Origin of the sequence: Halomonas meridiana (genome assembly GCF_009846525.1) — a bacterium.
Classification (GTDB): domain Bacteria; phylum Pseudomonadota; class Gammaproteobacteria; order Pseudomonadales; family Halomonadaceae; genus Vreelandella.
Map to the genome: position 1 here is coordinate 2441416 of NZ_CP024621.1, position 57671 is coordinate 2499086.

48 protein-coding genes and 1 tRNA gene (2 of these 49 only partly in view) are annotated in these 57671 nt (G+C 58.7%); 24 read left to right on the plus strand and 25 right to left on the minus strand.

Annotation, left to right across the window (positions count from 1 at the left end; translation table 11 throughout):
• The 5 genes from CTT34_RS11840 to CTT34_RS11860 form a co-directional block, all read left to right on the plus strand.
• A protein-coding gene (locus CTT34_RS11840; protein ID WP_159342613.1) for a monovalent cation/H+ antiporter subunit D crosses the window boundary here: on the plus strand, positions 1-645 show its final stretch. The gene continues 867 nt to the left of window position 1, outside the view; the window shows 645 of its 1512 coding nt (coding positions 868-1512); the start codon falls outside the window, past its left edge; the stop codon is at positions 643-645.
• Positions 642-1139 (plus strand): Na+/H+ antiporter subunit E, encoded by a 498-nt coding sequence (locus CTT34_RS11845; protein ID WP_159342614.1) that lies wholly within the window; start codon positions 642-644, stop codon positions 1137-1139. The genes CTT34_RS11840 and CTT34_RS11845 overlap by 4 nt, the downstream gene beginning before the upstream one ends.
• Positions 1133-1402 carry a K+/H+ antiporter subunit F gene (locus CTT34_RS11850; protein WP_066317677.1) on the plus strand — a complete coding sequence of 90 codons (270 nt, stop codon included), beginning with the start codon at positions 1133-1135 and terminating at the stop codon, positions 1400-1402. The genes CTT34_RS11845 and CTT34_RS11850 overlap by 7 nt, the downstream gene beginning before the upstream one ends.
• Positions 1403-1424: 22 nt before the next feature.
• Positions 1425-1811 carry a Na+/H+ antiporter subunit G gene (locus CTT34_RS11855; RefSeq protein ID WP_159342615.1) on the plus strand — a complete coding sequence of 129 codons (387 nt, stop codon included), beginning with the start codon at positions 1425-1427 and terminating at the stop codon, positions 1809-1811.
• A gap of 184 nt (positions 1812-1995) precedes the next feature.
• Positions 1996-2862: a DUF6694 family lipoprotein gene (locus CTT34_RS11860; RefSeq protein WP_368026776.1), complete on the plus strand. Its 867-nt coding sequence runs from the start codon at positions 1996-1998 to the stop codon at positions 2860-2862.
• Positions 2863-2927: 65 nt separating this feature from the next.
• On the opposite strand, the gene serB is transcribed toward CTT34_RS11860, so the two are convergent.
• From serB to pgi, 5 genes are all read right to left on the minus strand, one after another.
• Positions 2928-3845, minus strand: coding sequence for a phosphoserine phosphatase SerB (gene serB, locus CTT34_RS11865; RefSeq protein ID WP_159342616.1), 918 nt, complete (start codon positions 3843-3845; stop codon positions 2928-2930).
• 3 nt (positions 3846-3848) lie between these two features.
• Positions 3849-6104: a DNA topoisomerase IV subunit A gene (parC, locus tag CTT34_RS11870; RefSeq protein ID WP_253015896.1), complete on the minus strand. Its 2256-nt coding sequence runs from the start codon at positions 6102-6104 to the stop codon at positions 3849-3851.
• Between the two features lie 75 nt (positions 6105-6179).
• Entirely contained in the window at positions 6180-8147 is a 1968-nt protein-coding gene (locus CTT34_RS11875) for a methyl-accepting chemotaxis protein (protein WP_167520880.1), read from the minus strand.
• 120 nt (positions 8148-8267) lie between these two features.
• Complete coding sequence (parE, locus tag CTT34_RS11880; RefSeq protein WP_159342617.1) at positions 8268-10163, minus strand: DNA topoisomerase IV subunit B; 1896 nt, start codon at positions 10161-10163, stop codon at positions 8268-8270.
• 183 nt (positions 10164-10346) lie between these two features.
• Positions 10347-12050, minus strand: coding sequence for a glucose-6-phosphate isomerase (gene pgi / locus CTT34_RS11885; RefSeq protein WP_159342618.1), 1704 nt, complete (start codon positions 12048-12050; stop codon positions 10347-10349).
• Positions 12051-12164: 114 nt separating this feature from the next.
• Here pgi and cmoA point away from each other — a divergent pair, with 114 nt between their 5' ends.
• On the plus strand, positions 12165-12908 hold the full coding sequence (gene cmoA, locus CTT34_RS11890) for a carboxy-S-adenosyl-L-methionine synthase CmoA (protein WP_159342619.1): 744 nt from the start codon (positions 12165-12167) through the stop codon (positions 12906-12908).
• A 1-nt stretch (position 12909) separates the two neighbouring features.
• The gene (cmoB, locus tag CTT34_RS11895; RefSeq protein WP_159342620.1) at positions 12910-13920 is read left to right on the plus strand and encodes a tRNA 5-methoxyuridine(34)/uridine 5-oxyacetic acid(34) synthase CmoB; all 1011 of its coding nucleotides are present in this window, start codon (positions 12910-12912) and stop codon (positions 13918-13920) included.
• A gap of 56 nt (positions 13921-13976) precedes the next feature.
• On the opposite strand, the gene CTT34_RS11900 is transcribed toward cmoB, so the two are convergent.
• The 4 genes from CTT34_RS11900 to CTT34_RS11915 all read right to left on the minus strand — a co-directional run bounded on the left by CTT34_RS11900 (position 13977) and on the right by CTT34_RS11915 (position 17396).
• Complete coding sequence (locus CTT34_RS11900; RefSeq protein ID WP_159342621.1) at positions 13977-14651, minus strand: zinc metallopeptidase; 675 nt, start codon at positions 14649-14651, stop codon at positions 13977-13979.
• 73 nt (positions 14652-14724) lie between these two features.
• Positions 14725-15843 carry an App1 family protein gene (locus tag CTT34_RS11905; protein ID WP_159342622.1) on the minus strand — a complete coding sequence of 373 codons (1119 nt, stop codon included), beginning with the start codon at positions 15841-15843 and terminating at the stop codon, positions 14725-14727.
• Positions 15843-16406, minus strand: a complete 564-nt coding sequence (locus CTT34_RS11910; RefSeq protein ID WP_159343779.1) for a type 1 glutamine amidotransferase domain-containing protein — start codon at positions 16404-16406, stop codon at positions 15843-15845. Before CTT34_RS11910 ends, CTT34_RS11905 begins: the two co-directional genes overlap by 1 nt.
• A 108-nt stretch (positions 16407-16514) precedes the next feature.
• Entirely contained in the window at positions 16515-17396 is an 882-nt protein-coding gene (locus CTT34_RS11915; RefSeq protein ID WP_159342623.1) for a helix-turn-helix transcriptional regulator, read from the minus strand.
• A 168-nt stretch (positions 17397-17564) separates the two neighbouring features.
• On the opposite strand from CTT34_RS11915, the gene CTT34_RS11920 reads away from it, so the two are divergent.
• The 3 genes from CTT34_RS11920 to CTT34_RS11930 are packed head-to-tail and all read left to right on the plus strand — an operon-like array spanning position 17565 to position 19858.
• Entirely contained in the window at positions 17565-18269 is a 705-nt protein-coding gene (locus CTT34_RS11920; protein WP_159342624.1) for an ABC transporter permease, read from the plus strand.
• Positions 18266-19003, plus strand: a complete 738-nt coding sequence (locus CTT34_RS11925; RefSeq protein WP_159342625.1) for an ATP-binding cassette domain-containing protein — start codon at positions 18266-18268, stop codon at positions 19001-19003. The genes CTT34_RS11920 and CTT34_RS11925 overlap by 4 nt, the downstream gene beginning before the upstream one ends.
• A gap of 48 nt (positions 19004-19051) precedes the next feature.
• Positions 19052-19858 (plus strand): ABC transporter substrate-binding protein, encoded by an 807-nt coding sequence (locus CTT34_RS11930; RefSeq protein ID WP_159343780.1) that lies wholly within the window; start codon positions 19052-19054, stop codon positions 19856-19858.
• A gap of 63 nt (positions 19859-19921) precedes the next feature.
• Here the strand turns inward: CTT34_RS11930 and CTT34_RS11935 are convergent, their stop codons facing one another.
• From CTT34_RS11935 to CTT34_RS11970, 8 genes are all read right to left on the minus strand, one after another.
• The gene (locus tag CTT34_RS11935) at positions 19922-21508 is read right to left on the minus strand and encodes an ABC transporter substrate-binding protein (protein ID WP_217352961.1); all 1587 of its coding nucleotides are present in this window, start codon (positions 21506-21508) and stop codon (positions 19922-19924) included.
• 38 nt (positions 21509-21546) lie between these two features.
• Positions 21547-22437 carry a homocysteine S-methyltransferase family protein gene (locus tag CTT34_RS11940; RefSeq protein WP_159342626.1) on the minus strand — a complete coding sequence of 297 codons (891 nt, stop codon included), beginning with the start codon at positions 22435-22437 and terminating at the stop codon, positions 21547-21549.
• Between the two features lie 89 nt (positions 22438-22526).
• Positions 22527-23972, minus strand: a complete 1446-nt coding sequence (gene cysN, locus CTT34_RS11945) for a sulfate adenylyltransferase subunit CysN (protein ID WP_159342627.1) — start codon at positions 23970-23972, stop codon at positions 22527-22529.
• Entirely contained in the window at positions 23972-24931 is a 960-nt protein-coding gene (cysD, locus tag CTT34_RS11950) for a sulfate adenylyltransferase subunit CysD (RefSeq protein WP_159342628.1), read from the minus strand. The genes cysN and cysD overlap by 1 nt, the downstream gene beginning before the upstream one ends.
• A gap of 191 nt (positions 24932-25122) precedes the next feature.
• Positions 25123-25857: a phosphodiesterase gene (locus CTT34_RS11955; RefSeq protein ID WP_159342629.1), complete on the minus strand. Its 735-nt coding sequence runs from the start codon at positions 25855-25857 to the stop codon at positions 25123-25125.
• Between the two features lie 39 nt (positions 25858-25896).
• Positions 25897-26343, minus strand: coding sequence for a DUF1249 domain-containing protein (locus tag CTT34_RS11960; RefSeq protein WP_159342630.1), 447 nt, complete (start codon positions 26341-26343; stop codon positions 25897-25899).
• Between the two features lie 9 nt (positions 26344-26352).
• Positions 26353-27003, minus strand: coding sequence for an NUDIX domain-containing protein (locus CTT34_RS11965; RefSeq protein ID WP_159342631.1), 651 nt, complete (start codon positions 27001-27003; stop codon positions 26353-26355).
• Between the two features lie 107 nt (positions 27004-27110).
• Complete coding sequence (locus tag CTT34_RS11970; protein ID WP_159342632.1) at positions 27111-27755, minus strand: TRAP transporter TatT component family protein; 645 nt, start codon at positions 27753-27755, stop codon at positions 27111-27113.
• Between the two features lie 163 nt (positions 27756-27918).
• On the opposite strand from CTT34_RS11970, the gene greB reads away from it, so the two are divergent.
• Positions 27919-28452, plus strand: a complete 534-nt coding sequence (gene greB / locus CTT34_RS11975; RefSeq protein ID WP_159342633.1) for a transcription elongation factor GreB — start codon at positions 27919-27921, stop codon at positions 28450-28452.
• Positions 28453-28455: 3 nt separating this feature from the next.
• On the opposite strand, the gene CTT34_RS11980 is transcribed toward greB, so the two are convergent.
• From CTT34_RS11980 to CTT34_RS11990, 3 genes are all read right to left on the minus strand, one after another.
• Positions 28456-29445, minus strand: a complete 990-nt coding sequence (locus CTT34_RS11980) for a methyltransferase (protein ID WP_159342634.1) — start codon at positions 29443-29445, stop codon at positions 28456-28458.
• A complete protein-coding gene (locus CTT34_RS11985; RefSeq protein ID WP_159342635.1) occupies positions 29442-30260 on the minus strand; it encodes a methyltransferase domain-containing protein in 819 nt (272 codons plus the stop codon). Before CTT34_RS11985 ends, CTT34_RS11980 begins: the two co-directional genes overlap by 4 nt.
• Before the next feature lie 135 nt (positions 30261-30395).
• A complete protein-coding gene (locus CTT34_RS11990) occupies positions 30396-32069 on the minus strand; it encodes a methyl-accepting chemotaxis protein (RefSeq protein WP_159342636.1) in 1674 nt (557 codons plus the stop codon).
• A gap of 279 nt (positions 32070-32348) precedes the next feature.
• On the opposite strand from CTT34_RS11990, the gene CTT34_RS11995 reads away from it, so the two are divergent.
• From CTT34_RS11995 to CTT34_RS12010, 4 genes are all read left to right on the plus strand, one after another.
• Positions 32349-32678, plus strand: a complete 330-nt coding sequence (locus tag CTT34_RS11995; protein WP_159342637.1) for a four-helix bundle copper-binding protein — start codon at positions 32349-32351, stop codon at positions 32676-32678.
• 193 nt (positions 32679-32871) lie between these two features.
• Positions 32872-33567 (plus strand): substrate-binding periplasmic protein, encoded by a 696-nt coding sequence (locus CTT34_RS12000; RefSeq protein WP_159342638.1) that lies wholly within the window; start codon positions 32872-32874, stop codon positions 33565-33567.
• On the plus strand, positions 33564-34514 hold the full coding sequence (locus tag CTT34_RS12005) for a cation efflux transmembrane domain-containing protein (RefSeq protein ID WP_159342639.1): 951 nt from the start codon (positions 33564-33566) through the stop codon (positions 34512-34514). Before CTT34_RS12000 ends, CTT34_RS12005 begins: the two co-directional genes overlap by 4 nt.
• Positions 34515-34523: 9 nt before the next feature.
• On the plus strand, positions 34524-35534 hold the full coding sequence (locus tag CTT34_RS12010; protein ID WP_159342640.1) for a potassium channel family protein: 1011 nt from the start codon (positions 34524-34526) through the stop codon (positions 35532-35534).
• Positions 35535-35543: 9 nt separating this feature from the next.
• Here CTT34_RS12010 and CTT34_RS12015 read toward each other — a convergent pair whose 3' ends face one another.
• Together CTT34_RS12015 and CTT34_RS12020 are read right to left on the minus strand one after the other, a co-directional pair.
• Complete coding sequence (locus CTT34_RS12015) at positions 35544-37277, minus strand: GGDEF domain-containing protein (RefSeq protein WP_159342641.1); 1734 nt, start codon at positions 37275-37277, stop codon at positions 35544-35546.
• A gap of 117 nt (positions 37278-37394) precedes the next feature.
• Complete coding sequence (locus CTT34_RS12020; RefSeq protein ID WP_159342642.1) at positions 37395-37616, minus strand: putative hemolysin; 222 nt, start codon at positions 37614-37616, stop codon at positions 37395-37397.
• A 227-nt stretch (positions 37617-37843) separates the two neighbouring features.
• On the opposite strand from CTT34_RS12020, the gene CTT34_RS12025 reads away from it, so the two are divergent.
• The 3 genes from CTT34_RS12025 to CTT34_RS12035 all read left to right on the plus strand — a co-directional run bounded on the left by CTT34_RS12025 (position 37844) and on the right by CTT34_RS12035 (position 42251).
• On the plus strand, positions 37844-41092 hold the full coding sequence (locus CTT34_RS12025; RefSeq protein WP_159342643.1) for a PAS domain-containing protein: 3249 nt from the start codon (positions 37844-37846) through the stop codon (positions 41090-41092).
• Between the two features lie 123 nt (positions 41093-41215).
• A complete protein-coding gene (locus tag CTT34_RS12030) occupies positions 41216-41704 on the plus strand; it encodes a pyridoxamine 5'-phosphate oxidase family protein (RefSeq protein WP_159342644.1) in 489 nt (162 codons plus the stop codon).
• Positions 41697-42251: a CAP domain-containing protein gene (locus CTT34_RS12035; protein ID WP_254436372.1), complete on the plus strand. Its 555-nt coding sequence runs from the start codon at positions 41697-41699 to the stop codon at positions 42249-42251. The genes CTT34_RS12030 and CTT34_RS12035 overlap by 8 nt, the downstream gene beginning before the upstream one ends.
• A 29-nt stretch (positions 42252-42280) precedes the next feature.
• Here CTT34_RS12035 and CTT34_RS12040 read toward each other — a convergent pair.
• A tRNA-Arg gene (locus CTT34_RS12040) sits at positions 42281-42357 on the minus strand.
• A gap of 69 nt (positions 42358-42426) precedes the next feature.
• On the minus strand, positions 42427-43374 hold the full coding sequence (locus CTT34_RS12045) for an AEC family transporter (protein ID WP_159342646.1): 948 nt from the start codon (positions 43372-43374) through the stop codon (positions 42427-42429).
• Between the two features lie 130 nt (positions 43375-43504).
• On the opposite strand from CTT34_RS12045, the gene CTT34_RS12050 reads away from it, so the two are divergent.
• Positions 43505-46582 (plus strand): sensor domain-containing phosphodiesterase, encoded by a 3078-nt coding sequence (locus CTT34_RS12050; RefSeq protein WP_159342647.1) that lies wholly within the window; start codon positions 43505-43507, stop codon positions 46580-46582.
• A gap of 12 nt (positions 46583-46594) precedes the next feature.
• Here CTT34_RS12050 and CTT34_RS12055 read toward each other — a convergent pair whose 3' ends face one another.
• Positions 46595-48550, minus strand: coding sequence for a sensor domain-containing diguanylate cyclase (locus tag CTT34_RS12055; RefSeq protein WP_167520881.1), 1956 nt, complete (start codon positions 48548-48550; stop codon positions 46595-46597).
• Between the two features lie 273 nt (positions 48551-48823).
• Between CTT34_RS12055 and CTT34_RS12060 the strand changes: the two genes are divergently transcribed.
• The 5 genes in view from CTT34_RS12060 to CTT34_RS12080 are tightly spaced (at most 29 nt apart) and all read left to right on the plus strand, a layout consistent with a single transcriptional unit that may run on beyond the window.
• On the plus strand, positions 48824-50902 hold the full coding sequence (locus CTT34_RS12060) for a capsular polysaccharide biosynthesis protein (protein ID WP_254436373.1): 2079 nt from the start codon (positions 48824-48826) through the stop codon (positions 50900-50902).
• A gap of 1 nt (position 50903) precedes the next feature.
• Positions 50904-52139, plus strand: a complete 1236-nt coding sequence (locus CTT34_RS12065; protein ID WP_159342649.1) for a capsule biosynthesis protein — start codon at positions 50904-50906, stop codon at positions 52137-52139.
• A 29-nt stretch (positions 52140-52168) separates the two neighbouring features.
• A complete protein-coding gene (locus CTT34_RS12070) occupies positions 52169-52957 on the plus strand; it encodes an SDR family NAD(P)-dependent oxidoreductase (protein WP_159342650.1) in 789 nt (262 codons plus the stop codon).
• Between the two features lies 1 nt (position 52958).
• Complete coding sequence (locus CTT34_RS12075; protein ID WP_159342651.1) at positions 52959-54578, plus strand: LTA synthase family protein; 1620 nt, start codon at positions 52959-52961, stop codon at positions 54576-54578.
• Positions 54575-57671: the start of a type I polyketide synthase gene (locus CTT34_RS12080; protein ID WP_159342652.1), read on the plus strand. It continues 4235 nt past the right edge of the window; the window shows 3097 of its 7332 coding nt (coding positions 1-3097); it begins with the start codon at positions 54575-54577; its stop codon lies off the right edge, out of view. The genes CTT34_RS12075 and CTT34_RS12080 overlap by 4 nt, the downstream gene beginning before the upstream one ends.

Consider the following 57671-nt stretch of genomic DNA (forward strand, 5'->3'; position numbering starts at 1 on the left):
GCTGCTGGCGTGGGCGTGATGGCCGCTCGCGACCTGCGCCTGCTGGTGGCCTACTTGGTGCTGATTTCGGTGGGCACACTACTGGCGGGCGTCGGCATGCGCTCGGTAGAGGCCACCTCCGCTCTGCTTTACTATCTCATCCATACCACGCTAGTCACCGGTGGCCTGTTCCTGCTGGCTGAGATGATTGGCCTGCAGCGCGGCAAGCCGGGTACGCGTATCGTCAAAGGGCGCCCGCTGGTTCAGGGTAATGCCCTGGCGATCACCTTTTTCATCAGTGCGATTGCCGTGGTGGGTATGCCACCCCTTTCAGGCGCGCTGGGTAAAGCGATGGTATTGGTGGCGGCAGAAGGCACTCAGCGCGTGTGGTTATGGCCACTGCTGCTGCTCGCCAGCCTAGCGTCACTGATCGCGCTCTCTCGCGCGGGCTCTACGCTGTTTTGGCGCAGCCACCGGGGTAGCCCAAGCGGTAGTCCGCTATCCCGTTACCAGTGGTTCGGCATGCTCTGGCTACTCAGCGCTGCGCCTTTACTGGTGGCGTTCGCCGGGCCGGTGAGCAGCTATACCCAAGCCACCGGCGAGCAGCTCGCTAACCCGCAACAACTGATCGAAACGCTGCTGCCCGATGCAGGAGAGACGCCATGATTACCCCTCGCAAATGGCTGCCCACCCCGGTGCTGTCGATACTGCTGCTATTGGTATGGCTGCTGCTGGTCCGCAGCTACGCCTTTGGCCAGTTCGTGCTGGGCGGCGCGCTGGCTATCCTGATTCCTTTGCTGACCCACCGCTTTTGGGATGCCCGACCACGCATCAGCAAGCCCATGATGCTGCTTCGCTTTGGCCTGCGAGTGCTGGGCGATATCGTCACCGCCAACTTCGAGGTGGCGTACCTGATCGCCAACCCATGGCGCAAGCTCAAGCCACACTTCATTGAGTATCCGCTGATGCTGGAGGAGCGGTTTACCATCACGCTGCTGGCCAGCACGATCAGCCTGACCCCCGGCACCGTTTCGGCCAACCTGCGGATGGATGGCAAATCCCTGCTGATTCATGCGTTGAACGTGGACGATGAAGAAGCGCTCATTGAGCAAATACGCGAACGCTACGAACGGCCGCTCAAGGAGATCTACGAATGCTGAGTATTGCGCTCTACATCACCTTAGCGCTGGTGGTGATGGCCCTGCTGATGAACCTCTACCGCCTGACGATTGGCCCTGATCTTCCTGATCGGGTTCTGGCGCTGGACACCATGTACGTCAACTCCATCGCGCTGATCGTACTGCTCGGCTTGTGGCTCAACAGCAAGACCTATTTCGAGTCGGCCCTGTTGATCGCCATGCTTGGCTTCATCAGTACGGTGGCCGTATGCAAATACATCCTGCGCGGAGATATTATCGAATGAAAATGATCGATGAGGTGGCGTCATGCCCTTTCTAGTTGAAGCGCTAATCTCTTTATTGCTACTGGCAGGCGGAGTCTTCGTATTCATCGGCTCGCTTGGCATGGCGCACCTGCGTGACTTCTACATGCGCCTGCACGGCCCTACAAAAGCCACCACGCTGGGCATTGGCTGCATGTTGATTGCCTCCATGGGCTACTTCTGGAGCGTCGATGGCAAGCCGGATATCCAGGAGCTGCTGATTACGCTGTTCCTGTTTATCACCGCGCCCGTCAGCGCCCACCTGCTGGCCAAAACCGGCCTGCACCTGCAGTTGAAGCACACCCAAAAGACCCAGGGCAAACCAATCGAGTTACGCTCTGAAGAGGTCGGCGACAAACCGGTGCCTCACCCTGACAAAGGGCACGGTTAAACACTGTCAATCACGCCTCAAGCGCTGGCAACCGCCAGCGCTTTTTTATGAGCGACCCACCTAAACCGCTGACCATACAGCGAACGCGCGGGCGAGCGGTATGAAGCGCACTCAACAGAAAGTAGTGGCGAATGCCACTTTCCGGTAAGCTCTTGCCGATTGATTTTACGAGGTGAGGTACATCATGTGGCGCCTACTCAGGCTATCTGCACTGTCATTATCTGCTCTGGTGCTGGCAGGCTGCTCCGATCCAACCGTCGACACCAGCTCTATGCCCGCTGCGGTGGTCTCGATCGAAGAAGTGCGTGAGTCGCTGCCCACCTATAAGCGCGACGAGTTCGATACCGCGCTCAAGATCATTGCCATGTCATCGTTTAGCGGTATCGATCTTTTCAACCCACAGCGCATGAACGCGGCGGAAATTGCCGAGTCGGCCAATGCCTACATGCATGGGTTGACGGGGGATGAAATCATCGAGCGTGCCGATAACATGCTTCGCGAACGGCGCGCACGTGAGCGCGAGCAGGCACTGCGCACGCTTAACCGGCTAGAAGCCAAACAGGCCAGCGCCAAGCGTGACCAGGAGCGTTTAGCGCAAATTCGTATCGACAGCGCTCGCTACTATCTCAGTACCAGCCCCTACGGCGCACTAGAGCCGGTGATCGAGCTGACGGTCACGAACGGCGGGGACCAGCCCATTTCAGAACTCATGCTGCGCGGGCTACTGGAAAGCCCCGACCGGGAAGTCGCCTGGGTGGATGAAACCTTCTACTACGTGATTTCCGGTGGCCTTGCTCCTGGTGAGAGCGACACCTGGAGCCTGGCGCCCAATCGCTTTGGGCCTTGGGGCAACGATCAGATTCCCCGCAATGCCGAACTGTCGCTCACGCTGTTAGGCGTCAACGATGCCGACGGTGAGCCGTTGTGGAATGCGCCCCCGCTGACCGAGAGTGAGACCGCGCGGCTTGAGTCGCTGCGAACCGAGTACGGCGGCATACGCCCCCAAGCCACGGACGACCAAGCCGCTGACAGCTTAGCGACGCGCAGGTGATCTACAAAAACGGCGGTGCTAACCAGCACCGCCGTTTTACGTTGACCCGCGTCGTCTGGCTTAGGTTAGGTTAGCTCAGCGTCGCTATAGCCAAGCAGGTACAGCACGCCATCCAACCCTGCGACGGAGATCGCTTGGCGTGCTTCGGCACGCACCAACGGTTTAGCACGGAACGCCACGCCCAACCCCGCCGTTGCGAGCATTTTCAGATCGTTCGCACCATCGCCGACGGCAACGGTTTGCGCCAGCGGCACGCCTTCGCGCTCGGCAATCTGCGTCAATAGCGCCGCTTTTCGCTCGGCATCGACGATGGGTTCCTGAACTGCGCCGGTCACTTTGCCTTGCTCGATGACCAGCTCGTTGGCATGAATTTCATCAAACCCAAGCCGCTCTTGAAGGTAGCGGGCAAAGTAGGTGAAACCGCCGGACAGAATCACCGTCCGGTAACCCAAGCGTTTCAAATTCGCCATCAAGCGTTCGACACCTTCCATCAGCGGCAGCTCTGCAGCAATACTGGCCAGCACCGACTCCTCCAGGCCCTCCAGCTTGCTCATACGCTCTCGAAAGCTGGCCTTGAAATCCAGCTCGCCGCGCATGGCCCGCTCGGTCACGTCTGCCACTTCTTGACCTACGCCATGGCGACGGGCCAACTCGTCGATCACTTCCGCTTGGATCAACGTGGAGTCCATGTCGAAGCAAATCAGGCGCGGCGCATCCGTTGGTCGGGGTGGTTGCACGACGAGATCCACACCGTGGGTGTCACCCAGCGCCAGCGCCGCTTGGCGCAGTGCCGTCAGCGATTCGGGCGCGCCACTCGCGTGAAGCTCCAGGCAATCCATCGCGCTGCCCTGTACCGTGTCCGCCAGCGTCTGGCGACGCTCCTCCTGTAAACCGAACTGCTCCATGAGCGACGCCACGGCAAGCTCTACCGTCGCCGTCAGGCGCGGCGCCAACAGCGTGACCACCACATTTCCGCGTGCCATCCATTACTCCCCTGCTTCTAAACGATCTACTTTTTGGAAACCACGCGGCAGCTTGCTGCCCCTTCTGCCACGCTCCCCGCGATAATACGCTAGGTCATCCGCTTTGAGGGTCAGTTTGCGCTTGCCCGCATGAATGATCAGCTCGCTGCCTTCGGCCACCACGGCAATATCCCGCACGAACTCTTCCCGCCGTGCGGCGCGGGGGCCGGGGATATCAAGCATTTTGTTGCCTTTGCCTTTGGCCATCTCGGGCAACTGATCCAGAGGAAACAGCAGCAAACGACCTTCATTGGACACCGAGGCTACCCAGAGCCCTTCGCCTTCCGGCACCTCGATGGGGGGCATGACGCGACAGCCTTTGGGCACGCTGAGCACGGCTTTACCCGCTTTGTTCTTGCCGGTAAGGGCTTCGAGCTGAGCCACGAACCCGTAGCCCCCGTCGCTGGCAAGCAGGAAGCGTTTGGTGGGCGGCGCGAGCATCAGACCCGCCATCTGCGCCCCCGCTGCCACGTTCACTCGCCCGGTCACCGGCTCGCCCTGGCCACGGGCACTGGGCAAGTTGTGTGCTGCCAAGGTGTAGGCGCGGCCAGTATCGTCCAGCAGCACCAGCGGCTGATTGGTTTTACCTCGGGCTGCTAAGCGGAAACTATCCCCCGCTTTGTAGGAGAGCCCTTCGGGGTCGATATCGTGGCCTTTGGCAGCACGAATCCAGCCTTTATCGGACAGCACCACGGTAATCGGGTCGGCCCCCAGCAGTTCCACTTCAGAGAGCGCTTTGGCTTCGCTGCGCTCCACCAGCGGCGAACGGCGTTCGTCGCCGTGCTCTTTACCCGCTGCGCGGATCTCTTTCTCGATCAGCGTGGTGAGCTTGGCTTCGCTACCCAGCAGCCCCTGCAGGGTTTTACGCTCTTTTTCCAGCTCATCCTGCTCGCCGCGAATCTTCATCTCTTCCAGCTTGGCAAGATGGCGCAGACGCAGTTCAAGAATGGCTTCAGCCTGACGCTCAGTCAGTCCAAAGGCGCTCATCAGGGCAGGCTTGGGCTCATCCTCTTCGCGGATGATGCGGATCACCTCATCGATATTCAGGTAAGCGGTCAGTAGGCCTTCTAGAATATGCAGGCGATCTTCCACTTTGCCTAAACGGTGCTCGAGGCGGCGACGCACGGTGGCACGGCGAAACCGCAGCCACTCACCCAGCATATCGGTCAGCGGCATCACCCGTGGGCGGCCATCCAGGCCGATCACGTTCATGTTCACCCGCACGTTCTTTTCCAGATCCGTGGTGGCGAACAGGTGCGCCATCAGCGCTTCGACATCCACACGGCTCGAACGTGGCTCGATCACCAAGCGGGTCGGCTCTTCATGGGTCGATTCATCGCGCAGATCGGCCACCATAGGCAGCTTTTTCGCCTGCATTTGCGCGGCAATCTGCTCCAACACTTTGGCACCGCTGACCTGATAGGGCACGGCGGTAATGACGATGTTGGCGTCTTCACGTACGTAGCGGGCGCGTAATTTGACCGAGCCTCGGCCAGTCTCATAGAGCTTACGCAGATCCGCTTTCGGCGTGATGATTTCTGCATCCGTCGGGAAATCCGGTGCAGGCACGAACGCCATCAAATCCGTCGTGGTGGCCTCGGGATGACGCAGCAGGTGGCAAGTGGCTTCCACCACTTCCGAGACGTTATGGGGCGGAATATCGGTCGCCATGCCCACCGCAATGCCCGTGCCGCCGTTGAGCAGCACGTGGGGCAACCGCGCGGGCAGTACTACAGGCTCTTGCATGGTGCCATCGAAGTTCGGCGCCCACTCCACGGTGCCCTGGCCCAGCTCGCTGAGCAGCACTTCGGCAAATTTGGAGAGCTTGGCCTCGGTGTAGCGCATCGCCGCGAAGGATTTCGGGTCGTCGGGACTACCCCAGTTACCCTGGCCATCCACCAGCGGGTAGCGGTAGCTGAACGACTGCGCCATCAACACCATGGCTTCGTAACAGGCGCTGTCTCCGTGGGGGTGAAACTTACCCAGTACGTCACCGACGGTACGCGCCGACTTTTTGTACTTGGCATTGGCGTGCAGCGCCAGCTCGCGCATGGCGTAGATGATCCGCCGCTGAACGGGCTTCATGCCATCGCCAATGTTGGGTAAGGCGCGGTCTAGAATGACGTACATCGAGTAGTCGAGGTACGCTTTTTCGGTGTAATCGCGTAGGGACAGACGCTCGACGTCGCCCTCCGCTACTTGAATATCCATGTCGATCATACTCTACCTTGACAACAAAACCGCCCCTGGCGGGGCGGCTAAATAAGCGGACTTGCGGCCACTCAAGAGGGCGCGCTAAGTAAGATGCCGGCTTTCCTGCTCACTGTGCGGCAATGCACGGGAGTGGCTCTCGCCCTGCGCACTGCCATGAAACTCATCCAATAGCCCTTTTAGACGCTGCGCTTGCAACGAAAGCTCATTGGCCGCTCCCGCCGCTTGGCTAACCAGCCCGGCATTTTGCTGGGTCACGGTATCCATCTGCGTCACGGCCCGGTTAATCTCATCAATGCCGTTGGTTTGTTCGCTGGAGGCTTGGCTGATCTCGCTGATCCGCGCGGACACCTCCTCGATCGACGAGACGATCTCTTTCATCGCCGCTTCGGCCTCGTCGGCATAGCCACTGCCAGTAGCGATTTGCTCGGACGTGGTCTTGATCAAACCGTTGATATTACGCGCAGAGGCGGCACTTCGGGAGGCCAGTTCGCGTACCTCACTGGCGACCACGGCAAACCCACGCCCGTGTTCGCCGGCGCGAGCCGCCTCGACCGAGGCATTCAGCGCCAAAATGTTGGTCTGGAACGCAATGTTTTCGATCACTTGAACGATAGAAGCCACCTCGACCGAGCTTTCATTGATGCTTTCCATCGATTGCGCCAACCGCGATACCTGCTCACCGCCGCGCTTCACTTTCGCCGCTGACTCCTTCACGCGCTGGTCCGCCTCTTGGGCGTTATCCGCATTCCGCTTCACCGTCGCCGCCATCTGCTCCATGGTCGAGGAGGTCTCTTGCAGCGAAGCGGCCTGCTGCTCCGTGCGGCTCGACAGTTCGTTATTGCCAGCGGCGATCTCAGACGATTCGCTGGCAATGGCATCCGCCACCCCGCGCACGTCACCGAATAGGCGCTGGAGCTTCTCGGAGTAGCGGTTCACTGCACGGCGCAGTTCACCAATCTCATCGTCGCGGTAAATGGTCAACTCACGCCCGCCATCGTTCTGACCGAGCTGATCAATTTGATGCGTGGTACTGCGAATTTGCGCCAGTAGAATGCGGCCACCCCACCAGCCAAGCCCTAATAGCAGCGCCAACAGCGGCAAAATGAACAGCAGCAAATCACGGGTCAGCGTTTGCGCTAGTGCGGTCACTTGGTCACTGGGTGTCACGAGCCCGAGTGTCCAGCCCGTGGTGGGCATATCGAACAAACGCACTTCAGCCGGGCTTGCCAGCACTCCCGCACTCTCGACGCTGGTTTGCGCTTGCCCTGCCTCCAACGCTTCCACTACCGGCGTTAGCCAAGGTTGGTTGCTAGCAACGCCTGAAAGGCTTTGCATCTCATCCGACGACTGCTCCACGCCGGGGAGATCGATGATGTTACGCTCGCTATCGAGCACGAAGGCGTAGCCTCCCGTGCCTCCGCCGTTCTCTGCCAAGAACGCCGCGACACCGCCTAGCTGCATGTCGATGGTAGCGACACCGGCAAAGGCCTCATTGCTGTAGTACGGTACGCTACAGGTGACCATGGCGACCCCGGTCGCTGGGTCACGGTAAGCCGCCGACCAAACGCACTGCCCTGGCGTGGCATCGCGAGCGCTGCTGTACCACGCTTCCTCGTGATAAGGGGCCGCGCTGGGTGCATTGTAATCGTCCAGAAAGTCCAGCCCGCCCTGGCCGTTACGCGCCCAGAAAAAACTAAATTTATCGACGCCGGGTGCAAACGCGCTTGGCTCTGGCCAAATACCGCCACCGGCGATAGTGCTATTGCCATTGTCGTCCACCACATTGGGCAGCGCTTGTCGGTAGAGGGCGTCATCCAGCGGTAGCGATTCGGCCAGTGCGGCAAGGCTCGAAGTAGTGCCTTCTACTCGCGCTAACTGGCCATTGAGGGCATTGACGATGGCGCCTCCGGTTCGGTCGATCAGCGACTCGCTGGCTTCAATGACCAGCGGCTGTCCCCGCCACGCCATCACCCCGTAAATACCCGCCCCCATCAGTAGCGTGAGCACCACCGCCGATAACGTCAATTGCCGTGAAATTGAGTTAAACAAAGCCCGTCTCCCATACGTGAGCGCTTGACACGCGTTTTCGACTAAATGCCTATGGTTAGACTATCGGCCAGTTGGCGGTAGACTCCAACAACGCACCGTTAACGTTTGCCTGCTTGCGAATTACACCTCGATATCGGCCAAGTTACCGTAATCTTCTAACCACTTTTTACGGTCGCTGGCGCGCTTTTTGGCCAGCAGCATGTCCATCATTTCCAGAGTGCCATCGCCTTCGTCCAGCGTGAGCTGAACGAGACGGCGGGTTTCTACGGCCATGGTGGTTTCGCGCAGCTGTAGCGGGCTCATTTCACCCAGGCCCTTGAAGCGCTGGACGTTGGGCGTGCCCCGCTTTTTCGCTAACTGTTTCAAAATGGCGGCTTTCTCGCTCTCATCCAGGGCGTAATGCACCTCTTTCCCCAGATCGATCCGGTACAGCGGCGGCATGGCAACGAAGACATGCCCTGCATCGACAAGGGCGGGGAAGTGTTTGACAAACAGCGCGCAGAGCAGCGTAGCGATATGCAGACCGTCGGAGTCGGCATCGGCAAGAATACAGATCTTGTGATAGCGCAGCTTTTCGAGGTCGGCGCTGCCCGGGTCAGCACCAATCGCCACGGCAATATCGTGGACTTCCTGGGAGCCGTAAATATCGTGGGAGTCCACTTCCCAGGTATTGAGAATCTTACCCCGCAGCGGCAGGATGGCCTGGGTGTCGCGGTTACGCGCCTGCTTGGCGCTCCCGCCGGCCGAGTCGCCCTCCACCAGAAACAGCTCGCTCAGCGCCGGATCTTGCCCCGAACAGTCCGCCAGCTTGCCGGGCAGCGCCGGACCGGAGGTCACTTTCTTACGCGCGACCTTCTTCGACTTCTTTTGGCGCTGCTGGGCCGCGCTGATCACCAGTTCGGCAAGCTGTTCGGCCTGCTCGATGTGATGGTTCAGCCACAGCGAAAAGGCGTCTTTGACCACGCCTGAGACAAACCCAGCAATGGTGCGCGACGAGAGGCGCTCCTTGGTCTGTCCCGCAAACTGTGGATCGAGCATTTTCACCGAGAGCACGAAAGAGGCGCGCTCCCACAAATCGTCGGCAGTGAGCTTGATGCCGCGGGGCAGCAGGCTGCGGTATTCACAGAACTCCCGCAGAGCGTCTAGCAGGCCGGACCGAAAACCATTGACGTGGGTGCCACCCTGGGGCGTGGGAATGAGGTTGACGTAACTTTCGAGGAGCGCCTCGCCACCTTCCGGCAGCCACTGAATGGCCCAGTCCACGCCGTGCTCGTCGTCACTGAAGTGGCCTACAAACGGCTCCTTGGGCAGCACCTCATAGCCATCGGTGGCTTCGGCCAGATAGTCGCGCAGGCCATCGGCGTAGGCCCACTCGGTTTTGGTGCCATCCGGCTCGACCAGGGTGACCGAGAGCCCTGGGCAAAGCACCGCTTTGGCGCGCAGCAGGTGCTTCAGTTTGGATAGCGCGAGCTTCGGGCTGTCGAAGTAGCTTTCGTCGGGCCAGAAGCGTACCAGGGTGCCAGTGGCACGTTTGGCGGCTTTGCCGATTTCATGCAGCTCTTCGACCTTTTCGCCGTGCTCGAAGGCAATGGCGTGGCGGGCACCGTCGCGGGTCACTTCGACTTCCAACCGTCGAGACAGCGCATTGACCACCGAGACGCCCACGCCGTGAAGGCCACCCGAGAACCGGTAGCTCGACGAGGAGAACTTACCGCCCGCGTGAAGCTTGGTCAGGATGAGCTCGACCCCGGAGACGCCGTGTTCCGGGTGCAGGTCGATCGGCATGCCGCGGCCGTTATCCTGGACTTCGATGGCTCCGTCGCTGTGAAGCACCACGCTGATGCTCGAAGCATGACCCGCCAGCGCCTCGTCGACACTGTTGTCGATGACCTCTTGGGCGAGGTGATTGGGACGTGAGGTATCGGTATACATACCGGGACGCTTTCGCACCGGCTCGAGGCCTGAGAGAACCTCGATCGAACTCGCGCCGTACTGGGAGGCATCAAACTGGGTCATGTAACGTCGGTTCCTGAAAAAACGTACTGAACAAAAGCGTACAGGCGGCCTGGTTGGGTGCCGTACAAAGGCAGTCACTAGTCCTATCAACGCGAGAGGCACACCGGAAGAGACCGCGCATAAAGGTACACAGGATAGCGGAAAAGCAAAAAGCTGTATATCCAGCCATATAGATCGAGCTGCCTACGCCTGCTCTGCGGCCCAAAACGCCTCGATGAGACCGCGGCTAGAGGCGTCCATTCGGCCAAGGTCGCCCTCTCCATCAATGATGGCCTGGGTATCGGTGGCAATCTGCTTGCCCAGCTCGACGCCCCACTGATCAAAGGGGTTGATGTCCCATATCACTGCCTGTACGAACACCTTGTGCTCGTAGAGCGCAATCAGCGCGCCGAGGGTCGCAGGCGTGAGCTTGTCCAGCAGCACGGTGGTCGAGGGCTGGTTGCCACGATACCGTTTGTGTTCGGGGCGCGGGCCATCCTCCTCCAAAGCATCGTCCCCCAGCATCAGTACGCGGGATTGGGCAAAGCAGTTGGCCAGCGCCAGACGATGCTGGGCCTTCAAGTGGCGACGGGTATCCGGGTCTTCCACCTCATCGTAGCGCTTCAAGGGCGCGATAAAGTCGCATACCACCGGCTGCGTACCCTGGTGCAGCAGTTGGTAAAACGCATGCTGGGCATTAGGGCCTAACTGCCCCCACAGCACTGGGCAGGTGGAGTAGTTCACCGCCTGGCCCTGGCGGGTCACGGACTTGCCGTTGGACTCCATCTCGAGCTGTTCGAGGTAAGCAGCAAAGTACTCAAGCCGCCCGTCATAAGGCAGAATCGAGTGGGCACGAATATCCAAGAAGTTGACGTTCCAAATACCTGCCAACCCTAACAACACCGGCAGATTGTCCTCTAGCGGCGCCTCGCGAAAATGGCGATCCATGGCATGGGCGCCCGCCAGCAGCTCGCGGAAGTTCTCCATGCCGATCACCAGCGCAATCGGCAGGCCAATGGTGCCCCACAGCGAGTAGCGTCCGCCAACCCACTCCCAGAACATCAACTGGTGGTCCGGGGTAATCCCCCACTCGCTCATCTTGTCGGGGCTGGCCGATACGCCGATGAAGTGCTGGCGCAGGATGAGCGCCTCGCTAATCGGCTTGGCATGGGGGCTGGCGTCCGGTAGGTCGGCGTGCTGGGTGAGCCGACCAATCAGCCAGTCGCGAGCGGTGTTGGCGTTGGAGAGCGTATCGATGGTGGTGAACGACTTCGACGACAGCACGAATAGCGTGGTTTCGGGGTTAAAGCGGCTAAGATAATCCGCCAGTTGGGAACCATCCATCGTGGAGGCAAAATGCACCTCCACCGGGTGAATATCGCTGGGGCGATAGTCCGCGAGGGCATGAGTAACCATCAGCGGCCCTAAATCCGAGCCGCCCACGCCTAAATTCACCACGTGACGAATAGGCTTGCCGGTGGCCCCCCGCCACTGGCCCGCATGTAGCCGCTGCACCAGGCGCTCCATTTGCGCCAAGCTGTCATGCACGGCCCCGACGATATCTTCGCCTTCCACGTCCAGGCTCGCATCCGCAGGTAGGCGCAAGGCGGTATGCAGCGCTGGGCGGTTCTCACTGACGTTCACCCGTTTACCGCTCAGCAGCGCCTCGATGGCCCCTGGCACGCCCGCCTCTTGGGCCAGCGCCAGCAGGTGCTCCAGCGTATCGTCGTCCCACCGCTGCTTGGAAAGATCGAGAGTGAGCCCCGCCACCTGACGCGTAAAGTGCCGCCAACGGCTGGGGTCTTCCCCAAACAGGTGCTTCAAGTGGACATGTTTAAGCGCTTGCGCATGCTGCTGTAACGTTTGCCAAGCGGGAAGCGTATCGGGAGTTGCTGTTGCTGAAGCCATGTGCCCTCTCCTGTGGCGTCGTTCCGTGAGGCAGGAATCTGTGTTGATCAGGCCTGTTCTGCGTTAACAAGGGCGCGTAAACTACGCAACCTCATTAACCATCCTGGCTTGCCCATGAGTGATGCATCTTACCGCGACGCTATCTTTTCAACACCCCTAGACAAGGTGGCTAGGTTCTCCTTCGATGAACAGGTCGTCGCGTGCTTCCCCGATATGATCCGCCGCTCGGTGCCCGGCTACGGCCAAATCCTAGGTATGCTGAGCCTGATTGCCAAACGCCATCTGCGCCACGGTGCCCATGTTTATGATCTGGGCTGCTCGCTGGGCGCATCCGGACTCGCCCTGGCAGGCGCTCTACCCGCCGATGCGTTCCGCTATACCGGTATCGACCTTTCCCCGGCCATGGCGGCCCGGGCGAAGCAGACCTTTCTCGATGAGTGCCCCGAGCACGCCATGCAGGTGGAAGAAGCCGATATTCGTACCTACGAGTATGCGCCTTCGGGGATGATCATTCTCAACTTTACGCTGCAGTTTTTGCCACCGGCCGATCGTGATGCGCTACTCAAGCGGCTTTACAACACGCTTGAGCCCGGCGGCGTGCTGATTCTTTCGGAAAAAACCGTCGATGCCGACGAGCGCGACAACGCTTGGCGAGTCGAGCGCTATCACGACTTCAAGCGTGCCAATGGCTACAGCGATATGGAGATCAGCCAAAAGCGCACCGCGCTTGAGAACGTGCTGATTCCCGATACGCTGGATGCCCTGCACGAGCGATTGTCGCTGGCGGGCTTCCCCCGCGCCATGACCTGGTTCCAGTACCTGAACTTCACCTCGCTGATCGCCTTCAAGGAGGGTTAACGTGGCGCTACTCCCTGACGATCATCGCGTGCTGTATCAAGCGTTTTTAGATCAGGCCACTCAAGATGCCTCGCTCACGCCCTGGCTTGCCAAACTCCCCGAGCAGCTCGCCAGCGGGCTGGACCGCCAGCGCCACGGCGATCTCTCTGCCTGGGAAAAAGCCGTGGCCAAACTGCCGACGCTGCCGGAAGAGCGCCGTGTGGATCTAAACAGCGACACGCTGACGGTAGAAATCGATCTCACCGACAGCCAGCAGCGCCAGTGCTTCAACCTGCTGCGTAAGCTGGCCCCGTGGCGTAAAGGGCCGTTCAACCTGGGTGGTATCGAGATCGACACCGAGTGGCGCTCCGACTGGAAATGGCAGCGTGTCGCGCCGCATCTCGCGCCGTTGAAGTACCGCAAGGTGCTGGATGTAGGCGGCGGCAGCGGCTACCACGCCTGGCGGATGGCGGGTGCAGGCGCGGCTTTCGTGTTGGTGATTGACCCTTCCCCGCGCTTTTATTGGCAGTTCCAAGCGGTGCGCCACTTCGTCGGCAACGCCGATGACGGCCGTACACAGTTTCTGCCGGTGGGTATCGAGGACGTGCCCGAGAACCTAGGTTTCTTCGACACGGTGTTCTCCATGGGCGTGCTGTACCACCGCCCTTCGCCCCTTGAGCACCTGCAACAGCTAAAAGGCGCGCTGGCCCCCGGCGGTGAGCTGGTGCTGGAAACCCTGGTGGTAGAAGGCGACGAGCAGACCGTGTTCGTACCCGGCGAGCGCTACGCCGCGATGCCCAACGTCTACTTTCTGCCCTCCTCCAAAGCACTGTGCCACTGGCTAGAGCGCTGCGGCTTTACCAACGTGCGAGTGGTGGATGAAGCGGTGACGACGCTCGATGAACAGCGCTCCACCGAGTGGATGACTTACCAGTCGCTGGCGGACTTTCTCGATCCGGATGATCGCAGCCGCACCATAGAAGGCTACCCTGCACCACGCCGCGCGGTGATTCTGGCGAACAAGCCGGAGTAGTGAGTGATGGCCGCCCAGCACTTTTAAACCAGTACTTTTAAATCAGCACTTTTAAATCAGCGCCTTAAAATCACCAGCCAGCGACCCAGGTTCATCACGCTGGCCAGTGACGCGGCCACATAGGTAAAGGCGCAGGCGGTGAGTACGTGGCGGGCACCGGCCATATCGGCAGGCGGCACGTACTCTTTCAACAATGGCAACGCACGATTGAAGCTGGCATCGAACTCCACCGGCAGCGTGACAAGATGTACCAGCGCGGCGGTGCCGAAGCTAATCACTGCCATCACGATAATCATCGCAAGCCCGCCGGGTAGCCGCGTCAGCAGGAACAGAAATGGCGCGGCCATCATCAAAATCGCCCCTAGCTTTTCGGCCTTTTGGGCCACCCGTACCAAACGGCTGCGGGCCAGCAGTGGCGCATAACCTTCGTGGTGCTGAATGGCATGACCCACTTCATGGGCGGCAACGGTCACCGCCGTCAGCGAACGGCCATCGTAGTGATCGGGCATTAAGCGTACACAGCGTGCCTCAGGGTCGTAATGGTCGCCCTGCTCGGTGCGCTCTACCCGCACGCCCTCCACACCCATGCGGCGTATCAGGTGTTCGGCCAACTCCGCGCCGGTGCCCGGGTAGTCGTCGCGGCCTCGAGTATGGCGCTTTAATACCCATTTTGCCCATAGGTTGGGCAGCACGAAAATGGCCAGCGCCAGCACGATTAAGAGGATGAGCATCACGACACCGGAACCCGCCAAGTAAGAGAGACATCAACGCTTAGTTTTACCACGAATGGCAGGGGAACACAGCTTAGGCGGGCTCGTGACGATGGGCTTCAACGTCGCGCTGTACAGACTGCAAGCCGCGCGCTGAAATATCCCCTTGGGCGTGAGCATGCTCGGCAATCAAAATGCTGTCTGCCGCCAAGACCAGCTCACACTCGGTGTGAGCCAATTCATCGCGCAAGCGCTGGATGGCGGCTTCCCGCTGTGGGTCGCTATCCACACGGCGAATGTAGATTGCTTTGATCCGATCCGGGTAGGCTTTGACGACCTCCGTGTAGACCTCGGGATCATGCTGACCGCTATCGCCAATCAAAATGCAGGGCATGTCGTCATACAGCGCCAGCATACGGTCGATGAGCTCACGCTTGTGCGCTTCTGCCCGGCGCGGCCACGGCTTACGCCATGAGATGCCCCACTCCCGCAAAAACAGAATCGGCCCAACCGGGATCCGGTTCATTTGGAAAAAAGCTTCCAACATTTCATAAATGGCCCAGGGGCCACGAGAAACGTAGAGGATCGGTCGTTCGCCCTTTTCGGTCTGCCCACGGTAAAGCGCCTGATAGAGCGACGCGACGCCAGGGAAGGCCGTCCGCCGGTGTGGCTTGCGGACGAACAGTCGATAGAGCATCTTGAGCTTTTCCGCCACGCCGGTGAACATCACCGTATCGTCGATATCGCTGATCACCAGCAGATCCGCTTCGGGAGGCGGGACGTACACCTCGACATTCGTGCGGATGGGCGGATGCCCCTGGGCGTGTACCAGGATATCGGCACGATGCCAGGAAACGTCGACCGGCAGCGGCGTCGTGACAGGCAGGTGAGCGTCGAAGTAACCGTCTCTGTCGGTGGTCAAGCAGAGCGCGTTATCCCCAATCCGGATATCGACCTTGGCACCGGCAAGTCCGCGACGGAAGACGCGGCGCGCCACGTCTGCGGTATCGCGCAGCATGCCGCGTCTAGGAATGGCGCGGCCGAGCGCCGCTTGGCGGAACACTCGGCCCATGACGAAGATTTCCCGCTGAGAACCGTAGCCGCGATAGGGGTGTACCATCATCCCACTGCGGCCACTGTCCCGCTTCATCGGTTTTGCAACAACGTGGGCAAGCCTTTTGGCAAAGCTTGCCCACTGGTGGTACCACGCCATTAAGCGTGCTGGCCTGAGTGACGCCCTTCCTGCAGCTCTTCCAGCAGTTTGGCATTGAAAGCATCCAGGTCTTTAGGAGTACGGCTGGTCACGAGGCCGCTATCGACCACCACTGGCTCATCCACCCAATTTACACCGGCATTACGCAGGTCTTGGGCAACGCTTGGCACGGAGGTCATTTTGCGCCCGTCGACCACGCCTGCGTTGATCAAAATCCAGGGGGCATGGCAAATGGCGGCAACCGGCTTGCCCGCTTGGAAGAACGCTTTGACGAAGCTTAAGGCATCGTCATTTAGGCGCAGCTCGTCAGGATTGAACAAGCCGCCTGGGAGTACTAGCGCGTGATAATCCGACTCGCTGACGTCGGCCAAGGCTTTGTCGGCGCCGTAAGTATCGCCCCAGTCAGTTTCGGCCCAAGCGCGAATGCCCTTACCTTCCGGCGACACGATATGCACCTCGACCCCTTCTTTCTGAAGCGCCGCGCGAGGCACGCTCAGCTCGGACTCTTCGAAACCGTCGGTGGCTAAAATAGCAACACGCTTACCGTTCAGTGCTTGATTCATCATGCTCTCCTTTTCGTGATGAGTGTGCGTCTACAACGCCTCTCCCAGTGTGGCGCATCTTATACAATCGTCAAGCGCAGATACCAAAATCGTCCAGTCGCTAGGCGCTTAAGCGTTGTACAACACACGCCCTAGCTGGCCCACATCGTAACCGCTAAGGGTGCTGGCTCGCTGGGCAAAACGGGGCGTGCGCGCAAAGGCAAAAAGCGCCTGAACGGCGGGCTCGAAATAGCTGCGTCGATGCATGACCATATCGAAGGACTCCTCCACCAGCGGAAGGAATTCCAACTGCTGGCGCTGGGCAGCGGCCTGCATGCCAAGCCCGACATCGGCGTCACCTTGGGCGATGGCCAGGGCCAAATCGTCTTCACTGAGCGCAGGGTGCGCCGCCCATCTCAGCGCTTCGTGCGCGACGCCCGCCTGTTGCAGCAAGCAGTTCATGAGCTGCGCGGCTCCTGCGCCCGGCTGACGATGGGCCAGCACGGCTTTGCGCTTGGCAATGTCGCCCACCGATTGAATGCCCAACGGATTGCCTGGGGCCAAAAGCAGCCCCTGGCGGCGCGTGGCCCAATGCAGCACGATCAGGTCGCGCACTCCGCCCAGGCCCAGCGCGGCCGGCTCGTTATAGCGCCCGGAAGCCACGTCGAGCAGATGGATCCCCGCCAGCATCGCCCTGCCCTCCAGCAAGCGGCGCACGCCGTCGCCACTGCCCTGACACAGCGAGGCCAAGTCACTCCCGCTCTCGCGCACCGCCCACTCCAGCAGCGGGTCTTGGCTGCCCGCCAATACCGGCGGAGGCGGCTGCCGCTGCGCCTGGTCGCCTTCCAAGTGGCTAAGCACCCACATATCAATATGCTGTCGAGGAAACAGCAGCTTTCCCGTCGCACGGCTGCAGGGGATATGGCCCTGACGCACCAGGTCGTACACCTTGCGCTCTTTCAAACGCAGATAGTCGGCCACCTCAGCGGTGGTCAAATAGTCGTTTGGCATCGCTTACCCTGCATTTAGCTGCGTATGGCTGCATATATTTCAGTAGCCAATGCATAACATCAAGTAAACGTACACTATGCAGCCTACTGAATACACTTTGCTCACCCGTTTCTTCCGTGGCCACCGCACTGGCGTGTGCGCGACCCGACGCTTCTACATCAGGTACTTATGTCAGCAAGTGATAACCCTTTTTATACGGCGCTCGCGCTGATTCTGGGCATGGACTCCGATTTGATCGACATCGTGGTGCTCTCTTTGCAGGTGTCGCTGGTCGCCGTGCTGATCGCCAGCGCCTTGGCGTTGCCGGTGGGAGCGGCACTCGCCCTATGGCGCTTTCCTGGACGCAATGGGCTGATCGTCTTACTCAATGCACTGATGGGGCTACCGCCGGTCGTGGCTGGGCTATGTGTCTATTTGCTGCTCTCCCGGGCAGGACCATTAGGCTCGTTTGGGCTGCTGTTCACGCCCAGCGCCATGGTGATTGCTCAAGTCATCCTGGTATTTCCCATTATCGCCGCGCTGACGCGCCAGCAGGTGGAAGCCCTGCACCATGAGTACGCCGAGCAGCTACGTTCGTTGGGGCTGACCCAGCGACGCATGATGCCCACCCTACTGTGGGATGCGCGCTTTGGCCTGCTGACGGTGATTCTGGCGGGCTTTGGCCGGGCCAGCGCCGAGGTGGGCGCAGTGATGATCGTCGGTGGCAATATCGACGGCGTGACTCGGGTGATGACCACCAGCATCGTACTGGAGACCAGTAAGGGGGATCTTCCCCTGGCGCTCGGGTTGGGCATCGTACTGCTGACGCTGGTCACCCTCATCAATGCGCTGGCCCATGCGGTCAGTGAAGCGGCCAAGAGGCGGTTAGGATGAATGCACCGCTCACTACCCCCTCTTTCACCCCACTGGCCGATGTGCCAGCCCTGCACTTTCAGCAGGCGAGCTTTACCCATCGTGGACACGCCTTGTTGGTGCCCACCACTTTCACGCTGTCTGGCTGTCAGCGCACGTTGATCATGGGGCCTAACGGGGCGGGTAAAAGTCTGTTCATGCGTTTGGCTCACGGTCTACTCCGCCCTAGCAGCGGCCACGTTAGCTGGGAAGGCGCACCTCCCGTGCAGGCCATGGTGTTTCAGCGGCCGGTGCTGCTGCGTCGCTCGGTCATCGATAATCTGATCTACGCCCTGGCCGTCAAACGCGTACCTCGCCGGGAGCGCACAGCGCTCGCCTGGCAGGCACTGGAGAAGTTCGGCTTAGCAGCTCTGGCCAAGCGCCCCGCGCGGGTGCTGTCTGGCGGCGAGCAGCAGCGGCTCACCCTGGCCCGCGCTTGGCTGTTAACCCCTTCCGTGCTGTTTTTGGATGAACCCACCTCCGCCCTTGACCCCGCCGCCATTAAGGCGGTGGAAGATGCAGTGAACGAGTTTCACCAGAGCGGGACGCGCATCGTCATGACGACCCACGACCTGCATCAGGCGAAGCGGCTCGCCGACGACGTGCTGTTTATGTACGGCGGTCAGGTGCTGGAGCACACCAGCGCCGAGCGATTTTTCGACACCCCGGCCTCCTCGCAGGCCAGGGCGTTTATCCGGGGCGAACTGGTTTGGTGACCCCCACTCAGCGTTGAACAATACCCAAAGGAGCAGACCGTGAAGACAATGACCACGCTTATCACCGCCAGCGTATGCACGACCGCCTTGGCCTGGAGTGCTTCCCTACTCGCGGATGACGACTTCATTACACTCGCCTCCACGACGTCCACCGAGAACTCAGGGCTGTTCGATGCCATTATCCCCACGTTCACCGAGGCCACCGGCATCGACGTGCGCGTGGTGGCCGTCGGCACCGGGCAAGCGTTTGAGATCGGCCGCCGTGGTGATGCTGACAGTCTGCTGGTACACGATACGGCAGGCGAGGAGCAGTTCGTGGCGGACGGTTACGCCACGGAGCGTTTGGACGTCATGTATAACGACTTCGTGATCGTAGGCCCCAGTGACGACCCGGCAGGCATTAGCGACAGCGAGAGCGTCGCCGACGCCTTTGCGCGTATCGCCGAGAGCGGATCACCGTTTGCCTCACGAGGCGATGACAGCGGCACGAACCGCGCCGAACTGCGGTTGTGGGAAGACGCGGGCGTGACGCCTCAAGGCGAGTGGTACCGCGAGCTGGGCAGTGGCATGGGCCCGACCCTAAACACCGCTGCGGGTATGGACGCCTACACCTTTACCGACCGCGCCACCTGGGTCGCGTTCGATAATCCGCAAAACCTCACGCTGCTGTTCGAAGGTGACGAAGCGCTGTTTAACCAGTACGGCAGCCTGCTGCTCTCGGAAGAGCGTCATCCGCACTTGAAGCATGATTTAGCCGCCCAGTGGCACCAGTGGCTCGTTTCTGAGGAAGGCCAGCAGGCGATTACTGACTTCGAGGTAGGCGGCCAACAGCTGTTTTTCCCTAACGCTGAGTAAGCCGATCGCCAAAGCGCCAGCCCACATTTGACGGGCTGGCGCTCGGCTCGGGTCACCCTTGGCTCAACTGGCGATCCACATCTTCTCGACCGAGCGAGTCGCTACCTCACCCGGCACGTCGATATAGCCGCGTACGTCAGCACGATTGGCAGAGATCGAATCCATATAGAGCGGTGCCACGGTGCTGCCCTCCTGCTGATACAGCACCTGGATATCGTGGTACATCTGACGCCGCTTGGTCTCGTCCTGCTCACCACGTGCCGCAATGATCAACTGATCGAGCTGCTCGTTGGCCCAGCGCGCTTCGTTCCACGGCGCATTCGATAAATTGACCATGGAAAGGTAGGCATCCGCCGTTGGGCGGCTCGACCAGCCAGAGGCGCAAAACTCGTGCTGACGCCACACTTCCGACCAGTAGCCATCGGCGGGGACGCGATTGACCTCCAGCGGTATTCCGGCACGCTGGGCCGACTGCTGATACAGCTCCGCCGCCGAGACCGCGCCTTCAAAGGTCGCACCGTCTGCGGTGCTTAGCCGAATGGGCCTATCCATGCCGGATTGACGCCAGTGATGGAGCGCTTTGTCCGGATCGAAGGCATGGCTGGGGAGATCGGTGGTGAAGTAAGGATTGCTGGGAAATAGCGGTGAGTCGTTGCCCACCTGACCATAGCCTTGCACCAGCAGATTCAATAGTTGCTCTCGGTCGAGGGCGTACTTCATGGCCAAACGGACGTCTTTGTTATTGAAAGGCGCGCGGTCGGCCAAGCCGGGGAACGTTACCTGGAAACTGCCCACGTTACGGTTGATGGTGAGCGATGACGCGCTCTCCAAACGGCTGACGATACTGGGTGTCACCCTGTTGACGAAGTGAACCGAGCCGCTCATCAGTGCCGCTACCCGTGCGGTGGCATCGTTGAAGGCACGGGTTTCGACGCTGTCGACGAAGGCACGATCCGACTTCCAGTAGTTCTCGTTGCGCTTGACCAGAGTACGTACTCCCGGCTCAAAGCTCTCCAGCACGAACGGCCCGGTGCCAATCCCGTCATCGAAATTCGCACCGGCAGGAGTGATGGCAAAGTTCACCTCTCCCAGCAAGTACGGTAAGTCCATGTTGGGCGCCGACAACGTCATGACCACTTGATGTTGGCCACGGGCGGTCAGCTCGGTGATTTGCTCCATGTAACCCTTCACGGCCGAAGGCGAATCGTCGGCACGGTGATGGTTGAGCGAGTACACCACATCGTCGGCGGTGAGGGTTTTGCCGTTATGGAAGGTCACGCCTTGTCGCAGGGTAAAGACCCACTGCGTCGCATCGGTCGTCTCCCACGATTCGGCCAACCCGGGTGCCAACGTGCCATCATCGTGGAGTTCGGTCAGGGTATTAAATAGCTGACGCCCCACATGGTACATGTACTGCTCGAAGTAGTAGGCCGGGTCCAAACGATCACTGCTAGAGGCGTTATCGATCGCCAAAATGAGATGCCCACCGCGTTGTGGGGTAGCATCCGTTTGTGCGCTCGCCCAGCGTGGCAACAGTAGTCCGCCCAAGGCGCTGGCAGATACCGATAGCGCAGCGGAGTGTTGCAGAAACTGGCGACGGGTGACGCCAGCCATGCGCCCCGCATCGGGTAAGTTCGTTCCTTTCTTCATGGGGAGATTCATCCTATGCAATCAATAACAACACGCTGCTAGCTACGTACCGCGTCGGCCAGCTTGGCAATGTGCTCAGGGCCAATACCACAGCAGCCGCCGATCATGGTGGCGCCGGCGGCCTGCCAGCGCTGGGCGAAGTCGGCATAGGCATCGGGCCCTAAGTCATCGCGCATGTCACTCACACCGGCGTTGGCGGCGATGTGGTTACTCTGGGGGACGAAACTATTGGCGTACACGCCCAAACGCAGCGTGGCCCCTTTCTCCAGCACCACGGTGTGCGCTTGGCGAAGCGCCTCTTCCATCACCTCCGCTTGGCTGCAGTTGAACAGCAGCGCTTCACCGCCCGCCTCCAGCACCGCTGAAACGGCCTCTTCGACCCGCTCACCGGAGCGCAGCGCGCAGGGCAGTTCGCCATTTTCATCGGCGTCTTGCAGGGTGAACGAGAACCAGCGTGGGCGGGTATCGTCACCCAGCGCAACGGCCACGGCCCGGGCCTCCTCCGTGGCGCTCAGCGTCTCTGCCAGCCACACGTCCACGTAGGGAGCTTGACCCTCGATCAGCGTGGCCAGCAGTTTCGGGGCGCGCTGGGCATCGAAGAGCGCCGGCTGATAAGAACCGAACAGCGGCGGCAGCGATCCCGCGACGGTCACCGCATCTCCCGCCACGCTGTCACGCGCTAGCTTTCCCGCCAGCGTCGCCAGTGCCAAGCCGCGCTCGGCAAAGCATGCCTCGCCAATGTGAAAGGGCACGACGGCATAGGCATTGGTGGTAATCACCTCGGCGCCTGCCTGAATGAACGCGCGGTGCGCTTGGGTCACGCACTCGGGGGCTTCCATTAGCGCAAGCGCCGACCACTCCGGTTGGCGAAACGGAGCACCTAAGCGTTTCAACTCACGTCCTAAGCCACCGTCTAACAGGGTTAACATCGACTCTCGCTCCTTGGTGTCTCGATTCAGCATTACCTAAAAATTGACGCCGCAGAGCGGCGTCAACAGGGGTTCAATAAGGGGCGGCGTTAGCGTCCCAGCAGCGACCCGATATCTTTTGCTTCCCAGTGCGGGAAATGCTTGCGCACCAGCGCGTTCAGATCGCGTTCGAAGGCGGCCCAATCGGTAGTGGTGGCCTGCTGGCGCGCATTCGCCACGCCACGAATCATGCCCGCTCCCACCGTCACATTGGTCAGCCGATCGATCACGATAAAGCTACCGGTGCCTGGGCTAGTGCGATAATCGTCGACGGGAATAGCGGCGGTCAACTCTACCTCGCAGCGGGCAATGGCATTGAGCCCCAGCGAATCGGTGGCGTGCTTTTCCAGCGTGTTGACGTCGACCTGATACTCGATGGCGCTGACCTGCCCCGCTAAATCGCGGGTCGCCAGCTTGATATCGTAGAGCTTGCCGGGCGTGAGGGCCTCCTCATGCATCCACACGATGTCGGCGCTAAAGACGTTCGACAGCGGAATCTCGGCATCGGCGCTGACGATCCAATCACCGCGGGAAATGTCGATCTCGTCTTCCAGAGTAACGGTAATCGCTTGGCCGGGGTACGCCGCGTCCAAATCACCGTCGAAAGTGACCACGCGTGCCACGCGAGACGTCTTACCGGAAGGCAGCGCTTTGACCGCCTGGCCGGGACGCAGCACCCCCGCCGAGAGCGTGCCGCAGTAGCCGCGGAAGTCCAGGTTCGGGCGATTGACGTACTGCACCGGCAGACGCAAATCGGTGAGGTTCTGATCACGGGTGACTTCGACGTTCTCCAGCAGCTCGATCAGCGTTTTGCCCTCGTAGCGCTCGCCGTCCTCGAAGTACCAAGGCGTTTGCTCGCTGCGATTGACCACGTTGTCGCCGTTGAGCGCCGACATCGGCACGAAACGGATGTCCGGGGCCTGCAGGTTGGTAGCGAACGCGCGGTACTCGTCGACGATCTCGTTGAAGCGTGCTTCCGAGAAGCCCACCAAATCCATCTTATTCACTGCAATGACCAGATGCTGGATGCCCAGCAGGTCGGCAATGAAGCTGTGGCGGCGCGTCTGGGTCTGCACGCCGTAACGTGCGTCGATCAGAATGATCGCTAGGCTTGCCGTGGAGGCACCGGTGGCCATATTGCGGGTGTACTGCTCATGCCCTGGGGTATCGGCAATGATGAACTTGCGCTTTTCGGTAGAGAAGAAGCGGTAGGCTACATCGATGGTGATGCCCTGTTCTCGCTCGGACTGTAGGCCGTCCACCAGGAGCGCCAGATCCACCGTATCGCCGGTCGTGCCGCTGGTTTTCGAGGCCTTGGTAATGGCTGCCAACTGATCTTCGAAGATCATCTTGGAGTCGTGGAGCATCCGGCCGATGAGCGTCGATTTACCGTCATCGACACTGCCGCAGGTAATGAAGCGCAGCAGGTCTTTGTTTTCGTGCTCGTGCAGGTATTGCTCGATGTTATCGGCAATTAACGTTGATTGGTGTGCCATTAGAAGTACCCCTCACGCTTTTTCTTCTCCATGGAACCGGCCTGATCGTGGTCGATGGCACGGCCGCTGCGCTCGCTGGTCTTGGTCAGCAGCATCTCTTGGATGATTTCCGGCAGCGTGGCGGCTTTGGACTCCACCGCGCCAGTGAGCGGGTAGCAGCCCAACGTTCTGAAACGCACCCACTTCTCTTCAGGCACCTCGCCAGGGGCCAGGGGCAGGCGGTCATCGTCCACCATGATCTGCATGCCGTCGCGCTCGACCACCGGGCGTTTGGCGGAGTAATAGAGCGGCACGATGGGAATCGACTCAAGGTAGATGTACTGCCAGATATCCAGCTCGGTCCAGTTGGAAAGCGGGAACACGCGAATCGATTCGCCTTTGTTGACCTTGGCGTTGTACACGTTCCAAAGCTCGGGGCGCTGGTTTTTGGGGTCCCAGCGGTGGTACTTGTCGCGGAAGGAGTACACCCGCTCTTTGGCACGGGACGCCTCTTCGTCGCGGCGCGCACCGCCAAAGGCCGCATCGAACCCGTATTTATCCAGCGCCTGCTTGAGCGCCTGGGTCTTCATGATATCGGTGTACTTCGCGCTACCGTGATCGAAGGGGTTGATGTTGGCAGCCCGCCCCTCTTCGTTGGTGTGCACGATCAGCTCCATGCCCGCCTCTTCCGCCATGCGGTTGCGGAACGCGATCATTTCGCGGAACTTCCAGGTGGTATCGATGTGCATCAGCGGGAACGGCGGCGTGCCAGGGTAGAAGGCTTTGCGCGCCAAGTGCAGCATGACCGAGGAGTCTTTACCGATGGAGTACATCATCACCGGGTTACTGAACTCTGCCGCCACTTCTCGGATGATGTGGATCGACTCGGCTTCGAGCTGCTTCAGGTGGGTCAGCCGGGCAGCATCCGGTGCGCTTGGCACCTCTTGCGTTGCCGCCGACGGCGCAGAAAACTGGTTCATTACCTACTCCCTCACAAAACGGTGCTTGCTTGTATCGAGACGGCTTTTCAAGGAAGCCTTTGCAAACATGAACGGCCGTCCAGCGCACAGAGATCGCAAGACGGGCATTTGTGGGTAGGGTAACGCTAGGTCAATAATAACCCAAAAGAATTAATAACTATCTTTTTAGATCTATAACGCCTAAAAAAACATCACACGATCACGCGCTCCACCCAGGTCTCCCACGCCTGGCCGTGAAAGTCTACGATGCGGTAACCAGGGCGTGAAGCTTCGTCGATGGCAAATGCCTCAGCCCCTGGCAGAAATTGATCCGACAAGGCGGGGCAACCATAAACGCCAATATCGGTGCCTGCTGCCTGATGATGTTGGGCATAGGCCTGATGCGCGTGGCCAAACAGGATCACTTTTACCTGCGGATACGCGCTCAGGAGCTGCCAAAAAGCATCGCGGTCCTGTAGGCCAATCGCATCCATCCAGGCGGCTCCCACGTCCACCGGCGGGTGGTGCATGGCAATCAGTGTGGGACGGTCGTCGTGTTCGAGGCGCGTCGCCAGCGCGCCCAAGGCGTCGCTTCCTAATTCGCCGTGGGGCTTGCCAACGACCTGAGTATTGAGCAGTAGCAAGCGCCACTGCTCCAAATCCACTTCGTCGAGCAGCGGCTGCTCGGCACTCATCAGCTCTAGCTGATCATGGTTACCCGGTATCCAGAACCACGGGCAGGGCAACGCACAAAGCGCTTCCCGTGCATGGGCATAGGAGGCAGCAGTTTCATCCTGACTGACGTCGCCGGTGAACACGACGACATCGGGCCGCTCTGCGGCGACCGCTTCTAGCACGCGTTGAAAATGCTGCCACGGAATCCCTGCTCGGGAGCGCGCCTGTTTATCTGCATGTAAGTGTGAATCGGTAATTTGGACAAGCCGCATTCACCTAGCTCCCTTGACCTGAATCGTGTACGACGTGAATTAACGTAGCTCGGGCATGTCCACCGCATGACCATGGGCCAGCCCGTGGGCCAACCACTCGCCCAGGAAGCAGTTGAGCTGTAGCTTTTCATCCGGTTGATGCATGCGGGCATTGGGGTAGCGGTAACGGCCGCTGAAGTGGCGCTCGCGCTGAAAATCGATCACCTCTGCCATGCGCACATCATGGTAGAGGTGCACGCGCATGCGCGGCCCTTCGATCACGGCATCCAGCGGCCCGCTCTGGGAGACCTCTACCAGCGTGGTATAGGGGGCTTCCTGCAGAATCACCAAGTGCAAGTCACCAAAGTGCTGGTGATCGCTGCGCAGGGCGATATCACGGCGCTGACCGCTCTCCATATCCCCCACTAGGCGCAGCAGACGCAGATAGTTCGCGCTGCATTCGCCCTGTAGGGTCTTCAAATCGGTAACGTAGGCGGCTCTTGCCATGATGACTCCTTACTGGGTTCGCTTGGCGTCAGTCGTCGAAAGGGCGGCGCGTTGAGACGCGGCGCGCAGCGATGCCCGCTGCCCCGCCAGCCAATGCAGCCCAATCAACGACATGGCGTTGTCGAGTCTTCCCTGCTCTAGGAGTTCCCAAGCATGCGTAAACGTGACGATATGCACCCGAATGTCTTCGTGCTCGTCGTCGACTCCATACACACCGCCAAGCCCTTGGGTATCCACCAGACCGCAAAACAGCGTCACGCGCTCATTGCAAGCACCGGGGCTGGGATAGTAGGTGTGCAATTTGGTCAGTTGCCCTACTTGGCAACCGGCCTCTTCCAGCGCTTCGCGGCGGGCAACGTCTTCCAACGACTCGTCTTTGTCCACGAGACCCGCGACGAATTCTAATTTCCACGGGGAGGTGGGGTCATCGATCGCCCCGGCGCGAAACTGCTCGATCAGTACCAGCGCATCACGATGGGGGTCGTAGAGGAGCACACCCACCGCATCGAAGCGGTGATGGACTTCGCGGCGCATGGCATCGCTCCAGCCGCCTTCGAACAGGCGGTGGCGCAGCTCCAGCGCTTCTAAGCGAAAGAATCCTTGATAGAGGGTGTCGCGTTGGATGAGTTCGACATCATCACGACCAAGCGTAGGACCCATACGGCACTCCCGGTGATCACAATCGTCCTATTATCAATGCTGCCCACCGGGAATGCCAATGCGGTGATTAACCGCGTGTCATCAGTGTCGAAAAGATGACGGGTACGTTACAACTGGCTGAGTAGCGCCTCGGCGTCACGGCGCAGCGCTTCATCGGACACTTGACGGTTCTCACGGGCCGTGCCGTTCACCGCACGCTGGGCATGCTCCCGCGCCGCCTGGGTGTTGCCCTCCTCTTTCAAGAACGCCGCGTAGTAATAATTCACGTCGATGCCGTCGGGGCGAAGCTCCAACGCGCGCTGGAACATGCGCTCGGCAGTATCGCTATTGCCAAAGCCTAATGGACGGCCCGGCGCGCGGTCGTAGAGAGCCCCCAGCGTCACGTAGGCCGAGCCATTGCCTCCTGTGGGGTCGATCTCGATGGCACGCTCCAGCACATCGCGTGCGTCTCCGGCCGTTCCCAACGCTCCCAACCCACCGCGTTCGCGGGCATAGGAGGCCAGCACGATCCCCTGCCAAATCAACACGTCGGCTTCGTTAGGATGCTGGCTGGCGAGCTGTTCGGCTTCACTGGCGAGCGCCTTTAGCGTCTCTTCCCGCTGGTTCGCGGGCATTTGCGTTACCGTATGCTCCCAGCGGTTTTTGAGTGAAAAGATCTCACCCTCGAACGCCGACGCACTCAAGGGGGCCAGCGCCAGCGTGCTGCCCAGGGCGGCGGCGATCAACAAGCGGGAAAAGGGAATAGCGTGCATGGAAACCTCCAGGTTTGTTGTTGTAGCGGCTTACTCAGATAATGTAACGAACGTTTGAATGATTCGCCAGACATTCACGACTTTGTTATAAAACGTCCGCGTAGCGTAAGCTAACCGCCCGGGTAGGAGCGCCCTACCAGGCATTGGAGGAGAAGATTGGCTCATGAAAGGTCGTAACATGACCCGCTGGCGGGACCCGGCGAAGGATCCTCGCCAAGCCCCTAAAAGCAATTTGATTACCGCCGAGGGGGCCGCCCGGCTGCGCGGCATTCTGGATCATCTTTCGCGGGTCAAACGCCCTGAGCTATCCGCGAAGGTGGGCGAAGCCGCCGCCCTTGGCGACCGCAGTGAGAATGCGGATTACACCTACAACAAGAAAGAACTCAACCGGGTCATTGCTCGCATCCGCTATTTAACCAAACGGCTCGATGAGCTGCAGGTGGTGGATCGTCTGCCCGCCAATACCGACAAAATCTTTTTTGGCGCCTACGTGACGCTGGAGGACGAAGAGGGCGAAGAGTTGCACATTCGCATCGTGGGGCACGACGAGTTGGATACTCAAAAACGCTGGATTAGCATCGACGCCCCCATGGCGAAGGCGCTGCTGGGCAAAGAGGTCGATGACGACGTCACGGTGCTCACGCCCAATGGCGAGACGTTTTACACCGTGACGGCGATTCGCTACGACCATCTCTAACGGCTATTTGGTGGCGCGATACACCCGAAAACGACGATTGTCCGACAGTGTTTCGAACCCGCCCAATGCCCGTTGCAGGCGCTCTGGATACGGCAAAAACGCATTGGCCACCACCATGAGTTGCCCTTTGGCGTTGAGATGCTCAGGCGCCTCGTCGATTAGCTTCGTGCTTGGGCCATAGCTGATATCCCGTTCTTGGTGAAATGGCGGGTTACTGACGATCACGTCGAATCGTTTACCCTCTAGCGCCGAGTACACGTCGCTCTCCAGCACCGTGCCTTTCAGCTCATTTTCATGAAGGGTACGGCGGCAGGCTTCGGCGGCGAAGGCGCTGACATCGACAGCCGTGACCGCGTGGCCGCGTTTCGCCAGCCAGGCGCTGATAATGCCGTCGCCACAGCCCATATCCAGCACTGTCAGCGGTTTTTTCGGCAGCGTGTCCTCCAAGGCTTGTAGCAGTAGCTGCGTTCCCTCGTCGACCTTGCCATGGCCAAACACGCCAGGATGGCTCACCAAGCGCATATCCAAGGCATCAAAGGTTTGCCAGGCGCTATCGGGCGCTTCGCTTTTCACCGTACGGGTGGCAAACAGCGAGCAGCGGCGGGCGTTATCGAGCTTGTCGCAGCTCATGCCCAGCTCGTCCAGCATTTTGGGAACACGTTTGATGCCCCCTTGGTGCTCACCGACGATATCGAGCGGCGTATTGTCAGGCAGCACGTGGCAAAGCCACTCAAGCCACCACTTGCCTAGCTGGTGGGCTTTGGGCCAGAACAGCACCACCTGCCCCTCGGGTAGGTAGTCGAAAGGCTCGAAAGGGCTAACGGCTAGGCGCTCACTGGCCTGCCACTGCTGCCGCAGGGCGACGTTGTCGCTCACCATCGCGGCGGAGTGGGTCAGTAGCCATGTATCTTCCGCGGGCGCGATAGGGCATAACCGGGCGGCCTGTCCGTAATAACGTTCAAGCAGTTGGCAGGCAGGCAGTTGGGCACTCATACATTCGCCTCAGGTTTGGTAACGGTATAAAGTAAATAGCGGCCTAAGCGCCAATGGGGGTCTTGCTGGCAGTACTGCTTCTCTAGCGCCAACAGTGTTGCTTGATCGCTTGCCTTCTCTGGGGCCTGGCGCACGTAATCCTGAAAAATACGGATGCCCGCGACGCTCTCGATATGTAAGCCGTTCTGGCCCACCCACTGGCAAATCTCATCATGGGTAACTGGGGAGATCGGCGTTAAGCGCTGGCGCTTGCCCTTGCCTTCTAACTGGTCACTCAAGGCTTTTTGATAGTTGCCTTTCACCACGTTAGAAAAGCGCAGCGCGTCGCGGTTAAACACCATCAGGCTGAGTTGACCACCCGGCGCCAGCAGCGTTACCAGGGTGTGCAGCGCTTGCTCGGGATGGCCCAGCCACTCCAATACCGCGTGGCAGGTGATCAGCGGCCAGGGGCCGGGGGCTTGGCTCGGCAATGCCTGTAGAGGAGCTTCCACATAGCGAAGCTGCCCCGGTGACCATACCGCAGCGGCTTCCTGCTCTGCGTGCCACGCCTTGGCATGGGCCAGCATATCGTGGGAAGGCTCTGCCATGCTGACAGCGTGACCTCGTGCCGCGAACCAACCGGAGAGCTGCCCCAACCCACCGCCGACATCCAGCACGGGCTGGGCCTGTAAGTGCAGCACTCGCGGCAGCAAATAATCCAGCATCGCGAGGCGCAGCTCGCCTCGGGGGGCTTGGTAGAGAGAGCGGGAAAATTTATCGACCAGACCATCAAAGTAGCGGTCGCCCGCGTCGGTTAATTCGTAGGTGGGGTGCATGCGCTAGCAACCACATCAAAAAGGGGCGCTAGTTTACCCGTTATCGCACTGAAAATCGCACCCCAGCGGCGTATTGAGCACTCACTGTCAAAACGCCTGGAACAACACGCCGCTACGGGACTTGCACAACGCGGGCTAGAACTGCTCCCACTCATCGGCCGACGACTGCTTGGACGGCAGCACTTTGGCGGCGGGCTTATTGAGCCCAAGCGGCTGTGGGCGGCGTAGTGCTGGCAAGGGTTGCACGCCACCTTGGGAGGTTCTGAAGGCATTGACGCTGTTAGTCAGGGCGGCGGCTTCCCCGCTCAGTGTGTCTGCCACGCGGCGGTAGCTCTCCATGTCCGTCGCGCTTGCCTGGGTGGTACTATCGATCTCGGCAATGGCGAGGCCGATCTGGGCCACGCCATCGCTCTGTTCACTCGCGGCCCGACTGATCTCTTCCATCAGGTCGTTCACCCGCTGGCTCGCTTGGCGAATGCGCTGCGTGGCGGCCTGGGTTTCACGCGTGTGAGCAGCACTTTCCAGCACGCTTTGGTTGGTATCCACGATCATGCGCTGGACTTCTTTCGCCGCGTCGGCGGTTTGATTGGAGAGCTTGCGTACCTCCTGAGCGACCACGGCAAAGCCGCGTCCGTGCTCGCCCGCGCGCGCCGCTTCCACCGACGCGTTCAGCGCTAAGATATTGGTTTGAAACGCGATGGCATCGATGGTTTGCACCATGTGCTTCATCCGTTCGGACTGTTTGGTCAACGCTTCCATGGCGTGCGCCAATTCATCGGTTAAGCGGGTGGCGGTGCCGACTTCCGCTAGGTTGGTATCTGCAGCTTTGCTCGCCAGCTGCGCATTGGAGGCACTCTGGCGCACGGTGCTGGAGATCTCCTCCATGCTGGCAGCCGTTTCCTGTACTGCCGAGGCTTGTTGCTCCAGACGATCCGCCATATTGGTGTTATTGTTGAGGATTTGATTGACCACCGGGCCGATGGCTTCCATATTGCGCTGAATATCGCTGGCCGTAGAGAGCAGCGAGCGGCGCATGAGTTGAAGCGCATCCAGCGTTTGGCGTAGCGATTGGCGGCGGGTGGAAGGAATCGCCGTATTCAAGTTGCCCGCTGCCAGCTGTAGCGCAATGTCTTTCAGCGAGGCGACCGAACGATTCAAAGAGCCCAAGAGCAGCGCATTCACCGACCAGATCGAGCTCGCCAAGACCAAGGCCAGTACCCCTAGCGTCCAACCCGCCAGAGAGAAGCGTTGGGTAATCCACATACCGACCCCCAGTAGCGCCACGCTCGCCAAAGAGGACAGAATGACGCGCGCCTTCACCCCTTCCCACTGGAACGACGGCAGCTTGCCACGCAGCCCTTTACGCTTGAGTTTGCCTCGCTTCAAATAGTAGGGGCAGCTATTTTCTCGCATTTGACGGTATAGATGATCGAAATAGCGCGCCTTCTCTTCACCTGCATAAGAGCGCAGCGACGCGTAGCCTTGCAGCTCGCCTTTGTCGATCACGGGCACGACATTGGCATGCACCCAGTAATGGTCGCCATTCTTGCGTCGATTTTTGACGTAACCCTGCCAAGAGAGTCCTTCCCGCAGCGTTGCCCACATATCGCGGTACACCTCGGGCGGCATGTCTGGATGACGAACCACGTTATGGGGTTCGTTCATCAACTCTTCGATGGAGAAACCGCTCACCTCGATAAAGCGCGGGTTGGCATAGGTAATATAGCCATTGATATCCGTGCGTGAGATCAGAAAGTCGTCGGGTTCGATCGGGTAATTCGTTTGTGATACGTAGCCGTTGTTACGCATAGCCCACCCCTTTATAAGAATACCTTTATACGCCAGCCAGCCCCATGGGCGTACTATGGCTCAGGCATTAACAAAAGTAACGGCGGCTCCCCACACTGTGACATTTATTGACATTCCACACGTGGCTCAGCACCGGCTATACAACGCTTTAAAAACAGCGTGGGCCTTTAAACAACATTAAACATCGCTGACTAGCAAGGCACGTAAACTCACCGTCGGCTAGCCTTACACCTCAACGCCCGGGAAGGGTGTTCTCACTCGTTGACTAAGGAGCTGACGATGAATTTTGGAGCCTTCAAGGAAAAAATCGAAGCCTGCCACATTTGCGCCGCTTATTGCGACAAATGCGCCACGCTGTGCCTGCAAGAGAAGGAGGTACAAGCCATGGCCGAGTGCATTCGTATGGATATTCAGTGTGCACAAATCTGCCGCTTGGCCGCGTCTTACATGGCACAAAATAGCGAATACGCCAACGATGTCTGTCAACTTTGCGCTGATATTTGCCAAAAATGCGCCGACGAATGCGCCAAGCACGACGTCGACCACTGCCAAGAGTGCGCCAATGCTTGCCAGCAGTGTGCCAATGCGTGTGCCAACATTGCCGCTTAACGGCAGTCATCTCAATGACAGTACCAAGCCGTGCTCTCGTAGCACGGCGTTAACGCTCTCTATCGTTTTCCCATGGACGCCCCTTAATGTTAGATAATCATGGCAACGTACTTAATCGCCATTTAAACAGTGAGATTTAAATCGTCGTGAAAAGACGCCTTTCTATATTTAAAAGCACGTTCTCTTACCCGCTATGTGTGTATATTGTCCTCTCTTTAACGTTAATGGGCTGCCGTTATCCTCAAAACGTAGAACGCAGTATGAGCGATATCGAGGGGGGACGCTATTTATCGGTATTACGGAAAACCCTCCTTGGGTAATCGCTACTGCGGCAGGCCCTCAAGGGGTCGACATTGATCTTCTCGACCGTTTTGCAGAAAGCCTCGACGCTACCATAGAGTGGCATTGGGGCAGTGAGAACGAGCTGTTGCAGGCACTCCAACATCACCAGCTCGATATCGTCGCAGGGGGCCTCACCAGCAATACCCGCCTCGGTCAGTTAGCGGCCACGACGCGCCCGTATTACACCACGCACCATGTCATCGGCATGGCCACCCGCGGTACGCAAGCCAACACGCTCGAAAAGACGTCCGTGGCGGGGCAAAAGGTCGCCGTGCCGCGCCTCAATCGCGTCATGCAGCCCATTCGCGCACTGGACGCGACGCCGGTCATCACCTCGCGTTTACATGACGCCCCCGGCTGGGTGGCTGCCCCTCATTGGTGGCTGGACGCCCACGGCTTTCGCCCCACCACTCACCGGCTCGCAAGCGAACACCATGTCATGGCACTGCCCAAAGGGGAAAACGCGCTCATGCTGGCCCTACAACGCCATCTGAACGATAGCCACTCCCTGCATGCGCAGCTACAACGCTTCGAGGCCGCTGAATGAAAATCCGCAAGCCCTACCGCATGCCCCCAGAGAAGCAGCATCAGCTCGATTATCTCATCACGCTTGAGTGGTGGAATTTAGGGTTTCGTGCATCCATCGTGCTAGTACTAGGGCTGGTGTTAGGCAGCAGCCAGGCCATGAAAGCGGCCTGGATCGAAGACATTCTCTCGCTCATTCCACCCGTGGCTTTTTTAGTGGCCATGCACTTTCGCAACCGCCCGCCTAACGACACGTTTCCTTACGGCTACCAGCGCGCGACGGTGATTGCGTTTTTATGCGCCGCCACGGCGCTGAGCTTGATGGGTAGCCTGCTACTGCTGGATTCGATCATGAAGCTGATCAGCCAGGAGCATCCCTCGGTCGGTGCCACCACGCTATTCGGCCAAACGTTTTGGATGGGCTGGCTCATGATCGGCGCACTCGTCTACAGCGTGATTCCTCCGATGGTGATTGGCCACCTCCAGACCAAAGCCGCCGTAAAAGTCCATGAGAAAACCGTCTACGTCGACGGAAAAATGAGCAAAGCGGACTGGATGACCGGCTTGGCGGCGATCATTGGCATCATTGGGATTGGTGCCGGTATCTGGTGGGCAGATGCGCTGGCAGCAGCGCTCATCGCTATCGACGTGACCAAGGACGGCGTGGTGAACCTGAAAGAGGCTGTGGGTGATTTATTGGATCGTCGCCCACGGTTTACCTCGAAAGCCCAACCTGAAGCGTTAGCCGAGATACTGGAAGCCGAGCTCAAACAGGTCGACTGGGTCGCCGATGCCGCCGTTCGCCTCCGGGAAGAGGGCCACGTATTTAGCGGCGAAGCCTTCATTACTCCCCGCGATTCGCATCTATTAATCGAGCGCATCGCCTCGGCAGAGGCCATGCTGAACCACTATGATTGGCGTATCTATGAGGTGGTGGTTAGTGTGACTCCCTACGACTCATCGACCTAAGGAGCAACAATGATCGGCAATCCCTGGCTCGGCGTGATCGGCATCCTGCTCATTGCCCTCGCCAATTACGATGCCATCAAAACTACCCTGTCTGCCTCCCACTCTGGGCCGATGACCAACCGCTCCATCAGCAGCGTATGGGCCGTGCTACTGGCGATCCATCAGCGTCATCGCTGCCACCGGCTACTGTCAGCCGCAGGCCCCTGGTTGACCGTGGGGTTGATCACCATTTGGCTACTGCTTGCCCTGGTTGGCTGGTGGCTGCTGTTTTGCAGTGCCGAAGACGCCGTGGTGAACGCAACGACGAAAGCCTCCGCCAATGGAATTGAGCGCCTGTACTACGCGGGCTATACGCTGACCACCCTCGGCTACGGCGACTTCGTACCTGGAAGTGATGGCTGGCGGATGGCCCCGCCGCTCGCAGCGGCCAACGGCTTCTTTCTCTTTACGCTGACCATTACCTACATGCTGAGCATCATTGCCAACGTGACGGAGAAACGCCATGTCGCGCTCACCATCCATGCACTGGGAGAAAGCCCTTTAGATATCCTCAGCGCCACCCACGATAACGGGACGTATACGAGTCTGGGGCAACAGCTTCTGCCTCTACAGCAGGCCATCAGCCGCTTAGGGCAGCAGCATCTGGCCTACCCTATCTTGCATTATTACCACGACCCCAGAAGCCAAAAATCGCTGCCCGTGGCGCTTGCACGCCTGTACCAAGCGCTATCCATCGCCCAGATCGCCTGTCCTACTATCGGCCACGCAACGCGACAGCAGCTCAATATGGGCATCGTCACGTTAGAAAATTTTCTTGCCACGCTGGATAGCGCCTTCATCGATGCCGTACCCACGCCCCCCGAGCTTCCCTCCCTAGAGACGTATCACCGCCTGCCCGGTATCGCGACTTCCCCACACGCGATACGCCAGCAGCTCGCGGATCGACAGCAGCGGTTGCTCGCCGCCTATGTGCAGAAAGATGGTTGGGCGTGGCAAACAGTATGGAATGAGCCCCTGTAGCAACGCCGACTACGGTTCGCTGGCAGACGTGACCCCTTCCCATACTTCACAGCGGTCGCGTCCGTTGTTCTTGGCTTTGTACAACGCGGTATCCGCCAACCGCAGTAGCCTGGCGGGGTCCATCGTGTGCGTAGGGAACGTCGCCACCCCGCAGGAGAGGGTAATGCGCCCAAGCGGCTGATGGAGATAGCTCAACGTTCGATGGCGCAGCGTTTCCAGCAACGTTTCGGCGCGGGCTTGCGCTTCCGCCGTATCGGTGCCCGGCAGCAGCGCAACGAACTCCTCGCCGCCTAAGCGGCACACCACGTCCGAGCCACGAAAATGCTGCGTCAACAGCATCGCGACCTCGATCAGCACGGCATCCCCTGCATCGTGGCCAAAGTTGTCGTTCACTTTTTTGAAGTGGTCGATATCGATCATGAGCAACGACAATAGACGCCCTTTCCGCTGAGCCAAGGCCATCTCCTGATGAAGCAGCGTATCGAAGTGGCGGCGGTTATAGAGCCCCGTCAACGCATCCTGCAGAGAGAGCCCTTTGAGCTGTTCGACCAGGGTATCCAGCTCCGCCGTTCGCGCCGTCACCTGCGCTTCTAGTGTCTGGTTCGCTGCGGCCAGCTGCCGCTGGGTATGGCGGTAGTGCCATAGGGAAATGGCCACGATGGCCAAAGAGAAGCCCAGCGCGCCATAACTCAAAGGCACATCACGCCAAGGGATCAACTCGTGCGCCACCAACATATCCAGCAGCAACAGCGGTGCAAACAGCAAAAAGCTAAAGACGAACAGTCGCTGTTCCAAATTCAATCGACGAACATGCAATAGCGCCAGCAACAGCATGACGGGCAGCGTCATCAGCAGCAGGACATCGAACACCGGGAACGTCAGCGCCAAACTGACCGCTCCAAACGCCACCAGCCCAATCGACAACACCAAATAGACCAAGTGAAGCTGCCATAACCGGGCCATCCAGCGTTTAGGCGCCCCCTCCAACCAGTGGCTCAGCAGCAGGCCCATGGCAATGGGGAGCGTAAAGTAGCTGGCAGCTCTGAGGATGTCCCAGATGAGCGGGGCATCGGCCAATAGTTGCCGAACAGGCGTCTCTGCCAACAGCATCAACCCTGACGAGAAGGCAAACAGCGCGATGGCGAAAAACCCCCGGCGCTCAGGGCCGATCATGGCAAAAATCGCCGCCAGGGTCGCCAACAGTAGGCTAAAGGCGCTGACCGCAAGATCCTGCACCGACGCCTGGAGCATTCCCTGTAGCGCATCGATACGGTCCGTGATCTCCACATCGCCCCAAAGACCGATGCTGGTGTAATCCGAGTGAATGCGCAGCGCCAGGGTTTTACCCGCCGCCCCCTCAGGCAATGCCACCAGATGCCACGGCCAGCCGATGAAGCGAGGATTCGCCATATCGCCGTGCTCATAAATCAGCGTGCCATCCAGGTAAACCTGCCCCACCAAATTGATACTGGTAATGTGCAGAACGGGATCACGCCACTCCCCGGCGGGCACGACCGTCTTGAACCATACGGCCTGTTGCCCGTTTCGCCCTGGCGGGTTAGAGGGAAAGGCAATGGGCTGCCATGGCGCCTCGGCGTCCAGGGGCGCATCACCCCAGCGGTACTCCCAATCGGTTAACGGCGCAGGCGCGCTGGCGTGCGCCAACGGTAGAGTCAGCAACAGCAAAAAGGCGGCCATTACCCCTACGCCGCAAACGCGCCACATGACGTTGAAAATGCCCATCAGATCCCCTACTGACGCTATGCCAGCCTACCCTACTTTTTATTCATTCATCTTATACGCTCAAATGTGCGTTGATGGCACGTTTGATGCGTTTGAAACGCTCATCTAGTTATGGCATCAATCGTTCTCTAAATGCTCTGTTCGATATAAATGCCACTCGTTTTCGACACGGCCATCCGGCAGTCGACAGTAACGTCCCGTTCCCAAAGCGCTTTCGCGTGTCATCCGCTCGCCCCCGACGCTTTCGCAATACTCGGCGGCCGCCGTTTGCATATTGACCCCCGACGCACCAGCACAGCCGCCTAACCCCAATGCGATTATCACGACGATATATTTCATTCGTTATGCTCCTCAGCCAGCTTTGTGACAAATACGTCGCGACCGGCGGCGCTCCACAATTTTTCACAGATGAAACGAAGCCTGCGCGACGTCTCTCTCTACACCCCTTCGCAATAAGCCATTATGCTGTGGTAAACGCCTAACGGCTCGTTATAAGTTTAGCGATAACGGCGAGTGCTACGTGCGCCTTGCACACTTTCAGTAGGTCACCTGACGATGGTCACGCCATGACAACACCCCAGGGCTCAGACAACCGTGTTGCCCATTCCTCTGAGTGGAATGAGCGCCACTTGCTCAACTACGAGAACGACCCCCGCTTCGATCGTATTACACGCCTCGCACAACGGGTGTTTAGCGTCTCTACCGCGCTCGTTTCATTGATCCATCAAGATCGCCTACTGTTCAAATCGTGCCAGGGCCTGTTAGACGCTAACGAGGCGCCGCTTGAGCGCTCCTTTTGCAGCCACGCCATTCTGGAGAGCGACTATCTCATCGTCGAAGATGCCCTAAAAGATGCCCGCTTCATCGACCATCCCATGGTCACGGCCGAACCGTTCATTCGCTTTTATGCCGGGATGCCTCTGCACACGCCCTCGGGCCAACGGGTAGGCACGCTATGCCTGATCGACGACACTCCACGCTCACTGGACCAAGATCAAATCGCCCTGCTGCGTGACATGGGCGCCATGGTAGAAGAGCTGCTCAAAAGCGACATTGGCAACCACGCCTCACGCGAGGCGCTGGCCCAAGCGCTGCAAGAGAGCGAACGCCGCGCACGGCTTGTGATCGAAGGTACTCGCGTCGGCACCTGGCAGTGGAACGTACAGACCGGGAAGACCCTCTTCAACGAGCGCTGGGCGCAGATCGTGGGCTACACCCTCGATGAGCTGAGCCCCACCACGATCGATACATGGCTAGACCTGGCCCACCCCGACGACCTTGCCCACTCCGGGGCCCTGCTCAACGCCCACTTCCGTGGAGAGACAGAGAGCTATAGCTGCAAAGCGCGAATGCGCCACAAACAGGGGCACTGGGTATGGGTGCATGACCGTGGCCAAGTTTTCGACTGGACCCCAGATGGCCAGCCGCTGCTGATGTACGGCACGCACACCGACATTACCCACGAAGTCGAGGCGCAGCAGGCCCTTCAAGCCAGCCGAGACGAATTTGCTTCGCTGTTGAGCAACATGCCCGGTGTGACCTACCGCTGCTTGCCGGATGACAACTGGACGATGCTCTACATCAGTGGCCAAATCGACCGCGTCAGCGGCCACTCGGCAGAAGCGCTGATCAATAACGCGAGCCTTAGCTACGCCGACATCATTCACCCCGACGATGCCACGAGCGTCGGTGACGCCATCGAAGCAGCACGCGTTGCCAACGAAGGCTGGCACGTCGAGTACCGCATACGCCACCGTGATGGCCAATGGCGCTGGGTCGAAGAGCGCGGCAACTGGGTGACAGGAGATCCTCTGCACCCTGTCATCATGGAAGGCTTCATCGTCGACATTACCCGCGAACACGATGCGCGCGCCCAGCTTCGCAAACACCACGATGCGCTGCTGCTGCTCAACGATATCGCCTTCAACGCCCTCGACACGCTCGATGATAAAATTCAGTACGCGCTGTACAAGACGCGCCACTACCTCGGCCTGGATTTGGCCATTCTTAGCCAGATCGAGGGCGACGTTTACACCGCCCGTTGGGTAGACGCCACTTCCTCTTTTCCCCTCGATGCCGGAGAGCGCTTCGATTTAGGAAGCACCTGGTGCCACCTGCTCTTTACCGGGCACGGAAAAGAGCTCTTCGTTGCCAACGTACCCAAGAGCGACTTCCACGCCCATCCCTGCTATCAGGCGTTCCCGTTGGGTGCCTATGCCTCACTGGTGATCGACGTGGAGGGGCAGGTTTTTGGAACGCTCAACTTCTCCTCGGCCTCCCCAAGAGCCACCGACTTCGACGAGAGCGAAAGGCTCTTCTTGCGCCTGCTGGCACGCTGGCTGGCCGATACGCTGACCAACAGTTTGAGCAACGAACGTATCACCAAGCTGATGGCCCAGCTACCTGGGGTGATTTATCAATACCGGCAGTTTCCAGACGGCCGAGCCACGTTCCCGTTCAGCTCGCCGCAAATTCAAACGCTCTATGGACTAACGCCCAAGCAAGCCGCCCAAGACGCGACCCCGGCGTTCGACCGCCTTCATCCCGACGACCTCGCTCCCGTAGCCGCCACCATTCAGCACTCGGCCAGCACGCTCGACGACTGGCACGCGACCTATCGCGTCAGAAATGCGCAAGGGAGCTACCGCTGGACGACCGGTCAGGCCCGTCCGGAACGGCTCGCGGATGGCAGCGTGTTATGGCATGGCTACCTGCACGACATCCATGAACAGGAGCAAGCCCGCAAAGCCATGGAGCGCAACGAGAGCCGCCTAAGAGGCCTCTTTGAGTTTGCCCCTATCGGCATTGCCCTCAACGATTTTGAGACCGGACAGTTCATCGACCTCAACGACGCTCTGACCCTGCCTTCCGGCTACACCCGAGAGGAGTTCGTCAACCTCAGTTACTGGGACCTAACCCCACAGGATTATCAAGCCGTTGAAGAAGAGGCCTTGGTGAGCCTCAAAACCAACGGCCGTTATGGGCCCTTTGAAAAAGAGTACATCCGCAAGGATGGCACCCGCTACCCGGTGCGCTTGCAGGGCATGCTGAGCCACGACCCCGACGGACGCCCAGTGATCTGGTCACTCATCGAAGACATTACCGAGCGTCGCCGGTTGGATAAAATGAAAAACCAATTCATCGCCACCGTGAGCCATGAACTACGTACGCCACTCACATCGATCAATGGGTCACTGGGCCTGATGGCAGGCGGTGCCGTAGGCGTGCTCCCCGCACCCGCCAATGCGCTTTTGGAAACCGCCCAACGGAACGTACAGCGGCTTGCCACACTGATCAACGATCTGCTGGACATGGAAAAATTGGTGGCGGGCAAAATGCCGATGAACTTGTCAGCGCAGCCGCTCACGCCGCTGGTGGCAGAGGCGGTCGAGTCCATGGCAGGCTATGGAGAGCAGCATGGTGTCCGCATTCACGCCACGGCACCGTGGCCAGACGTGATGGTTAACGTCGATGGCCCACGGTTGATTCAAGCGCTGACCAACTTGATGTCCAACGCCGTGAAATTCACGCCGAAGGGCGAGTCCGTCGACATCTCGGTGGCTTTCCAGAGTGGCAAAGCGGTCATTTCCGTTCGCGATTACGGCCCAGGCGTCGACCCTGCGTTTCAACCTCACCTCTTCAAGCGCTTCTCTCAAGCCGACGGCAGCGATACGCGAAAACTGCCCGGCACCGGCTTGGGCCTTGCCATTACCCGAGAGATTGCCCATCAGCTGGGCGGAGAAGTGAACTATCGAGATGCGCAAGGCGGCGGTGGCGAGTTCTATATCGAGCTACCGGGAGAACCGATTTGCTGATTTTCCTGATGGCAGCTAGGCTAATGACAGGATTTGTACAGCATCCCCCAAATCCCGTTAGCTTTTGCATAAGCATTGACGCTTGGCAAAAGACCGCTAGCCATTCATAAGGAGAGTGACACCATGTCTAGCCCAGAGCATAAGCAAAAAATCTGGAAGATGATCAAGGATATCAAAGTCGGCATGCTGGTCACGCTGGACCGCGACACGCCCCGCGCCCGCCCAATGCATATGGTACAAGACGAATACGACGGCACGCTCTGGTTCTTTACCCGTCGCAGTGCTGAGAAAGTGCTAGAGACCCAAAGCGACCACGATGTGTGCCTGAGCTTTTCGGATCAAGAAGACGGGGTGTATGTCTCGTTATCCGGCAAAGCCAACGTAATCGACAACCGCGAGCTGATCGACAAATACTGGAACCCCTTTGTGGCTGCCTGGTTCCCGGAAGGCAAAGACGACCCGGATGTCGCCCTGCTGGAAGTGAAAGTAGAAATGGGCGAACACTGGAAAGCCAAAGAGAGCAAAACGTTCCAGCTTTACGAGATTGCCAAAGCCAATCTCAAAAAAGACGCCACGCCCGACTTGGGCGAAAATGAGAAATTCGGTGGATAAGCCACTCACAAAGCGCCCGCTTTTGCGGGCGCTTTTATCTACCGCGCTTACGGTGATGGTTGGGATAGACAGCCCGTTTACATGGGCAGCAAGCGACACAGACGCCACTTCCACCGCCTGCGCCCCTACCGAACAGCAGCAACAGATGCTGGCACGTGTTAACGAGGCCAGAAACCAAGCCCGCCAATGCGGCGAACAATCTTTCAACGCCGCCGGCCCCCTCACCTGGAGCTGCCCGCTCACCGCCGCCGCGCAAGCCCACGCCGACGACATGGCCGAGAATGACTACTTCAGCCACACCGGCCAAGACGGCAACAGCGTAGGCGAACGCGCCACCCAACAAAGCTACGCCTGGCGCACCGTCGGCGAAAACATCGCCGCTGGCCACACCACTGCCGACGCGGCTATCGAAAGCTGGATCAACAGCCCCGGCCACTGCCATAATTTAATGAACGATGATTTTACAGAGATGGGTATGGCCCACGCGGAAAATGCCGACGCGCGGTTTACGCATTATTGGGTGCAGACGCTGGGCGCGCCGCGGTGACAAGTAGGACTTTGTGAAGATAGAGTGTTTGGCGTCCCTGGCAGGAGTCGAACCTGCGACCTGCCGCTTAGGAGGCGGCTGCTCTATCCTACTGAGCTACAGGGACTTACGGGGCGAATAGTATAGCGTTTTGATTCGCCTCGGCCAACCAGGGGCTTGGAAAAGCCATGGTGGGCTATATCCAACCCAGCAAACGCAGAGCGAAGATGCCTAGGGTCACGGTGACGCTGGCCATGAGCGTGGTCATGGCGATGATGTTGGCAGCCAACGCGACGTTGCCATTGATCGCTTTGACCATCACGAAACTGGCGGCCGCCGTGGGGCTGGCGAAGAAAAGAAACAGCAACCCCAACTGGTTGCCTGAGAATCCCATCAGCCAAGCGGCCGCCGTGGAAAGCGCTGGAAGTATCACCATTTTGAGACTGCTGGCACTCAGTGCCACGTGGCTGCCCTCTCGCATACTCGACACCGAGAGCGTCGCGCCGATGCAAATGAGGGCGAGCGGTAACGTCAGCGAGGCGAAGTAGTTGCCCGACGTCATCACCCAACTGGGTAGCGGGATGGACAACGCGGTGAACGGTAATGCCGCCACCACTGATAGAATCAATGGGTTTTTGATGATGTGGCCCAGCAGGCTGCGCCAGTCGGTCGCTTGGCCAGGTTGGTACGCCGCTAGGGCGATGACGGACAGGGCGTTGTACATCACGATCACCACGCCCAACAGCAAGCTGCCAGCGGACAACCCATAGTTGCCGTACATGCCCGCCGCCAACGCCAATCCCACGATCCCGCAGTTCCCGCGAAACGCCCCTTGTACGTACACGCCCCGATCCTCTCGAGGCACACGCAGATGCGCCCAGCCCCAGCTCAGCAAAAACTGGCCCAGCGTGGCGAAGGCAAAAAAGAGCAGTAACGGCACATCCAGGGCAACGCTCAAGTCAGCGTTGACGAGACTGAGAAAGATCAGCGTTGGTAGCGTGGCTTTGAACACCAGAGACGACGCCGTCGAAATGAACGCGCTATCGATCCAACCCAGGCGTTTCAAAGCGATCCCTATGAACACCATGGCAAAGACAGGTAGGGTGACATCTAGGGTGCGAGTAAAGAGTTCGAGTAGGTCCACGAAAGCGCTCTCAGTCGAATAAGCATCCTCTTATACTCTACCGTTGACTAAGATTTGTCGACTCGCTAGACAGCCACGCCACCATAAGGGAAAGTAAGCAAAAACGCGCACCGTCACTTATAGGTCACTTATGGTTCCGCCAGTCAGCCATGAAAAAGAAGAGCAGCGCCTTCTCACGCTCAAGCGCTATACCTTGGGCGACCTTTCGGCGGATGACCACTTCGACCGTATTACTCAACTGGCGGCGGCCTACTGCGATATGCCCATCGCACTGATCACGCTGGTCGATGACACCCATGTCTGGATCAAGAGCGGCGTAGGCAAACCCGCCGAGAACATGCTCAGAGAGCGCTCCTTCTGCGGTACCGCGATCGAAGAGCGGACCCTCTATGAAGTGCCAGATGCCCGTGAACACGCGTCCCTGAGAGAGCTTCCGCTGGTGGCCTTGCCGCCACATATCGTGTTTTATGCTGGCGTGCCCCTGGTGGCCGATAATGGCAGCGTGATCGGTACGCTGTGCGTGATGGACAAGCAGCCGCGCCAGCTCTCGAATAGCCAGAAAGAGCTGCTTCAGCAGCTGGCCAGTAGCACGGTGCTGCAATTCGAACACTACCTGTCTCAGCGGGCCTACCACGCCATCAGTAATGCGGCGATTGGCCTATGGGAGATGGACGTACCCAGCCGTGCCACCCACTGGAACGATGTCGTCAATGAGCTTTACGATGTAGGCAAACGCGATGCTCGCACGTTCGAGCAACGCATGGACGCTTACACGCCTGAAGACCGCCAGCGGCTCATGACCGCCATCGACACGGCCATCGAGCACCGCGTGGCGTTTAACGATACGTTTCAACTGACGACCGTCAGCGGTGAACCGCGCTGGGTCAGAATTACCGGCAACCCGCTGGTGGTGAGTGACCGCGTGGTGCAACTCATCGGTACGATGCTGGACGTCACGCCACGCAAGCAGATCGAAACCCAGCTGTTGCGCCAGCAGGCGTTAGAGCAAGCCATCATGCGCGCGCAAGCGAGCTTCATCGACGGCCAGGGCGATGCCAAGGCGCTCAACCCACTGCTGGAAGATCTGCTGGCCCTCACCAGCAGCGAGTATGGCTTCATTGGCGAAGTTCTCTACGACGACACGCAAGCACCCTATCTCGTCGCGCATGCGATCACCGACATCACTTGGGATCAAGCCTCCAAACAGTTTTATGATCAAAATGCCCCCAACGGCATGGTATTCAGCAATCTCGACACCCTGTTTGGTCATGTAATGCGCCATGAAACGGTCGTCATTTCTAACGCGCCCGCCATGGATTCTCGCCGTGGCGGTCTGCCGGCCGGGCATCCGCCACTCAACGCGTTTTTGGGCGTGCCGATTCACTTTAACGGCCACTGCATTGGGATGATCGGCCTCGCCAACCGCCCTAACGGTTATGATGACACCTTGGTGGAGTTCTTGGCACCACTGCTGGGAAGCATCGGGCAGTTTATCAATAACCTTCGCAACCACCGCCAGCAGCGCCAAGACCAGCAGGCCATTGCCCGGCTGTCGATGGTGGCGAAAAACACCAGTAATGGAGTGGTGATCACCGACGCACAGGGCAACATCGAGTGGATCAACGACGGCTTTACGCGGCTCAGCGGCTACACGTTCGACGAAGCCATCGGCAAAAAGCCGGGAAAACTCGTTCAGGGAAGCGCCACCGATAGCGCTACCGTGCGCCGCATTGCCCATGCGTTGCGATATCGCCAACGTTATGAAGAGGAGCTGCTGAACTACCGCAAAGACGGCACGCCCTACTGGGTGCATATCAGCTGCAACCCGTTACCCGCAGGGGAACAGTCCGGTGGCGGTTTCATCGCCATTCAGTCCGACATTACCGACACCAAGCGTCATGAGGAGGCGCTGTATAAAGCCGCCAACATCGATGAGTTGACAGGCCTTCCTAATCAGCGTCTGGCGCGCACGCAATTAGAGGCGCTGACTCGGCAACGCGAGCCTCTGACGGTTTATGTGCTGAATATCGATGATTTCAAACGCCTCAATGATTTGTTTGGCTACGCCGTCGGCAATCGTATTTTGAAGCGTATCGCCGAACGTTTGGCGGCCTTGGTCGCTCCGCTACATCAACAGGGCATTGCCGCGCGGCTTAGCGGCGACGAGTTCGTGGTGGCGGCCCCGACCCAGCAGCTCAGCCCTTCAGCGTTGCACCAAGCCATTCAGGAGCCCATGCAGATACACGGTCATACGTTGAAGCTCACCACGTGTATTGGCATGACATGCTACCCAGAAGACGAAGTAGACTCGGACACGCTTTTTCGCCATGCATACCAAGCGCTGTATCAAGCCAAAACCCACGGTGTATCGCAGTGCGTGCGCTACAGTACCGATGAAGAGCACCTAACTCGGCTACGTCAGCAAGAGCGTACTGCCATTCAACACGGGCTGAGCAACGAGGAGTTCCAGCTTTTCTATCAGCCTCAGGTCGATTTGCAGACGAAGGAGGTCGTGGGGGCCGAAGCGCTGATCCGCTGGCAGCACCCCAAGCGGGGACTTTGTGCGCCAGGGGAGTTTCTCCCCCTCATCGAAGGTAGCGAACTGGAGTTTCGGTTAGGCGAATGGGTCATCGAAGCTGCCCTAAAGCAGCTTCAACAGTGGGAGCGTGTCGGTATCACGCTTCAAGTCAGTGTGAATATCAGCCCTCAACACTTGCTGCATCAGGGCTTCTTACCGCAGTTAGAACAGCTCTTGGCACGATATGCCGATGTTCCCACCCAACGATTGGCCATCGAGATTCTAGAATCTGCCACGCTGGATGATATGCAAGCGGCGCTGCACGTACTCGAAAACTGCCAACGGCTGGGCATCGATGTCGCGCTGGATGATTTCGGTACCGGTTACTCGTCGCTGGCTTACTTCCGCCGCCTACCGGTGCAGTTGATCAAGGTCGACCGTGACTTCGTTCGCGACATGCTGGATAGCGAGGATGACCGTGCGATCGTGGAGAGCATCGTCTTCTTGGCGAAGAAGTTTTCACGCCCTGTGCTAGCAGAGGGTGTCGAGACGCTGGAGCACGCCAAAGCACTGCTGTCATTGGGGTGTTATTTGGCTCAAGGATACGGTATTGCACGCCCCATGCCCGCCGACAAGCTGCCTCAGTGGCTGACCGAGTGGCAACGCGACGGCTTTCTCGATACCTTTTGATCGAAGCGCGCCTTAATCGAAGAGCGCCATAGGGTCGAACTGCTCCGGCAGCTTCACGATGACCCCATCGCGCCCCTGTCCTTTGGCTTCATAACTGGCGGCATCCGCACGGGAAAGCGCCATTTCGACCGTCTCGTCGTTCTCGTCGAAGGTCGTCACGCCGATACTCAGGGTCACGGTGTACTCTTTACCCTCATGGGTAACGGACACCTCGCTTACCGCCTGACGCAGAGACTCCGCAATACGCTCGGCTTGACTCAACGTGCAGCTAGGCAGCAGCACCCCAAACTCGTCTCCCCCCTGGCGTGCCACGTGGTCACTACGGCGCACTTCCCACGCCACGATTTGGGCGATCCGGCGAAGCATTTCATCCCCCAAGGCATGACCACCCTCATCGTTGATGGGTTTGAAGTGATCCAAGTCGAACAGCAGTAACGCAGAGGGGGTGCTGGTCTTCTGGAAGTCGGCAAACGCCTCCTCCAAACGGCGATCGAACCCACGTCGGTTGAGCAGCCCCGTCAGCGGGTCGTGCTCCGCCTCCCAGCGCTGCAACGCCTCCTGTTGGCGGCGCTCGGTGATATCTTTAACGACCCCCACCAAGCCCAACGAATGACCGCCTTTCGAGAGCATGACCACACGGGCGTGAATGTCCAGCCATAGCGTTTCCTGATCGCTGCGTATGAACCGCAGCTGACGAACGAAATCGCTGCCGGTTTTCAAGCTGTGCACCCACATATCCCTGGCACCCTGTCTATCATCAGGGTGAACCTGCTCCATCCATGTTTCCATGGGCGTATCGGGGGGAATGTCCAACATCTCCAAGAGCGACGGGTTCATGTAAGTGATCTTGCCGCCAAAGTTGGCAACAAACATCCCTTGGGGCGTGGCACTCAGCACGGAATCCAAAAAGGCCTGGCGCTCTTGCAAATGACCGACCAACTGCTGACGCTCGTCCTCGACACGGTTAAACGTCACCGCGACTTGCTGCAACTCTTGCATGCTCGTGGCTAGGTCCAGACTCGCGCGCTGCCCCATCCCCACTTCACCAATTTGCGCTTCGAGATGATCCAATGGCTTGAGAATCCGCGCCAACAGCCACCACAGTAGTGGCATCATGATGAGCGCCAGCGCAAACCAGATACCCAGCAGCTTATAAATGAATCCTGAGAGCGGTAACTGTGCTTGGTCAGCGGGCAAAAACAGGCCAATCACCCAATCCGCCGGCCAAACCTGGGCATACGCTTGCAGGCTCACGTTCCCATCGGCCAGCTCGGTTACTCCCTCCCCCTTCCACCCTGCCAGCGCCAGCTCCAACAGGGGATTTAGCTGGTCACTGCGGAGGTCCGCATTGACCAGATCATTGTCAGGATGATAGAGAATCCTGCCCGATGCCGTGGCAACCGCTGCATACCCCTCCTCGCCTAGGCGAATGGTGCCCAGTCGGTTGAAGAGCCCACTGCTTTCCAGGCTGACGATACCGCCAATGAATCCTGCGAATTTGCCATCCTCATCAATGCGCGGAACGCTAATAAGCACAAGGGGCATGCCGCTGGCTCGGCCGACGAACGGCTCACTCACATAGGGGCGACGAATGCCGCGCACCATCTTGAAATATTCCAGCTCGGCGGTTTCCAAGCCCACCCGCCCGGTAACACTCGGCCAGTCACTGACGATGACTCCGTTTTCATCACTAATGACCAACCCCTCGAACCAAGCGAGCAGCGAGTCGTTCTTTTGCAGCTCATAGTTCAGCCACGTGGAATCATCGGACAGCCCTACGGCGCCATTGAGGCGCTCTAAAGCATTGATACGTTGATTGATCTGTTGAGTGATTTCATCAGACAACAGGTTGGCCTGATAACGTAGGTGGGCGATGTTGGTCTCGTGCACCATGGTTTTACCCACCTGCCACGCCATGCCCAGCACGGCCCCCGCCAAGATGGCCAGAGCACAAGAAAGTCCCAGCAACAGCCGGCTTTTTATAGAACGAAATGTAATCAGTCGATGAATCAGGGGGGCTAGGCGCACCAGAGTTCCCTATTTCGTTAACTTTCCTTAAATTGAGCCCTCAGTTTCAGCCTCAATCATGGTTCGAAAAATAACTTACCAAAAACAAGTGAAAAGTGCGCGTTGATATAAGTCAACTTAGATAATTTTTTTCTAAACTGTTTCATCACGTAACGCAAGCTTCCGAACGATAAGCCAAGAGCGTGCGAATTGATAACCACGCTTATTTCACGTATGTTCGCCGCCTGTTTAGTTATCCCTTCTCGAAAAACTGTGGCCCTCTCCATGGCAAAGCGTATCGCAGGTTACATGTACAACGGTGTTAGTAGAATTTCCGCTCTGGCAGCACTGCTACCTGAGTTCGATCATTTTGCCAAGATACGAACACTCACACCCAAGCCTCATGCTGTGATTGGCTGGGGATTGAAGCCGACCAGCATTGAGCCACGTCAGTATGCCAAGCGCCATCGGCTCCCCTATGTAGCGCTGGAGGATGGCTTCCTGCGTTCTCTAGGCTTGGGCGCCTCAGGCTATCAACCGGCCAGCGTGGTCGTCGACTACACCGGGATTTATTACGACGCATCCCAGCCCAGTGATCTCGAAATTTGGCTAAACACAGTTGATTTCAGTAACGAAGAGCTAATCCGCGCCGAGCGCTGCATGGCCATGCTCAAGCGTTACCGGCTATCAAAATACAACCACGCCATCGATACTCCCCCGCACGATACGAATGCAAACGTCCTCGTCGTCGACCAAACGGCAGGCGATGCGTCCATCGAGTATGGGGGTGCTAACGCGGACAGTTTTGCGACGATGCTCGAACATGCCTTGACGAATCACCCAAATGCACGAGTACTCGTCAAAATTCACCCTGACGTGATCGCTGGAGCAAAACGAGGGCATTTGACGAGTGCGCTTGATCACCCACGCTGCCAAGTCATTAGTGAAGACATCAACCCCTGGGCACTGTTCGATCAAGTAGATGACGTATATGTGGTCACCAGCCAGCTTGGCTTTGAAGCTCTAATAGCGGGAAAGCGCGTTCATTGCTTTGGGCTGCCATTTTACGCGGGATGGGGACTCACCCACGACCAAATGCAGTGCCCCAGGCGCGCTAGAAAACGCTCGCTAAAGGAGGTTTTTGCAGCCGCTTATTTACGCTATGCGCGCTACGCCAACCCTTACACAGGTCAATCATCAACGCTTGAGGACACCATTACTCTCATCGCCGATCAAAGACGTCAGCAAGAGCGCCTGAGAGGAAACTGGGTAGCCTGTGGCTTCTCTTCATGGAAAAAAGAGTTCATTGGCTACTTCCTCGGGCCCGCCGCCGTCATTCAATATCAAGACCAGCTCCCGCAGCGACTGTCGAGTCACGCTGAAGCGCCCAATTACTTGGCATGGTCCAGCAGTTTGGATTCAAGCTTTCTCTCTCAAAATGCCGAGCACCTACATAAAGTGTGGCGCATTGAAGACGGCTTCATAAGATCAGTGGGACTGGGGACCGATCTCACTACGCCATTATCGCTGGCTATCGATAATCAAGGGATATACTACGATCCTTCCCAAGCCAGTGAATTAGAAACTCTGTTAGAGAATGCACACTTCGATGATGCGCTACTCATTCGCGCCGCCAAACTTCGCGAACGCTTAGTAGCGCTCAAGCTTTCGAAATATAACGTGGCCGGTAAAGCAGATTTGTCTCTCCCCCGCCATCGACACATCATCCTGGTGCCAGGGCAGGTCGAAACGGATGCATCCATCGCCACGGGATCGCCCGAAATCAGCACCAACAGCGACCTACTTCGCGCCGTTAGGCAAAAACGGCCCGATGCTTTCATCATTTACAAAGCCCATCCAGACGTCATCAGTGGGGCACGGGTTGGGAAACTCGATAGCGATGCCAAACGGCTGTATGATTTAGATGGCAGTCACATGTCCATCACTGCTTTGTTAGACAACGTGCACGGCGTGCACACAATGAGTTCACTGACTGGGTTTGAGGCTTTATTGCGCTATCGTCAGGTAACTACGTACGGGTTACCTTTCTATGCAGGCTGGGGAATCACTGACGATGCCATGCACTGCTCCAGGCGCACACGCAAACTCAATTTGGATGAGCTGGTAGCAGCAACGCTGCTTCTCTACCCTAGCTACGTCGATCCCGCCTCTGGACAATTGTGCAACGCCGAAACGGTGGTCACGCTACTGGAGCAAGCCAAGGCCAAACAGCCGCACTCTCAGAAACACTCGATCACATGGAAACAACAACTGTACCGCTGGTATCGTTACTTGCTGAAAGGAAGGCGCTAACTTGAATCAAAAACGCTCGTTTTTATTCCTGCAAGGGGTATGCTCGCCCTTTTACCAGCGCCTAGCCCGTCGACTCACCAGCGATGGTCACCGTGTCGTTAAAGTCAACTTCAATGCAGGGGATATCCTCTACTGGCAGGGTACCCAGAGTCCTGCACACCTGTTTCGTGGTTCACTGAGTCAACTGCCCGATTACGTAGAGTCGCTGTGGCAGCGTTATAACATTACCGACCAAGTCATGTTCGGCGATCGTCGACCGGTGCACAGGCCAGCGATCGAACGGGCGTCAGATGTCGACATCCGCACCCATGTGTTCGAAGAAGGCTATTTTCGCCCCTATTGGATTACCCTCGAGCGTGATGGCGTCAATAGTCATTCGCGCCTACCAAGAGATCCGGCTTGGTTTTACGAGACAGGTAAAGCGTTGCCGACACCGCCTCAACCTGTCCGCTTCAACTCGCCATTCAAGATACGCGCTCGTCATGACGTCGCCTATCATGTGGCCGGGCTGTTAAACCCCATCATCGCCCCACGCTATCGCAACCACTCTCCCATCTCCGCGCCGATTGAGTATGCAGGCTATATCAGACGCTTCAGACAGCTGAAAGCGTGGAAGGTGCGCGACGCTGGGCGTATTAAAGAGATGATTGCCAGCGGCACGCCCTATTTCATGCTGCCACTCCAGCTCAATACGGATGCACAAATCCGTGACCACTCCTCCTATACAACCATGGAAGAGGTCATGGATGACGTGATGAGATCATTTGCTCAGTATGCGCCCAGTGATGCATTGCTCTGCATCAAAAACCATCCTTTGGACATGGGCCTCGTCGACTACCCCAACATCATTGCACGGCTCTCGGCTTTTTACGGCCTCGACGGACGCATCGTTTACCTAGAGTCTGGAGACCTCAATCAGCTACTGGAGCATGCGACGGGCACAGTCACGGTCAACAGCACCGTAGGCCTAGTATCTTTGGAGCACCAGTGCCCGACCTTTACGCTGAGTGACCCAATTTACAATTTAGCGGGCCTTACCTTCAAAGGATCCTTAGAGGCTTTTTGGCAGCAACCACCGCCCCCCAGCGCCCAACTATTTGCCTATTTTCGTAACACCGTCATGCACGCTACCCAGATAAACGGCGGTTTTTACTGCCAGCCAGGCATCGATCTCGCGGTCAATAACGCCGCCCATATATTAGAAGCCTGCCCATCACCGCTGGAGAAGCTGCTTTGAGTGTTGACGCCACAACCGATCCCACAACTTTGGAACAGACAAAACGTTCACGCTGCGTGCTAATCACCGGCGCGACGGGGGCCATCGGCGGAGCGCTCGCCAAGGAGTATGCCTCCCCACAGACGCATCTCATTCTGCATGGCCGTAACACCGCGGCACTGGAACAGGTGGCCAGCGCCTGCCGAGAGAAAGGCGCGCAAGTGACGCTCTCCTCCATCAATCTCACCGATGAAAATGAACTTGCACAGTGGCTGACGACGCTCAGCGCCGAGCAGCTACCGGATATCGTCATCGCTAACGCGGGCAAGAACACACATCCCGAGCAGTTGGGTGAGCTCGAGCCTTGGACAGACGTTCAAGTCCTGCTGGATATCAACCTCACCACCCCCATTGCCATGGCGCACCACTTGGTGCCCGCCATGCGCGAACGAGGTAGTGGACAGCTGGTCTTTATCAGCTCACTGGCTGGTTGGCATGGGCTACCCAGCACGCCCACGTACAGCGCCAGCAAAGCAGGCATTAAAGCGTATGGCGAAGCCTTGCGGGGCTTGCTAGCCCCCTGTGGCATCGGGGTGACGGTGATCATGCCCGGCTACGTTACCTCCCCCATGTGCAATGCCATGCCCGGCCCTAAACCCTGGGAGTGGCCGCCAGAGCGCGCTGCAAAAGTGATTGCTCGCGGTATCGGTGCCAACCGTGCACGGGTTAGCTTTCCCTTTCCGTTGAATTTTGGCACTTGGTGGCTGGCCATCTTGCCAGCGGGCGTGTCGCAGTGGCTCATCAAACGGCTGGGTTTTGATCATGTAGGGGGCCAGTAAGATGCTCTCCAGCCTATTAGTGTCGCTTAGTCTGCCATTATTGGTAGGGCTATTGGGCAGCTTAGCGTTTGAAGCGCTGCTATCTCCAAGGCCTACTCCCCTCTGGAAGCGCTCCATCGCCGCGAACACCATCCACTTAGGCAGCTGGTTACTGCTATTTGGGATGTTCACGCTGCTACTTCAGCGCCCCTGGTTTGCCGTGGTCTTTGTGCTTTCACTACAACTGGTAGTGATTCAATCGAGCAATACCAAGTCCAAAACGCTCAACGAGCCGTTTATTTGCCACGACTTTGAGTACTTTTGGGACGCCATTCTGCACCCACGCCTTTATGTTCCCTTTTTTGGCATTGGCCTCGCCATCGCTGCCAGCAGCGCGGGGGCCATCGCCATTGGCAGCTTCCTCTATTTGGAATCGTCACTGATTAGCCAATGGGGCGCTGGGCTCTTTTTGCAAAGCACCGTATTACTCATTGGGCTGGGCGCACTGCTGCTGGGGATTGGGTTACGCTCACTGGCAGCCGTTTCCCTCCAACCCGTGGATGACCTTCACCGTGTTGGGCTACATGCTAGCCTTTGGGCCTACGGTGTAGCGTTAATGCGTTCGTCACCACCTGATCCCTCGGCATCGCCCTACACCGCTGCCAGCCAGCAGGCGGCGGCCGCCCCCCAGGACATCGCCACGCTACCCAATGTGGTACTGGTCCAGAGCGAATCATTTTTCGATCCGCGCCCATGGTGCCCAGAGGTCGCCCCGTCGCTGCTGCAACATTTCGACACCACTTTTACCGAGGCCGTCGAAAAGGGTGAGTTGAGCGTACCCGCTTGGGGCGCCAATACCGTACGCACCGAGTGCGCGGTGCTCACAGGCCTGACACCCAGCGATTGGGGCCCACGACAATTCAACCCCTACCGCACGCTAAGCCGCCACCCGCTGCCCAGCGTGGCGAGCGCTTTTCGCGCGCAGGGTTACCGCACTATTTGCGTGCACCCTTACCCCGCTACCTTTTACATGCGCGATAAGGTCATTCCGCAGCTAGGCTTTGATACCTTTATCGATATCAGCGCGTTTAGCAGCAGCGATAAGCACGGGCAGTACATAGGCGACCGAGCCGTGGCACGAAAGGTTGGACGCCTGCTGAAAGATGACGATAATAGGCCGCTATTTATTTTTGTGATCACCATGGAAAACCACGGCCCGCTGCATCTGGAAGCGCCCCAACAGGCACGTTTGGCCGATACGCTGCCGAACGCCGCGTGGCCGCTTCCAGGCCATCTGCGGGAGCTCGCCGTTTACTTGCACCATTTAGGTGAAGCTGATCAAATGCTGGCAAGCGTTAAAACAGCGCTAAACGAGAGCACGAGGCCTGGAATACTGGGCTGGTATGGCGACCACGTCCCTATACTGCCCGATGCGTATGGGTACTTCATGCCCCCTACGGGCAGCACCCCATACATGATATGGTCAACGCAACCAACACCGCCTGACCAAATGCCTGCCGAGCAACCGCCGCAGGGAATAGCAGCCAACGAACTTGGCGTCCGGCTATTTAAACAAGTGTTTGGACGCGATATAAGTAACGATGTGATCAAGGCAGAACCAGAACCTCAGGAGCAAGAATGACTAAACGTGTGGCCATCATCGGTGCCGCCCATCGTTTCCCCGGCACCACCCCTGAAACGTTCTGGCAAGACCTGCAAGCCGAAAAAGACCTCGTCACCCAAGTGGCCCCAGATCGCTGGAGCCATGAAGCCTTTTGGCACCCAGATAAACGCCACCCTGGCACCAGCGTTACCTTTGCTGCGGGCAGCCTGGGCGATATCAGCGGGTTCGACGCAGAGTTTTTCGGTATTTCCCCACGCGAAGCGGCCAATATGGATCCGCAGCAGCGCATGCTGCTGGAACTCGCCTGGGAAACCATGGAAAGCGCCGGCATTGTGCCCAGCACTCTGCGTGGCAGCCAGTGCGGCGTTTTCCTGGGCGTCGCCAGTCTTGACTACTCTTACCGTTTAGCCGATGACATGTCGGCTATTGATGCTTCGACCGCCACGGGCAACACCTCGAGCATCGCCTCCAACCGCCTCTCTTATGTGTTTGACTTGCATGGCCCCAGCATGTCGCTGGACACCGCGTGCTCGTCCTCCATGGTGGCGTTTCACCAGGCTTGCCAATCCATTCGCAGCGGTGAAACGACCATGGCACTGGCGGGCGGTATCAGCCTGCACTTGCACCCCTACGGCTTTATCATTTTCTCTAAAGCCAGCATGCTCTCGCCCACCGGCCGCTGCCAAGTGTTCGATGAAGCGGGCAACGGCTACGTGCGCTCGGAAGGGGCTGGCCTATTCCTGCTCAAGGACTACGACCTAGCCGTTGCCGACGGCGATAACATTCTGGCCGTGGTCGCAGGCTCAGCGGTGAATACCGATGGTCATAAATCGGGTCTGACGGTACCGAACCCCAGCGCCCAAACCGATCTTATGCGCCGAGCTTACGAACAGGCCGGTATCTCCCCCGATGAGATCGACTATTTAGAAGCACACGGCACTGGCACCGCCGTTGGCGACCCGATTGAAACCCGCGCCATTGGCGAAGCGATTGGCAAACATCGCCAAACGCCGCTGCTGATCGGCTCGGTGAAGAGTAACGTAGGCCACCTGGAAACCGCCTCAGGCGTCGCCGGGCTTGCGAAAGCACTGTACAGCCTACAGCACCGTGAAGTCCCCGCGACCATCGGCATTCGTAAGCTGAACCCACGCATCAAATTCGATGAGTGGAATTTAAGCGTGGTCACCAAAGCCCAGCCGCTAAAACCCGAAGGCCGCTTGGTGATTGGCATTAACTCGTTTGGCTTTGGTGGTGCTAACGCCCACGTGATTTTGGAAAGCGCACCGGAAAAAACCGCAGCGCCTCGCCAAACACCGGATACCCCGCTGCCCATTCGTTTAAGCGCCCAAAGCGAAGCAGCGCTAACGGAAAACGCCCTTGCCCTGTCTAAGCACCTTCAGGAAGCTGGCCAAGGGTTTTACGATATCGCCCATACGCTGTTCCATCACCGTGAGCAGCACAGCCACGGCGCACTATGCTTCGCCAGCAGTGCAGAAGAAGCAGCCACGGCACTGCGCCAGTTTGCCGAAGGCGAAGCCAGCCAGGTCATGACGCTGGAGCGCCTCGCCAACGCCAGGGGCCCGGTGTTCGTTTATGACGGTAACGGCTGCCAGTGGGAAACCATGGGCCACGACCTACTGGATACCGACGCCGACTTCACTGCTGCCATTGACCGCGTCGATGCCCTGTTCCAGCGCTACGGCAGCTTTTCACTGCGTGACGAATTAGCAGGCCGTAACCAGCCTGAAGGCGAAGAGAGCCGCTTCGTACGCACCGAAATCGCCCAGCCTGCGCTATTTGCCCTGCAAGTGGCGCTCACCGAGTGGCTAAAAGCCCAAGGCATTACCCCTGCTGCCGTATTTGGTCACAGCGTGGGCGAAGTTGCCGCCGCTTGGGCCTCCGGCGCGCTCAGCCTGGAAGATGCGGTCAAAGTCATCTATTACCGCAGCGATTTCCAAGGCAAAACCCGTGGCTTGGGTGAGATGACCGCAGTGGCGATGAGCGCTGAAGAGATCGCCCCTTGGCTTGCCAAACCAGCATTTGACCGCGTAAGCCTAGCAGGCATTAATAGCCCCAAAGGCATTACCCTAGCAGGCGACCGCGGCCAGCTTAGCGAGCTGGAAGCCGCACTGAGCGCCGAGGGCACCTTTGCCAAGCGGCTGCCGCTTGATTACGCCTTCCATAGCCCCGCCATGGATAGCATCCAGGCAGGCGTGGTTGATGCTCTCGCGGATATCAAGCCCCAAGCCACAGAGATCCCCTATTTCTCTACGGTGACAGGCGCGCTCAGTGAAGGGACGAAACTGGATGCCCACTACTGGTGGCTCAATATTCGCGAGCCGGTGCTGTTCGATAGCGCCGCCACCGCATTGATTGAGCAAGGCTACAACGTCTTCGTCGAAGTCGGCGCGCACCCGATCTTGCGCCGCTACCTCAACGAATCGCTGCGCCAGCAAGAGCGCAGCGGCCTAGTGTTCGGCACCATTGAGCGCCACAAGCCTGGGTTAGACGGCTTGAACCGCACGCTCAGCCAGCTGCTACTCAGCGGATTAAGCGTCAACAGCCAGCGCTTCTTCCCGGTAGAGGGCCAGCGCGTCCTGCTGCCCCGATACTCATGGCAGCGCACTCACCTATGGGTTCAAGGCACCAACGACGGCCAAGGCCTGCTATCACGCTATTACCAGCACCCACTGCTGGGTTACCCATTAGCGCAGCAAGAGCACACCTGGGAAAGCCAGCTAGACACCAAGCGGCAGCCCTGGCTTGCCGACCACGTGGTAGGTGAAGGCGCGGTCTTCCCCGGCGCCGGGTTTGTAGAACTCGCGCTTGCCGCCGCGCTGCAGCAGAAAGAGACGCCAGTTCTGGATATCGAAGAGCTGGAAATTCGCGCCCCGCTGCTGCTGGACGGCCCTAACGGCCGCACCATGCGCCTTACCCTAGACCCCGATGATGGTCGCCTGGAGATTCTCTCCCGCGAGCCCACCACGGGAAGCGAGTGGCAGCTCAATGCCGTGGCGCGCCGCATGCGCGAAAGCCGTGGCTTCCTGCTCAATCGCCAAGCGCCAGCGCTGCCTCAGCGAGACGCCGACTACACCCTGGATGAGCACCTGC

What these genes read in the sequence shown, in the direction of transcription:
- parC (WP_253015896.1), bottom strand. Translation starts at nt 6,104, where the DNA reads ATGATCGACATGGATATTCAAGTAGCGGAGGGCGACGTCGAGCGTCTG.
- CTT34_RS11995 (WP_159342637.1), top strand. Translation starts at nt 32,349, where the DNA reads ATGAATTTTGGAGCCTTCAAGGAAAAAATCGAAGCCTGCCACATTTGC.
- CTT34_RS11990 (WP_159342636.1), bottom strand. Translation starts at nt 32,069, where the DNA reads ATGCGTAACAACGGCTACGTATCACAAACGAATTACCCGATCGAACCC.
- cmoA (WP_159342619.1), top strand. Translation starts at nt 12,165, where the DNA reads ATGAGTGATGCATCTTACCGCGACGCTATCTTTTCAACACCCCTAGAC.
- CTT34_RS11985 (WP_159342635.1), bottom strand. Translation starts at nt 30,260, where the DNA reads ATGCACCCCACCTACGAATTAACCGACGCGGGCGACCGCTACTTTGAT.
- CTT34_RS12050 (WP_159342647.1), top strand. Translation starts at nt 43,505, where the DNA reads ATGGTTCCGCCAGTCAGCCATGAAAAAGAAGAGCAGCGCCTTCTCACG.
- CTT34_RS11905 (WP_159342622.1), bottom strand. Translation starts at nt 15,843, where the DNA reads ATGGCGTGGTACCACCAGTGGGCAAGCTTTGCCAAAAGGCTTGCCCAC.
- CTT34_RS11860 (WP_368026776.1), top strand. Translation starts at nt 1,996, where the DNA reads ATGTGGCGCCTACTCAGGCTATCTGCACTGTCATTATCTGCTCTGGTG.
- CTT34_RS12060 (WP_254436373.1), top strand. Translation starts at nt 48,824, where the DNA reads ATGTTCGCCGCCTGTTTAGTTATCCCTTCTCGAAAAACTGTGGCCCTC.
- CTT34_RS12075 (WP_159342651.1), top strand. Translation starts at nt 52,959, where the DNA reads ATGCTCTCCAGCCTATTAGTGTCGCTTAGTCTGCCATTATTGGTAGGG.
- pgi (WP_159342618.1), bottom strand. Translation starts at nt 12,050, where the DNA reads ATGGCTTCAGCAACAGCAACTCCCGATACGCTTCCCGCTTGGCAAACG.
- parE (WP_159342617.1), bottom strand. Translation starts at nt 10,163, where the DNA reads ATGACCCAGTTTGATGCCTCCCAGTACGGCGCGAGTTCGATCGAGGTT.
- cysD (WP_159342628.1), bottom strand. Translation starts at nt 24,931, where the DNA reads ATGAACCAGTTTTCTGCGCCGTCGGCGGCAACGCAAGAGGTGCCAAGC.
- serB (WP_159342616.1), bottom strand. Translation starts at nt 3,845, where the DNA reads ATGGCACGCGGAAATGTGGTGGTCACGCTGTTGGCGCCGCGCCTGACG.
- greB (WP_159342633.1), top strand. Translation starts at nt 27,919, where the DNA reads ATGAAAGGTCGTAACATGACCCGCTGGCGGGACCCGGCGAAGGATCCT.
- CTT34_RS11930 (WP_159343780.1), top strand. Translation starts at nt 19,052, where the DNA reads ATGACCACGCTTATCACCGCCAGCGTATGCACGACCGCCTTGGCCTGG.
- CTT34_RS12005 (WP_159342639.1), top strand. Translation starts at nt 33,564, where the DNA reads ATGAAAATCCGCAAGCCCTACCGCATGCCCCCAGAGAAGCAGCATCAG.
- CTT34_RS11965 (WP_159342631.1), bottom strand. Translation starts at nt 27,003, where the DNA reads ATGGGTCCTACGCTTGGTCGTGATGATGTCGAACTCATCCAACGCGAC.
- CTT34_RS11935 (WP_217352961.1), bottom strand. Translation starts at nt 21,508, where the DNA reads ATGAAGAAAGGAACGAACTTACCCGATGCGGGGCGCATGGCTGGCGTC.
- CTT34_RS11920 (WP_159342624.1), top strand. Translation starts at nt 17,565, where the DNA reads ATGTCAGCAAGTGATAACCCTTTTTATACGGCGCTCGCGCTGATTCTG.
- CTT34_RS12020 (WP_159342642.1), bottom strand. Translation starts at nt 37,616, where the DNA reads ATGAAATATATCGTCGTGATAATCGCATTGGGGTTAGGCGGCTGTGCT.
- CTT34_RS12015 (WP_159342641.1), bottom strand. Translation starts at nt 37,277, where the DNA reads ATGGGCATTTTCAACGTCATGTGGCGCGTTTGCGGCGTAGGGGTAATG.
- CTT34_RS11850 (WP_066317677.1), top strand. Translation starts at nt 1,133, where the DNA reads ATGCTGAGTATTGCGCTCTACATCACCTTAGCGCTGGTGGTGATGGCC.
- CTT34_RS11960 (WP_159342630.1), bottom strand. Translation starts at nt 26,343, where the DNA reads ATGGCAAGAGCCGCCTACGTTACCGATTTGAAGACCCTACAGGGCGAA.
- CTT34_RS11855 (WP_159342615.1), top strand. Translation starts at nt 1,425, where the DNA reads ATGCCCTTTCTAGTTGAAGCGCTAATCTCTTTATTGCTACTGGCAGGC.
- CTT34_RS11910 (WP_159343779.1), bottom strand. Translation starts at nt 16,406, where the DNA reads ATGAATCAAGCACTGAACGGTAAGCGTGTTGCTATTTTAGCCACCGAC.
- CTT34_RS11845 (WP_159342614.1), top strand. Translation starts at nt 642, where the DNA reads ATGATTACCCCTCGCAAATGGCTGCCCACCCCGGTGCTGTCGATACTG.
- CTT34_RS11970 (WP_159342632.1), bottom strand. Translation starts at nt 27,755, where the DNA reads ATGCACGCTATTCCCTTTTCCCGCTTGTTGATCGCCGCCGCCCTGGGC.
- CTT34_RS12010 (WP_159342640.1), top strand. Translation starts at nt 34,524, where the DNA reads ATGATCGGCAATCCCTGGCTCGGCGTGATCGGCATCCTGCTCATTGCC.
- CTT34_RS12000 (WP_159342638.1), top strand. Translation starts at nt 32,872, where the DNA reads ATGTGTGTATATTGTCCTCTCTTTAACGTTAATGGGCTGCCGTTATCC.
- CTT34_RS11980 (WP_159342634.1), bottom strand. Translation starts at nt 29,445, where the DNA reads ATGAGTGCCCAACTGCCTGCCTGCCAACTGCTTGAACGTTATTACGGA.
- cysN (WP_159342627.1), bottom strand. Translation starts at nt 23,972, where the DNA reads ATGGCACACCAATCAACGTTAATTGCCGATAACATCGAGCAATACCTG.
- CTT34_RS11955 (WP_159342629.1), bottom strand. Translation starts at nt 25,857, where the DNA reads ATGCGGCTTGTCCAAATTACCGATTCACACTTACATGCAGATAAACAG.
- CTT34_RS11900 (WP_159342621.1), bottom strand. Translation starts at nt 14,651, where the DNA reads ATGCTCATCCTCTTAATCGTGCTGGCGCTGGCCATTTTCGTGCTGCCC.
- CTT34_RS12025 (WP_159342643.1), top strand. Translation starts at nt 37,844, where the DNA reads ATGACAACACCCCAGGGCTCAGACAACCGTGTTGCCCATTCCTCTGAG.
- CTT34_RS11915 (WP_159342623.1), bottom strand. Translation starts at nt 17,396, where the DNA reads ATGCCAAACGACTATTTGACCACCGCTGAGGTGGCCGACTATCTGCGT.
- CTT34_RS12030 (WP_159342644.1), top strand. Translation starts at nt 41,216, where the DNA reads ATGTCTAGCCCAGAGCATAAGCAAAAAATCTGGAAGATGATCAAGGAT.
- CTT34_RS11925 (WP_159342625.1), top strand. Translation starts at nt 18,266, where the DNA reads ATGAATGCACCGCTCACTACCCCCTCTTTCACCCCACTGGCCGATGTG.
- CTT34_RS11940 (WP_159342626.1), bottom strand. Translation starts at nt 22,437, where the DNA reads ATGTTAACCCTGTTAGACGGTGGCTTAGGACGTGAGTTGAAACGCTTA.